Origin of the sequence: Zoogloea dura, assembly GCF_012927165.1 — a bacterium.
Classification (GTDB): domain Bacteria; phylum Pseudomonadota; class Gammaproteobacteria; order Burkholderiales; family Rhodocyclaceae; genus Zoogloea; species Zoogloea dura.
This window is the reverse complement of sequence record NZ_JABBGA010000013.1, coordinates 1-57,671: the sequence shown is the minus strand read 5'-3', so window position 1 is coordinate 57,671 and position 57,671 is coordinate 1. Positions and strand designations below refer to the sequence as shown.

The 57,671-nt window shown below is 66.0% G+C and carries 45 protein-coding genes and 1 pseudogene (1 of these 46 running past the window's edge); 32 read left to right on the top strand and 14 right to left on the bottom strand.

The genetic code is table 11. The annotated features are described in order from the left end of the window. The 4 genes in view from HHL15_RS15680 to HHL15_RS15665 are tightly spaced (at most 15 nt apart) and all read right to left on the bottom strand, a layout consistent with a single transcriptional unit that may run on beyond the window. Window positions 1-455: the 5' portion of a response regulator transcription factor gene (locus HHL15_RS15680; RefSeq protein WP_169146732.1), read on the bottom strand. The gene continues 265 nt to the left of window position 1, outside the view; 455 of the gene's 720 nt are visible here — the first part of the coding sequence; it begins with the start codon at window positions 453-455; its stop codon lies beyond the left edge, outside the window. Further along, window positions 452-2,518 carry a PAS-domain containing protein gene (locus tag HHL15_RS15675; RefSeq protein ID WP_169146731.1) on the bottom strand — a complete coding sequence of 689 codons (2,067 nt, stop codon included), beginning with the start codon at window positions 2,516-2,518 and terminating at the stop codon, window positions 452-454. The genes HHL15_RS15680 and HHL15_RS15675 overlap by 4 nt, the downstream gene beginning before the upstream one ends. Further along, window positions 2,515-4,620, bottom strand: coding sequence for a putative bifunctional diguanylate cyclase/phosphodiesterase (locus HHL15_RS15670; protein WP_169146730.1), 2,106 nt, complete (start codon window positions 4,618-4,620; stop codon window positions 2,515-2,517). The genes HHL15_RS15675 and HHL15_RS15670 overlap by 4 nt, the downstream gene beginning before the upstream one ends. 15 nt (window positions 4,621-4,635) lie before the next feature. Then, window positions 4,636-5,655 carry an AraC family transcriptional regulator gene (locus HHL15_RS15665; RefSeq protein ID WP_169146729.1) on the bottom strand — a complete coding sequence of 340 codons (1,020 nt, stop codon included), beginning with the start codon at window positions 5,653-5,655 and terminating at the stop codon, window positions 4,636-4,638. Between the two features lie 191 nt (window positions 5,656-5,846). Between HHL15_RS15665 and icmF the strand changes: the two genes are divergently transcribed. Then, on the top strand, window positions 5,847-9,113 hold the full coding sequence (icmF, locus tag HHL15_RS15660; RefSeq protein WP_169146728.1) for a fused isobutyryl-CoA mutase/GTPase IcmF: 3,267 nt from the start codon (window positions 5,847-5,849) through the stop codon (window positions 9,111-9,113). Window positions 9,114-9,223: 110 nt separating this feature from the next. Here icmF and HHL15_RS15655 read toward each other — a convergent pair whose 3' ends face one another. Both HHL15_RS15655 and HHL15_RS15650 read right to left on the bottom strand, forming a co-directional pair. Continuing rightward, entirely contained in the window at window positions 9,224-9,940 is a 717-nt protein-coding gene (locus HHL15_RS15655) for a site-2 protease family protein (RefSeq protein WP_169146727.1), read from the bottom strand. Then, window positions 9,937-10,827, bottom strand: a complete 891-nt coding sequence (locus HHL15_RS15650; protein ID WP_169146726.1) for a DUF2167 domain-containing protein — start codon at window positions 10,825-10,827, stop codon at window positions 9,937-9,939. The genes HHL15_RS15655 and HHL15_RS15650 overlap by 4 nt, the downstream gene beginning before the upstream one ends. Window positions 10,828-11,072: 245 nt before the next feature. On the opposite strand from HHL15_RS15650, the gene HHL15_RS26805 reads away from it, so the two are divergent. From HHL15_RS26805 to HHL15_RS15630, 4 genes are all read left to right on the top strand, one after another. Then, window positions 11,073-11,681 carry a PEP-CTERM sorting domain-containing protein gene (locus tag HHL15_RS26805; RefSeq protein ID WP_169146725.1) on the top strand — a complete coding sequence of 203 codons (609 nt, stop codon included), beginning with the start codon at window positions 11,073-11,075 and terminating at the stop codon, window positions 11,679-11,681. A 106-nt stretch (window positions 11,682-11,787) separates the two neighbouring features. Continuing rightward, entirely contained in the window at window positions 11,788-12,750 is a 963-nt protein-coding gene (locus tag HHL15_RS15640; RefSeq protein WP_169146724.1) for a hypothetical protein, read from the top strand. Between the two features lie 222 nt (window positions 12,751-12,972). Then, window positions 12,973-13,293, top strand: a complete 321-nt coding sequence (locus HHL15_RS15635) for a hypothetical protein (RefSeq protein WP_169146723.1) — start codon at window positions 12,973-12,975, stop codon at window positions 13,291-13,293. Window positions 13,294-13,512: 219 nt separating this feature from the next. Further along, window positions 13,513-14,382, top strand: coding sequence for a tRNA nucleotidyltransferase (locus HHL15_RS15630; protein WP_169146722.1), 870 nt, complete (start codon window positions 13,513-13,515; stop codon window positions 14,380-14,382). 9 nt (window positions 14,383-14,391) lie between these two features. Here the strand turns inward: HHL15_RS15630 and gdhA are convergent, their stop codons facing one another. Beyond that, window positions 14,392-15,735 carry an NADP-specific glutamate dehydrogenase gene (gene gdhA, locus HHL15_RS15625; protein ID WP_169146721.1) on the bottom strand — a complete coding sequence of 448 codons (1,344 nt, stop codon included), beginning with the start codon at window positions 15,733-15,735 and terminating at the stop codon, window positions 14,392-14,394. A gap of 348 nt (window positions 15,736-16,083) precedes the next feature. Between gdhA and HHL15_RS15620 the strand changes: the two genes are divergently transcribed. The 8 genes from HHL15_RS15620 (at window position 16,084) to HHL15_RS15585 (ending at window position 25,637) form a co-directional block, all read left to right on the top strand. Beyond that, the gene (locus tag HHL15_RS15620) at window positions 16,084-18,054 is read left to right on the top strand and encodes an AMP-dependent synthetase/ligase (RefSeq protein WP_169146720.1); all 1,971 of its coding nucleotides are present in this window, start codon (window positions 16,084-16,086) and stop codon (window positions 18,052-18,054) included. Between the two features lie 13 nt (window positions 18,055-18,067). After that, complete coding sequence (locus HHL15_RS15615) at window positions 18,068-18,850, top strand: ABC transporter ATP-binding protein (protein ID WP_169146719.1); 783 nt, start codon at window positions 18,068-18,070, stop codon at window positions 18,848-18,850. 17 nt (window positions 18,851-18,867) lie between these two features. Then, window positions 18,868-19,794, top strand: coding sequence for a branched-chain amino acid ABC transporter permease (locus tag HHL15_RS15610; RefSeq protein WP_169146718.1), 927 nt, complete (start codon window positions 18,868-18,870; stop codon window positions 19,792-19,794). Between the two features lie 21 nt (window positions 19,795-19,815). Continuing rightward, window positions 19,816-20,883 (top strand): branched-chain amino acid ABC transporter permease, encoded by a 1,068-nt coding sequence (locus tag HHL15_RS15605; RefSeq protein ID WP_169146717.1) that lies wholly within the window; start codon window positions 19,816-19,818, stop codon window positions 20,881-20,883. Between the two features lie 67 nt (window positions 20,884-20,950). Continuing rightward, window positions 20,951-22,276 (top strand): ABC transporter substrate-binding protein, encoded by a 1,326-nt coding sequence (locus HHL15_RS15600; protein ID WP_169146716.1) that lies wholly within the window; start codon window positions 20,951-20,953, stop codon window positions 22,274-22,276. A gap of 193 nt (window positions 22,277-22,469) precedes the next feature. Beyond that, window positions 22,470-23,282 (top strand): ABC transporter ATP-binding protein, encoded by an 813-nt coding sequence (locus tag HHL15_RS15595; RefSeq protein ID WP_206198797.1) that lies wholly within the window; start codon window positions 22,470-22,472, stop codon window positions 23,280-23,282. Window positions 23,283-23,311: 29 nt separating this feature from the next. Next, on the top strand, window positions 23,312-24,547 hold the full coding sequence (locus HHL15_RS15590) for a phenylacetate--CoA ligase family protein (RefSeq protein ID WP_169146714.1): 1,236 nt from the start codon (window positions 23,312-23,314) through the stop codon (window positions 24,545-24,547). Between the two features lie 184 nt (window positions 24,548-24,731). Next, window positions 24,732-25,637, top strand: a complete 906-nt coding sequence (locus HHL15_RS15585) for an AEC family transporter (RefSeq protein ID WP_169146713.1) — start codon at window positions 24,732-24,734, stop codon at window positions 25,635-25,637. Between the two features lie 22 nt (window positions 25,638-25,659). Here HHL15_RS15585 and HHL15_RS15580 read toward each other — a convergent pair whose 3' ends face one another. The 4 genes from HHL15_RS15580 to HHL15_RS15565 all read right to left on the bottom strand — a co-directional run bounded on the left by HHL15_RS15580 (window position 25,660) and on the right by HHL15_RS15565 (window position 31,046). Continuing rightward, window positions 25,660-26,076 (bottom strand): PhaM family polyhydroxyalkanoate granule multifunctional regulatory protein, encoded by a 417-nt coding sequence (locus HHL15_RS15580; RefSeq protein ID WP_169146712.1) that lies wholly within the window; start codon window positions 26,074-26,076, stop codon window positions 25,660-25,662. A 66-nt stretch (window positions 26,077-26,142) separates the two neighbouring features. After that, window positions 26,143-28,035 (bottom strand): ATP-binding response regulator, encoded by a 1,893-nt coding sequence (locus HHL15_RS15575; RefSeq protein ID WP_328825051.1) that lies wholly within the window; start codon window positions 28,033-28,035, stop codon window positions 26,143-26,145. Continuing rightward, window positions 28,032-28,949 carry an ABC transporter substrate-binding protein gene (locus tag HHL15_RS15570; protein ID WP_169146711.1) on the bottom strand — a complete coding sequence of 306 codons (918 nt, stop codon included), beginning with the start codon at window positions 28,947-28,949 and terminating at the stop codon, window positions 28,032-28,034. The genes HHL15_RS15575 and HHL15_RS15570 overlap by 4 nt, the downstream gene beginning before the upstream one ends. Before the next feature lie 6 nt (window positions 28,950-28,955). Further along, window positions 28,956-31,046: a TonB-dependent receptor plug domain-containing protein gene (locus HHL15_RS15565; protein WP_169146710.1), complete on the bottom strand. Its 2,091-nt coding sequence runs from the start codon at window positions 31,044-31,046 to the stop codon at window positions 28,956-28,958. Window positions 31,047-31,154: 108 nt separating this feature from the next. Between HHL15_RS15565 and HHL15_RS15560 the strand changes: the two genes are divergently transcribed. Continuing rightward, the gene (locus tag HHL15_RS15560; protein ID WP_169146709.1) at window positions 31,155-31,802 is read left to right on the top strand and encodes a response regulator transcription factor; all 648 of its coding nucleotides are present in this window, start codon (window positions 31,155-31,157) and stop codon (window positions 31,800-31,802) included. 93 nt (window positions 31,803-31,895) lie between these two features. Continuing rightward, entirely contained in the window at window positions 31,896-33,752 is a 1,857-nt protein-coding gene (locus HHL15_RS15555; RefSeq protein WP_169146708.1) for a bifunctional metallophosphatase/5'-nucleotidase, read from the top strand. A gap of 1,030 nt (window positions 33,753-34,782) precedes the next feature. Here HHL15_RS15555 and HHL15_RS15550 read toward each other — a convergent pair. Continuing rightward, entirely contained in the window at window positions 34,783-35,685 is a 903-nt protein-coding gene (locus HHL15_RS15550) for a LysR family transcriptional regulator (protein WP_169146707.1), read from the bottom strand. 99 nt (window positions 35,686-35,784) lie between these two features. Between HHL15_RS15550 and HHL15_RS15545 the strand changes: the two genes are divergently transcribed. From HHL15_RS15545 to HHL15_RS15535, 3 genes are all read left to right on the top strand, one after another. Further along, window positions 35,785-36,870: a tartrate dehydrogenase gene (locus HHL15_RS15545; RefSeq protein ID WP_169146706.1), complete on the top strand. Its 1,086-nt coding sequence runs from the start codon at window positions 35,785-35,787 to the stop codon at window positions 36,868-36,870. Window positions 36,871-36,883: 13 nt separating this feature from the next. After that, window positions 36,884-37,843 (top strand): AEC family transporter, encoded by a 960-nt coding sequence (locus tag HHL15_RS15540; RefSeq protein WP_169146705.1) that lies wholly within the window; start codon window positions 36,884-36,886, stop codon window positions 37,841-37,843. Between the two features lie 96 nt (window positions 37,844-37,939). Beyond that, window positions 37,940-39,139 carry a DUF2252 domain-containing protein gene (locus HHL15_RS15535; protein WP_169146704.1) on the top strand — a complete coding sequence of 400 codons (1,200 nt, stop codon included), beginning with the start codon at window positions 37,940-37,942 and terminating at the stop codon, window positions 39,137-39,139. Here the strand turns inward: HHL15_RS15535 and HHL15_RS15530 are convergent, their stop codons facing one another. Continuing rightward, a complete protein-coding gene (locus tag HHL15_RS15530; protein ID WP_206198796.1) occupies window positions 39,140-40,093 on the bottom strand; it encodes an AraC family transcriptional regulator in 954 nt (317 codons plus the stop codon). A gap of 171 nt (window positions 40,094-40,264) precedes the next feature. Between HHL15_RS15530 and HHL15_RS15525 the strand changes: the two genes are divergently transcribed. The 4 genes from HHL15_RS15525 to HHL15_RS15510 are packed head-to-tail and all read left to right on the top strand — an operon-like array spanning window position 40,265 to window position 44,520. Further along, window positions 40,265-40,723, top strand: coding sequence for a (2Fe-2S)-binding protein (locus tag HHL15_RS15525; RefSeq protein ID WP_169146703.1), 459 nt, complete (start codon window positions 40,265-40,267; stop codon window positions 40,721-40,723). Between the two features lie 10 nt (window positions 40,724-40,733). Then, the gene (locus HHL15_RS15520) at window positions 40,734-42,926 is read left to right on the top strand and encodes a xanthine dehydrogenase family protein molybdopterin-binding subunit (RefSeq protein WP_169146702.1); all 2,193 of its coding nucleotides are present in this window, start codon (window positions 40,734-40,736) and stop codon (window positions 42,924-42,926) included. Window positions 42,927-42,928: 2 nt separating this feature from the next. Further along, window positions 42,929-43,927, top strand: a complete 999-nt coding sequence (locus HHL15_RS15515) for an XdhC family protein (RefSeq protein WP_169146701.1) — start codon at window positions 42,929-42,931, stop codon at window positions 43,925-43,927. Between the two features lie 2 nt (window positions 43,928-43,929). Then, window positions 43,930-44,520, top strand: a complete 591-nt coding sequence (locus HHL15_RS15510; RefSeq protein WP_169146700.1) for a nucleotidyltransferase family protein — start codon at window positions 43,930-43,932, stop codon at window positions 44,518-44,520. 30 nt (window positions 44,521-44,550) lie between these two features. Here HHL15_RS15510 and HHL15_RS15505 read toward each other — a convergent pair whose 3' ends face one another. Next, on the bottom strand, window positions 44,551-46,371 hold the full coding sequence (locus HHL15_RS15505; RefSeq protein ID WP_328825049.1) for a sigma 54-interacting transcriptional regulator: 1,821 nt from the start codon (window positions 46,369-46,371) through the stop codon (window positions 44,551-44,553). A 710-nt stretch (window positions 46,372-47,081) separates the two neighbouring features. On the opposite strand from HHL15_RS15505, the gene benA reads away from it, so the two are divergent. From benA to HHL15_RS15455, 10 genes and pseudogenes are all read left to right on the top strand, one after another. Then, the gene (benA, locus tag HHL15_RS15500; protein ID WP_328825048.1) at window positions 47,082-48,464 is read left to right on the top strand and encodes a benzoate 1,2-dioxygenase large subunit; all 1,383 of its coding nucleotides are present in this window, start codon (window positions 47,082-47,084) and stop codon (window positions 48,462-48,464) included. Continuing rightward, a complete protein-coding gene (benB, locus tag HHL15_RS15495; protein ID WP_169146699.1) occupies window positions 48,464-48,949 on the top strand; it encodes a benzoate 1,2-dioxygenase small subunit in 486 nt (161 codons plus the stop codon). The genes benA and benB overlap by 1 nt, the downstream gene beginning before the upstream one ends. Window positions 48,950-49,012: 63 nt before the next feature. Continuing rightward, a complete protein-coding gene (benC, locus tag HHL15_RS15490) occupies window positions 49,013-50,029 on the top strand; it encodes a benzoate 1,2-dioxygenase electron transfer component BenC (RefSeq protein WP_169146698.1) in 1,017 nt (338 codons plus the stop codon). Further along, a complete protein-coding gene (locus HHL15_RS15485; protein ID WP_169146697.1) occupies window positions 50,026-50,811 on the top strand; it encodes a 1,6-dihydroxycyclohexa-2,4-diene-1-carboxylate dehydrogenase in 786 nt (261 codons plus the stop codon). The genes benC and HHL15_RS15485 overlap by 4 nt, the downstream gene beginning before the upstream one ends. 51 nt (window positions 50,812-50,862) lie before the next feature. Further along, window positions 50,863-52,179 carry an MFS transporter gene (locus HHL15_RS15480; RefSeq protein ID WP_169146696.1) on the top strand — a complete coding sequence of 439 codons (1,317 nt, stop codon included), beginning with the start codon at window positions 50,863-50,865 and terminating at the stop codon, window positions 52,177-52,179. Window positions 52,180-52,346: 167 nt separating this feature from the next. After that, complete coding sequence (locus HHL15_RS15475; RefSeq protein ID WP_169146695.1) at window positions 52,347-53,294, top strand: catechol 2,3-dioxygenase; 948 nt, start codon at window positions 52,347-52,349, stop codon at window positions 53,292-53,294. Window positions 53,295-53,530: 236 nt separating this feature from the next. Then, the gene (locus tag HHL15_RS15470) at window positions 53,531-54,991 is read left to right on the top strand and encodes a 2-hydroxymuconic semialdehyde dehydrogenase (RefSeq protein WP_169146694.1); all 1,461 of its coding nucleotides are present in this window, start codon (window positions 53,531-53,533) and stop codon (window positions 54,989-54,991) included. A 110-nt stretch (window positions 54,992-55,101) separates the two neighbouring features. Then, window positions 55,102-55,884: a 2-oxopent-4-enoate hydratase gene (gene dmpE, locus HHL15_RS15465; RefSeq protein WP_169146693.1), complete on the top strand. Its 783-nt coding sequence runs from the start codon at window positions 55,102-55,104 to the stop codon at window positions 55,882-55,884. Between the two features lie 20 nt (window positions 55,885-55,904). Beyond that, window positions 55,905-56,693, top strand: a complete 789-nt coding sequence (dmpH, locus tag HHL15_RS15460) for a 2-oxo-3-hexenedioate decarboxylase (protein WP_169146692.1) — start codon at window positions 55,905-55,907, stop codon at window positions 56,691-56,693. 67 nt (window positions 56,694-56,760) lie between these two features. Continuing rightward, window positions 56,761-57,671, top strand: a pseudogene (locus HHL15_RS15455) (indolepyruvate ferredoxin oxidoreductase family protein); the annotation flags it as partial.

The following is a 57,671-nucleotide window of genomic DNA, read 5'->3' as shown; positions in this document are numbered from 1 at the left end:
AGGCGACCGATGTCGAAATGCCAGCCTGCGAAGCGCGCACCGGTCTGGCCGGTGGGTTCGCTGGCGGCGGCTTTCTGATAGCGGCGCAGGATAGAGCGCACCCGCGCCACCAGCTCGCGGGGCTCGAAGGGCTTGACCAGGTAGTCGTCGGCACCCAGTTCGAGGCCTAGCACGCGGTCGGTCAGGCCGTCGCGGCCGGTCAGGATCAGTGCGGCGCAGGGGTGCTGCTCCTGCAGTTCGCGCAGCACCTGCAGGCCGTCCATGTCGGGCAGGCCCAGGTCGAGGATGGCCAGCTCGGGCTGGGCCCGGCGGGTGCGCGAGAGCAGGGCGCGGCCGGTGGCGAAGGTCTCGCAGCGGAAGCCATATTCGCCGAGGGTGTCGGCGATCAGGCGGGCGATGTCGGCTTCATCCTCGACGATGAAGATGAGGGGGCTGTCCTTGTCGGGGGTGGTCATGGTGCCGGGGTCTCCGGGTATTCAAGGGCGGCCAGGGCTGCGCCGAGGGCCGCCCGGTCGAAGGGCTTGCGCAGGGTGGGGATGTCCGGGCTGCCCGGGGCGGCGTCGCCGGTGGCATAGCCGGTGATCAGCAGGATGGGCAGGGTCGGCCGCAGCGCCCGGGCGGCGCTGGAAAGCTCGCGCCCGCCCATGCCGGGCATCACCGTGTCGGACACCAGCAGGGCGATATCCTCGACGGCTTCGAGCATGCTCAGTGCTTCGAGGCCGTTGCTGGCTTCGATGACCGGGAAGCCCAGCTCGGTGAGTTGCTGGCGGATCACCTTGCGGACTTCCGGTTCGTCCTCCACCAGCAGGGTCAGGCGCTGCTCGTTGCCGTCGCGGGCGGCGGCGTGGCGGGGGGGCGCCGGGGTGGCCGGCGGGGCGTCGGTCATCGGCACGATGAAGCGGACGTTGGTGCCCTTGCCCGGCGTGCTGAGGATGCGGATGTTGCCGCCCGACTGGCGGATGAAGCCATATACCATGGCCAGCCCGAGGCCACTGCCGGCGCCGAAGGCCTTGGTGGTGAAGAAGGGCTCGAAGAGGCGCGGCAGCAGTTCCGGGGCGATGCCGGTGCCGGTGTCCGACACATCGAACTGGACGTAGTCTCCCGCCGGCACCTCCACCAGCAGGGCCAGGCTGGGCGAGACGTGCCGGCGCGCCAGGGCGAGAGTCAGGGTGCCGCCCCCGGGCATCGCATCGCGGGCGTTGATGGCCAGGTTGAGCAGGGCATTCTCGAGCTGGTGGGGGTCCACCAGGGCATACAGTTTTTCGGTCGGAAGTTCGAGCTGGATGGCGATGCGCTCGGTGAGGGAGCGGGACAGCAGTTGGGTCATGCCATGCACCAGGGCACCGACTTCCACCGGGCTGGGCTCCAGCGGCTGCTGGCGCGAAAAGGTGAGCAGCCGGCGGATCAGTTCGGTGCCGCGCCGGGCCGCCGACAGGGCCGGCTCGAGGTAGTCCTCGAAGCCCTGGTGGGCGGGCAGCTTGTCGCGCAGGGTGTGCAGGTTGCCGGTGATGATGGTGAGCAGGTTGTTGAAATCATGGGCGAGGCCGCCGGTGAGCTGGCCGACGGCTTCCATCTTCTGGGCCTGGATCAGGGCGGCCTGGCTGGCCTTCTGCTCGGTGATGTCGATGGACAGCACGAAGAAGCCCTGTACGCCGCCCGCGATCGAGGCCTCCGGCACGACGGCGCTGCGGGCATAGACCTGCCGCCCGGAGGCGCTGGTGCGGGAATATTCGTAGCTGACCTGCTCGCCGGTACCGGCCTGGTCCAGGTAGGGCTTGATCTGGGCATAGGCCTCGGCGCCGAAGACCTCGGCGATGCTGCGGCCGACGATGCTGTCCTTGTCCAGGCCGAACCACTCGGCATAGCCCTTGTTGGCGAAGCGGTAGCGCTCGCCCGCATCCACGTAGGCGATCAGGGCCGGGATGGCGTCCATGATCAGGCGCAGGCGCTCCTCGCTGCGGGCGAGCTGGGCGGCCACGTTGTCGAGGCGGGTGGTGGCGGCCTCGAGTTCGGCGGTGCGGGCGTGGACGCGATCTTCCAGTTCGGCGTTCTGGCGTTCGATGAGCTGCTCGTAGCGGCGCTGCTCGGTGATATCGGTCCACAGGGTGACGAAGCCCAGGTTGGGAATCGGTACACCGCGTACCGCCAGGACCTGGCCGTTGGGGCGGGTGCGCTCCACGTGGTGGGGCTGAAAGGCACGGACAGCTGCCATGCGCTCGGCCACGATGCGTTCGATCTCGTCGGTGCCGAGGCCGCCGTTGCCATATTCGCCGCGCCGGAGGTTGAAGCGGATGAAGTCCTCGAAGGGGGTGCCGACCCGCACCATGTCCTCGGGGAAGTCGAGGAGGCGCAGCATGGCCTTGTTCCAGGTGACCAGCCGCGGTGCAGCGTCGAAGACCGCAATGGCCTGGTCGAGGAGGTCGAAGCCGGCCAGCAGCAGGTCGTAGCGGCGCAGCGCCTCGGGGCTGCCGGGCCGGGCGGCGGGCACGGGGGCTGGCGGCGTGATGCGGGCGATCATGGGCGGTACCGGGCGATCAGCTCGAAGAAGGCGGCTTCGGGCAAGGGGCGCGAGAACAGGAAGCCCTGGCTGTAATCGCAGCCGGCGTCGTTGAGGCGGCTTTGCTGCTCGAGGGTTTCGACGCCTTCGGCGACGACCCGGATGCCCAGCTTGTGGGCCATGGCGATGATGGCCTCTGCAATTGCCAGGTCGCCCGGGTCGGTGGTCAGGTCGCGGATGAAGGAACGGTCGATCTTGAGGGTGTCGATGTCGAGCCGCTTGAGGTAGGCCATCGCCGAATAGCCCGTGCCGAAGTCGTCGATGGTGACCGGAACGCCGGCTGCCGCCAGGCGGCTGAGTTGCGCCGCGACGGCCGGGTGCTTGTCGAGCAGCATGCCTTCGGTGATCTCTATGGCCATGCAGTGGCCGGGCAGGCCGAGGGCCTCCAGGCGCGCCAGAAGTCCGTCGATCGAGCGCCCGCCGGTGAATTGCCGCGGCGAGGCGTTGACGCTGATCTGCAGCGGGCAGTTGGCACGGTCGTCTTCCGGCCACAGGGTGCGCCAGCGGGCCACGGCGGCAATGGCCGAGTCGAAGACCCAGCTGCCGATGGCGTCGATCAGGCCCAGCTCTTCGGCGACCGGGATGAACTCGGTGGGCGGAATCTCGCCCAGGGCCGGGTGCTGCCAGCGCAGCAGGGCTTCGGCCTTGAAGACCTCTCCGTTGGCCAGGTTCAGGATGGGCTGGTAATGGAGGCTGAGCTGGCCCTCCGCCAGCGCGGTGCGCAGGTCGGTGCCCATCTGCAGGCGGGCCTGGGCGTGTTCCTGCATTGACGGCGAGTAGTAGCTGAAGCGGTTCCGGCCGGCGTCCTTGGCGTGGTACATGGCCTGGTCGGCGTTCTTGAGGATGCTCGCCAGGGTGTCGCCGTCGCGGGGGTAGAGAGTGATGCCGATGCTGGCGGAGACGTAGGCCACGTCGTTGCCCAGGGTGAAGGGCCGATCCAGCGCGGTGATGATGTCGTCGGCAATGCGCTCGATGGGGGCTTCGTCGGACTGACAGGGCAGCAGGACGGTGAATTCGTCGCCCCCCTGCCGTGCCACCGTGTCGGTTTCGCGCAGGCAGCCGACGATGCGCCGCGCGGCCTCGACCAGCAGGCGGTCGCCGGCATCATGCCCAAGGACATCGTTGACCTCCTTGAAGCGGTCCAGATCGATGAACAGTACCGCGACGCTCTCGTGGTCGCGGTGAGCCTTCTTCATCAGCTCCGTCAGACGGTCGTTGAGCAGACGGCGGTTGGGCAGGCCGGTGAGGGCGTCGTAGTTGGCCTGAACCCAGATCAGGGCTTCGGTCTGCTTGCGTTCAGTGATGTCGGTGATGACGCCGACCAGCCCGCCCACCTGCCCGTCGGATTTGAGCCAGGTGGCCTTGTTGAAGAGGACTTCACGGGTCAGGCCGTCGCCGGAGGCCACCGAGGCTTCGTAGGTCTGCACGCCCGGCGCATCGAACAGGGCCTGGTCGGCGGAGTGGTAGCGGGCGGCGAGCTCCGGCGGGGAGATGTCGAACACCGAACGCCCGACGATGTCCTCGCGGTCGAGGCCCATGAAGGCCTCGAAGGCCCGGTTGCAGCCCAGGTAGCGGGCTTGCTCGTCCTTGAAGAAGAGCGGGCTGGGGATGGCCTCGACCAGCTGTCCGATGAAGTTGAGTTGCTCGATGGCCTGGCGCTCGGCGGCGTGGCGGGCGGTGATGTCCACCAGCATGCCGATGATGGCGGGCCTGCCTTCGAAGGCGGTGCGCTTGCCGAAGACCTCCAGCTCCAGCTCGGAGCCGTCCTTGCGGCGGCCATGAAAGCTGTAGTGGGCGGTGTCGCTGCGGCCCGCGAGGCGCTCTGCCACCGCAGCCGCGACCTTGCCGTCGTCGCTCGGGGAGGTCAGGTCGGACGGCCCGATCTGTCCGCAGATCTCCTCCTGCGTATAGCCGAACATCTCGGCGAAGCGTGGGTTGGCGTAGCGGAAGAGGCCGTCCTGGATGATGTAGACGCCGATCAGGGCGTTGCGCAACAGGTCGACGAAGAGGCTGTCGGAGTCGCGGATCAGGTCTTCGGTGAGGGCGGGCGGCGTGACGGGCATGGGGTGGGCTGCGCTTCAGGCGGTGGCGCCAGGCTCCGGGGGCATCCCGGAGAGTTGTTTTCGATAGCGGTCCGGCGACATGCTGGTCCAGCTGGTGAAGGCCCGGTAAAAGGCTGAGGTATCGGCATAACCCAGGTCGGCCGCCACCTGGGCGATGGGCTGACGGGTCTTGGTCAGGCGAGCCAGGGCGATGTCCCGGCGCAGCGCTTCCTTGATGCCGCGGAAGCTTGAGCCTTCTTCTTCCAGGCGGCGGTGCAGGGTGCGTGGCGACATGTGCAGGCGGTCGGCGGCTTCGTCCTGGGTCAGGCTGGCGGGCAGGGCATCGCGGATCAGATCGCGCACCCGGATCACGGTGTTGCGGTCGCGCCGGTAAAGCATGCTGATGCGCCCCGGTGCCCCCTCCAGGAAGGCATTCAGGGCAGCCTCGTCCCGGCGGATCGGCAGATCGAGCAGGGTGGCGTTGAAGCGGGCGATCAAGTGCGGGCCTTCCATGAAGCGGGAACGCGCAGTGTAGACGAGGGCGTAGTCATCCGCATGCGCGGGCGGATGAAACGGAAAGTCCACCGAGTCGAGGGCCAGACCGCGCCCCACCAGCCAGCAGGACAGGCTGTGGAGCAGGCGCAGCAGCCATTCAAAGGCGAAGACCCGGGCCGGGTCGTCGGGGCTGGCGGTGAGAGGGTGGCGCTCGACGATCTGCAGCTCGGCGCGGTCGTCCCGCCGCAGCACGCTGACGCCCAGGTCGGGCAGCACGATGGCCAGAAAGCGGCGGGCCCGGTCGAGGCCGTCGGCCAGGGTCGGGGCGCCGAGCATGCCGCGGCACAGGAACTCGAAGCTGCCCGGGCCCATCGGGTTCGAGAACAGGCCGAAGCCCTCGTCGTGGAGCTCCCGGATGACAAGGTTGTAGAGGCTTGCGTAACGGTCGAGCGGAACCCGGCTGGCTGCGTCTGCAAGGTTGATGTCCAGTTCAGCCAGCAAGGGGGCGGGGTCTATGTTGCGACGCAACATGCCGGACAGCATCCCGGTCACGAAACCCATTGAAACTGTTGAGCCTTGGCGGGCGGGGTTGCTGGGCAAGGGGAGGTCTCCAGTCCGATCCGACGCTGCACCCGGAGGTCGGTGGCAGCTTGGCGGATTTTGCACGAAAGCCGTCGACAACGGCAATGGCGGCGACCTCCGCAGCCTTCTACCATTCGCATATCGATAAACATGATGTGGGGGAGACAACCATGACCGACCTGAGCGTTGCCAAGAAACTCGTCGCTTACAAGCCCAAGAACAAGGTGCGCTTCGTCACCGCTGCGGCGCTTTTCGACGGCCACGATGCGTCGATCAACATCATGCGGCGGATTCTTCAATCCACCGGCTCCGAGGTGATCCACCTCGGCCATAACCGCTCGGTCGGCGAGATCGTCAATGCCGCGCTGCAGGAAGACGTGCAGGGCATCGCGATCACCTCCTACCAGGGCGGCCACGTGGAGTTCTTCAAGTACATGATCGACCTGCTGCGCGAGAACGGCGGCGAGAACATCAAGGTCTTCGGCGGCGGCGGCGGCGTGATCGTGCCGGCCGAGATCAAGGAGCTGCACGACTACGGCGTGACCCGCATCTACTCCCCCGAAGACGGTGCCGTCCTCGGCCTGCAGGGCATGATCAACGACCTGGTCGAGCGCTGTGACGTGGATGTGTCCCACTCCGGCCCCCAGGGCGCCGAGGCGGTCATCGCCGCGCTGAAGTCCGGTAATCGCCGGGTGCTGGCCCAGATCGTCACCGGCCTCGAGAACGGCGCCTACGGCGACGACGTGAAGGCAGCGCTGATCGAGGCGGCCAAGGCCGTCAAGGTGCCGGCCCTCGGCATCACCGGTACCGGCGGTGCCGGCAAGTCCAGCCTCACCGACGAACTGGTGCGCCGCTTCCGGCTCGACCAGAACGACCAGCTCAAGCTCGCCATCATCTCCATCGACCCGTCGCGCAAGCGTACCGGCGGTGCGCTGCTGGGCGACCGCATCCGCATGAACGCCATCGAGCATCCGAACATCTTCATGCGCTCGCTGGCCACCCGCGACACCGGCAAGGAAGTGTCCGTGTCCCTGCCCGAAGTCATCGCCGCCACCCGCCTGGCCGGCTTCGACATGATCATCGTCGAGACCTCCGGCATCGGCCAGGGTGACGCGGCCATCGTGCCCTTCGTCGATGTGTCCCTGTACGTGATGACCCCCGAATTCGGCGCCGCCAGCCAGCTCGAGAAGATCGACATGCTCGACTTCGCCGATTTCGTGGCCATCAACAAGTTCGACCGCAAGGGCGCCGAGGACGCGCTGCGCGATGTGCGCAAGCAGTACCAGCGCAACCGCGAACTGTTCACCACCCCCACCGAAGGCATGCCGGTGTTCGGCACCATGGCGGCCCGCTTCAACGACGACGGCGTCACGGCCCTGTACCAGGCCCTCGCCCCGGCCCTCGCCGCCAAGGGCCTCAAGCTGGCCAAGTCCAGGCTGCCGCTGGTCGGCGTCAAGGCCTCCAGCCGTGGCCGCGCCATCGTGCCGGCCGAGCGCACCCGCTACCTCGCCGAGATCGCCGAGACGGTGCGCGGCTATCACAAGCACACCAGCGAGCAGGCCCGGGTGGCCCGCGAGCGCCAGGCCCTGCGCATCTCCAGGCAGCTCTTCGAGGGCTGCAAGAAGGATGCGAGCAGCTTCAACGAGCTGATCGAATGGAAGGATGGCGAGCTTACCGCCACCTCCAAAAAGCTCCTCGACATGTGGCCCAAGACCGTCGAGCTGTACGCGGCTGACGAGTACGTGGTGAAGATCCGCGACAAGGAGATCCGCACTGTCCTGACCTCCGAGTCCCTGTCCGGCAGCAAGATCCGCAAGGTCGCCCTGCCGACCTACGAGGACGACGGCGAGACGCTCAAGTTCCTGATGAAGGAGAACGTCCCCGGCTCATTCCCTTACACCGCCGGCGTGTTCGCCTTCAAGCGCGAGGGTGAAGACCCCACCCGCATGTTCGCCGGCGAGGGCGATGCCTTCCGCACCAACCGCCGCTTCAAGCGCGTCTCCGAAGGCATGCCGGCCCACCGCCTGTCCACCGCCTTCGATTCGGTGACCCTCTACGGCTGCGATCCGGATCCGCGTCCGGACATCTACGGCAAGATCGGCAACTCCGGGGTGTCCATCGCCACCCTGGAAGACATGAAGGTGCTCTACGACGGCTTCGACCTGGTGAATCCCACCACCTCCGTGTCGATGACCATCAACGGCCCGGCCCCCATCATCCTGGCGATGTTCTTCAACACCGCCCTGGAGCAGCAACTGACCAAGTTTGCCGCCCAGAACGGCCGCCAGCCGACCGACGACGAATACCAGAAGATCCGCGCCTGGACCCTCTCCAGCGTGCGCGGCACCGTGCAGGCCGACATCCTGAAGGAAGACCAGGGCCAGAACACCTGCATCTTCAGCACCGAGTTCGCCCTCAAGATGATGGGCGACATCCAGGAGTTCTTCGTCCATAACCAGGTGCAGAACTTCTACTCGGTGTCGATCTCCGGCTATCACATCGCCGAAGCCGGCGCCAACCCGATCAGCCAGCTCGCCTTCACCCTGTCCAACGGCTTCACCTACGTGGAGAGCTACCTGGCCCGGGGCATGCAGATCGACGATTTCGCGCCCAACCTGTCCTTCTTCTTCAGCAATGGCATGGACCCGGAATACTCCGTGATCGGCCGCGTCGCCCGCCGCATCTGGGCGGTGGCGATGAAGAACAAGTACGGTGCCAACGAGCGCAGCCAGAAGCTGAAGTACCACATCCAGACCTCCGGCCGCTCGCTGCACGCCCAGGAGATGGACTTCAACGACATCCGCACCACGCTGCAGGCCCTGATCGCCATCTACGACAACTGCAACTCCCTGCACACCAACGCCTACGACGAAGCGATCACCACGCCGACCGAGGAATCCGTGCGCCGGGCCATGGCCATCCAGCTCATCATCAACCGGGAATGGGGCCTCGCCAAGAACGAGAACCCCAACCAGGGCGCCTTCATCATCGAGGAGCTCACCGACCTGGTGGAAGAGGCGGTGCTCAAGGAGTTCGAAGCCATCAGCTCCCGCGGCGGCGTGCTGGGCGCCATGGAAACCGGCTTCCAGCGCGGCAAGATCCAGGAAGAGTCGCTCTACTACGAGCACAAGAAGCACGACGGCTCCTACCCGATCATCGGCGTCAATACCTTCCTCAACCCGAAGGGCATGGCCCAGCAGGAGATCGAGCTGGCCCGTTCCAGTGAAGATGAAAAGCAGGGACAACTCCAGCGCCTGGCCGATTTCCAGGCCCGCAACGCCGACCAGGCCCCCAAGTGGCTGGCCTTGCTCAAGCAGACCGTGATCGAAAACGGCAACGTCTTTGCCGTGCTGGTGGATGCGGTGAAGTACTGCTCCCTGGGGCAGATCACCACGGCGCTGTACGACGTGGGTGGTCAGTACCGGCGCAGCATGTAAGGACTGATAAGTACGCCCTCGGTAAGAGGGGGACAGCAAAGAGAACGGCGCTTTCGGGCGCCGTTTTCATTGCCCGGGCGGGTGAGCAGAACGACGACCGACCTGCTGACTCACCCTCCCGCCCGCACCGCTCCCAGCATCTCGTGCACATCGTGGGTCATCACCGCCAGGTAGGCCAGCAGGCCCAGGTACAGGAGTGCGTATTCGGCGCGCTTGCCAGGCGGTGTGTCGTAGTAGCCGGGGGCCTCTTCGCCTGCGCCGCGCAGGGCCCGCCACAGGTGGGGCGCGGCCAGCAGGGCGACCAGAATCAGCATGGGGCTGGGGCGCCACAGGAACACGCCGACCAGGGCCGGAGCGCCGAGCAGCCAGAACTTGCGTGACACCACGGCGGTCATGCGGCCGCCGTCGAGCGGTGGCACCGGGATCAGGTTGAAGAGGTTGAGGAAGAAGCCCGAGTAGCTGATGGCCAGCAGCAGGTCACTGCCTTCCGAGCGGGCCAGAAAGTAGCAGGCCAGTGAGGCCACGGTGCCGGCGAGGGGGCCGGCCATGGCCACGTAGGCCTCGGTCTCGGCGTTCATCGGCTGCTCCTTCAGCTCGATCCAGGCGCCCACGAAGGGGATGAAGGTGGGGGCGCCCACATTGAGGCCGCGCTGGCGGGCGGCCAGGTAGTGGCCCATTTCGTGGCAGAACAGCAGGGCGATGAAGCCGGCGGCGTAGCGCCAGCCCCAGATCAGGGCGTAGGCACCCAGCGAGATCAGCATGGTGCCGCCGCTGGTCAGCAGCTTGCCGAACTTGGCGCCGCCCAGAAGGAGCAGGAGCAGCTTCACACGGAGTCCTTCCGGCCGAACAGCTTGCGGGCGCCCGCGCCGAGGCCGACCAATGCCAGGGCGCCGATCTTCCAGAACTTGGCCAGGAACACGCCGAGGGTGGCCAGCAGGCCGAGCTTCTTGGCCGCGATGCCGCCCACCAGTGCGGCAAGGCCGTATTCGGCCACCTTGTCGGTGCTCTGGTTGAAATCGCCGTAGCGTTTGCCCTCGTTGAAGTCGAGCGCGGCCAGCAGTTCGCGGGCCACCGGCTTTTCCTTGTCGATGCTGGCCAGGCTGGTGACCAGGTTCATCGAGAAGTAGCCCTCCCGGCCCAGCATGTAGGTGTTGTAGTTGACGCCGTCATCCTCGCCGTCCTGGCTGGATTTGTTGCGTGCCGCGGCCGACCACACCAGGCGGTGGGTGGCGGCGTCGTACCTGGGGGTTTCCACCCAGCCCACCACCATCACCTCGGGCACGCCCAGTTGGCGCCGCCGTTCGTTGCTGGCCTCGGTGCCGTCCTTGAGGTTCTGCAGCAGTTCGTCCGCATTCCAGTCCTTGGCGTCCTCGTCCTTCACATAGCCGGAGGGGTCGAAGCGCACGCTGACAAAGCCGTCGAGCTTGTCGCCCACCACGATGCCGTGAAAGCCCTGCCCGACCTGGTTGCCTTGGGCTTCCATCATGGCCTGGGCTTCGGCGCGGGGAATGAAGCCGTAGCCATCGGGCAGCCTCAGGTGGCCCTGGTCTCCGAGCGGGATGTCCCGTGGGCCCTTCTGCATGGCGGCGAAAGCGGCCTCGGCGGCAGCCTCCATATGGGCGCGGGGCGCAGGGGCGTCGTCGGCGAGGGCGGCAGGCAGGCTGCCGAAGACGAGGGTGAGGGCGAGCAGGGAAGTGCGGAGGAGGGTGTGCATGGCAGGGGGGGCGGACCAGTTGGTTCAGGTTTTATGGTAATGGCATATTGCCTGTGCAGGGAATGGTAACCCATGTGCCGGGCATCAAGCCCCCTGGAAATGGCGAAGGAGGCATATTGCAGGCGTGTCGGCGCTTTTTACATCGGGATGTGTTTTTCTGGTCAAGCGCTTTGATAATGCAGCACAAAAAATTTGTGGAATAAAACCTGCTTGATTGCAGGAACAGGATTTGCCGCAGGCTTTCCATGAGATACCTCCCCTTCTTGCTGGTATTTGTCGTCATAGGGGCCATGTCGAGCCTGGTCGAGGCTGATCGGGCCCTGGGGGAGGATGTGGCAGCGGCGCTTCCCGAGGACACTGAGGCCCAGTCTCCGTGGGCGCGTTCGGGGGCTCCGGCGGAGGTGCCCTGGGAGGGCAAGGCGCTTCAGGCCAGCGGGCTCTTCCTTGGCCCCGAAGGGGTGGGGGGGGAGGCAGTCAGGCTGGTCACGCCATTTTCCGGCCTGCATGCCGACATTGCCCAAGCTCCAGGTATGCGTCCCGCCGCTGCAAGGCAGCTGGGGCCGGACGCGCTGTTGTACGGGATTGAACTCGACAGCGATGCCCTTCTCGACTCCATCGCATCCCAGGCTCTGCTCGCGTCCGATCCCCTTGCGGCATTCCGCGCTGTGCCAGGTACCGGCGGCAGTGGCCGTGGTCTGTTCGAGCCGGTCGGTGACGATGCTTCCGGGGCCTTCCTCGACCGGCTTTACCGGATTGCCGGAGAGGCGGCCGGCCTGCTGCCCGAGCCGGCCAGCCTGGCCCTGTTCGGACTTGGCCTGGTGGGCTTGGGGCTGGCATTGCGAGGGCGTCGCTGACCGCGCCGGCATACCGAGGGCTTGGGGCTCGAGTGCCAGCGTCTATTCTGAATTCAGGGCACGGTCGGGATGAGCCGGCCACAGAATGGCGATCGGGGGGCTTGTCATGAAAAAGCGGCGTTCCAAATCTTTCTTGCTGCGGCGTGAGGAGGGGCGGAGCGGCTGGCGGGCACGCCTGCCGCTGGTCGTTGCTTCACTGCTGTGCTCGCTCGCCTGGGCCGGTGATCTGCCCCACCCGCCCAAGAAATCCAATGCACGCAAGCTCGGCTTGGTGATCCAGGTGCAGGGAGGAGGGTGGGGAGGAGCGGCCCGAGAGGATATACAGGCCGTCCTGGATGCCGCCGCCAACGAGTTGATGGCGCGTCTGCCCGCCCCCCTGCAGGCGCCCATCGTCGTCACCCACACCGATGGCCCCCCGGTGGCGCTCTATGGCCGGGGGCCGCAGGGCGAGTACCGCATACACCTGCATGCCCGCGGTGAGAACTGGCATCTCTATGCCTACGAGTTTGCCCATGAGCTGTGCCATCTCCTGTCCAACCACGATGGCCATCCGCAGGCGGGGGAGGCAGCCCATCCCAACCAGTGGTTCGAGGAGGCTGTGTGCGAAACCGCGTCGCTCTATGTGCTCAAGAACCTTGCGGCCAGCTGGAGCCGATCGCCGCCGGAGCCCCGCTGGGTGGAGGAGGCGCCACTGTTCCGGCGTTTCTTCGACACCCTGATTGCCGAGCGGCACCGGCGCCTGCCCGCCGATACCCCCTTGGGCGAATGGCTGCGCGAGAACGAACGTTTCCTGCGCAGTGACCCCTACCTGCGCCAGAAGAACGAAGTCCTGGCCAATCTGCTGCTGCCGCTGTTTGAAGCCGATCCCGCCAGTTGGCAGGCCCTGGCCTACCTCAATCAGCACCCGGAGGCGGCCCGGGCCAGTCTGCGCACCTACCTCGGTGACTGGTACCGTAGTGCCCCGCTGGCGCAGAGGGCCCTGGTCTCGGGGGTGCTCTCCCTGCTCCGCCTGGAGGATGTCATGCCCGGTGATCGTAGTGCCGCCACGGTGCTTGCCAGTAGTCGCTGAAAGACCTTTGTCATGAGTTCGGGGCGTGCCAGCCGGGTGATGCCGCGGTGATGAAATGGGGGCATCTCCGACCGTTTTTGTCGACTATCATGAAGGTGTCCATCCTGCTTGCCGATGGTCCGATACAAGTTCCAGGCAGCTCGAGTGGCACGGCAGATGGCTCCGCAATGGAGCCGCCTATCCTGAAAGACCAGGGGGGGAAACCAGCCGAAGGAGGACAAAATGAAGACGCGTCTCGCCATGAAGGCCGTTGCCGGCCTGATCCTCGGTAGCGTTCTGGCCACCATCCCGGCCGCCAGTGCCGAGGAATACACCATGTACGACAGCTTCAAGGAGCTGCGTGACCGCAGCATGATGCGGTCAGGTGACATGTACGAATCCATGGAGCCTACGGCCGCCGGCCCACAAGGGCCTGTCCGTACCGACATGATGAAGCACGACAGTGCCTACGATTCCTATAAGGGCCGCCAATACGGAGCCACGTCGCCCTGGGATGACCTGCAGCGCGCTCTCGGTCCGGTGGGGGGCGAAGGAACCAACTGAATCCGCTCACGGATCTTTCCGATTGGGCCCGTCCGGTCCGCTTGCTGACTTGATGCGGGTGAGGGGGCTGAAAAATGCCGCTCTGTGAGGAGCGGCATTTTTATTGGCTGGTGGTGGGAACGCGGGTCTGTCCTGAGACCGCCGGGGCTCATTCTTGCTTGTAAGGGAGAACGCTCACGTTTGTGTGCTCAGAACCGTTTATTTCGTGCGAGATCCGACATGAGTTCCACCCCGCTGCCCACTTTCCTTGGTGACCTGCTGCACCATCCTGCCCTCAATCTGTTGGGCATCGCAGCGACGGCGGCTTGCCCGGACGGAGAGGTGGAGGGCGAGATCCTGGAGCTGATGGGCCGGCAGATCGATGCAGGGCTGCTGGATAAGCTGGATCCTGCGGCGGCGTGGCCTGTCCTCGCCCGGGGGGTGATGGGGGAGATGCCGTCCCGCATGTTCCATGCGCTGCGGGCCTGCGGCGCCATGGAGCGCTTGCTGCCGGAGGTGGAGGCCTTGTTTGGTGTGCCCCAGAGTGCGGACGATCCGCCCACAGTGGACCTGGGGGAGCATGTCCTTCGGGTCATCGATGCGGCGGCTCGTGTGCAGGCGCCGTTGGCGGTTCGCTTTGCCGCGCTGGTACTTGGCGTGGGCAAGGCTGATTCCCCGCCTGAGCATCTACCCTTTCACTATCGTCACGTTGAGCGCGGGTTGCCCCGCATTCAGGACATTGCCCGGCGTTTCGATGTGCCATCCGAGTGCGGTGAGCTGGCGGTGCTGGCCCTCCATGAGGTCGAGCGGGTTCATCGGGGAACCCCTGCCCGGGCGGGCCCTATTGCGGCAATGCTGGAACGCTTGGGGGCCTTCGTGCGGCCGGAGCCGTTCCATGACCTGCTGGTCCTGTGCGCCTGTGACTTTCACGCCTACCCTGGTCGCGCCACCCGCAGCTACCCTCCTGCGGCCTTGCTGATTCAGGCCCTCGAGGCCTGTACGGGCCTCGAGGGCGGGGCGGTGGATGTCGAGATCCTGCGGGAGAGGCGCGCCTTGGCTATTGCCAAGGCCCTTGGTTCCGCACGCTGGGGCGATGGGGCTGGTGGGTGAGGGGGCGCCTCAGATCACGCCCTGTGCCAGCATGGCCTCGGCCACCTTCACAAAGCCGGCGATGTTGGCCCCATCCGCATAGCTGACGCGGCCGTCCGGCTGCTGGCCGTGCTTGAGGCAGGCGCCGTGGATGCCGGTCATGATCTCCTTCAGTCTCGCGTCCACTTCATCCCGGGACCAGGACAAGCGCATGGCGTTCTGGCTCATCTCGAGGCCGGACGTGGACACCCCGCCGGCGTTGCTCGCCTTGCCTGGCGCGTAGAGCACGCCGGCGTGTTCGAAGCGCTTGATGGCCTCCACGGTGGTCGGCATGTTGGCGCCCTCGGCGACCGCCACCACGCCGTTGCGGATCAGCGTGGCCGCGTCGTCGGCATCGAGTTCGTTCTGGGTGGCGCAGGGGAGGGCCACCTCCACGGGAACGTGCCAGGGGCGTACTGCCGGCTCGAAGCGGGCGCCGACCTTGGCGGCATAGTCGGATACCCGGCCGTAGAGGTGGTTCTTCACCTCCATCAGGACAGAGAGCTTCTCGGGGGTGAAGCCTTCCTCATCGATCACGGTACCGCTGGAGTCCGAGCAGGTGATCGGACGGGCGCCCAGCTGGAGCAGCTTCTCGATGGCGTACTGGGCGACATTGCCGGAGCCGGACACCGCCACGCGCAGGCCGTCGATGCTGCGGCCGGCATGCCTGAGCATGGCGTCGGCGAAATAGACGGTGCCATACCCGGTGGACTCGGGGCGGATCAGCGAGCCACCGAAAGCCAGGCCCTTGCCGGTGAACACGCAGTTTGCCTGGTTGGAGAGCTTCTTCATCATGCCGGCCATGTAGCCCACTTCGCGTCCACCCACCCCGATGTCGCCTGCAGGTACGTCGGTGTCCGGCCCCACGTGGCGGAACAGCTCGGTCATGAAGGCCTGGCAGAAACGCATGACCTCGCCGGGGCTGCGGCCTTTCGGGTCGAAATCCGAACCGCCCTTGCCGCCGCCCATGGGCAGGGTGGTCAGGGCGTTCTTGAAGGTCTGCTCGAAGGCCAGGAATTTCAGGATGGACAGGTTCACCGAGGGATGGAAGCGCAGGCCGCCCTTGTAGGGGCCGATCGCCGAGTTGTGCTGGATGCGGTAGCCGCGGTTCACATGCACCTCGCCTTTGTCGTCAACCCAGGACACCCGGAACATGATCACTCGTTCGGGCTCCACCAGCCGGTCGAGCAGGGCGTGCTCGGCGTAGCGCGGGTGGGCCGCGATGAAGGGCCACAGACTGGACATGACTTCGCCAACGGCCTGCAGGAATTCGGGCTGGCCCGGGTTGCGCCGGGCCACGTGGGAGAGGAATTCTTCGAGGGAGGTGTATTTCACGGGGGCATTCTCGTATCGGGTATGTGCGCACAATTATGGTGCATTTCGTGATGAAAGATAAGAAATACCCTTGCATTTACCTTGCAAGAAGCCCTCTTTGAAGTACTTTTGCACCTTGTTGGTGCCTTTTTCGGTTTTTTCCGGCTGCGGATCGAGCCGGAGTTCCCGCCGCTCGTGCGCTCGTCCCGACCTTCACAATTCCGTACATTTGAAAAACAGTTGAGCAAACATGGTTTGCGAGACTCAACTCCGGCAAAAAAAGACAATCCGTCGCCACTTGTAACGCTCCGCTAGGGGCGGGGTAGAAGCGGCGGGAACGAGACCGAGACAAAACCGGAGGAGGTGGGTATGTCCAATACCCGAGCGACAGCCGCGGACAGTGCGAGCCTGGATACCTTTCCGCGCCTGCTGATGCACCATGCCCAGCAACGGCCCACCCGGCCGGCCATGCGCGAAAAGGAATACGGGATCTGGCAGACCTACACCTGGGCCGAAGTGGCCGACAAGGTGCGGGCCATTGCCAGCGGCCTGGCGGAGCTGGGCTTCAAGCGGGGCGACCGCCTGGCGGTGGTGGGAGACAACCGGCCGCGCCTGTACTGGTCGGTGGCGGCATGCCAGTGCCTGGGCGGCATCCCGGTGATGATGTACCAGGACGCGGTGGCACAGGAGATGGCCTACGTGATGCAGGACGCGGAGATCCGCTTCGCCTGCGTCGAGGACCAGGAGCAGGTCGACAAGATGCTCGAGATCAAGGAGGGGCTGCCTCTCCTCGAGCACGTGATCTACGACGATCCGCGCGGCCTGCGCCATTACAACCAGACCTTCCTGCACGGGCTGGATGAAGTCCTGGAAATGGGCCGCATCCACGACCGGAACCACCCGGACTTCCTGGGGCATGAGATCGACAAGGGCAGCCCCGAGGACATCTCGGTGATGCTCTACACCTCGGGCACCACCGGCAAGCCGAAGGGCGTCTGCCAGAGCCATTCCGCCTTCATCGCTGCCGCACAGGGCGGCTGCAGCTTCGACAAGCTCACCGACCAGGACGACATCCTGTCCTACCTGCCGATGGCCTGGGTGGGCGACCACCTGTTTTCCTACGCCCAGGCCCTGGTGGCCGGCTTCACCATCAATTGCCCGGAATCCGGCGAGACGGTGATGGGTGACCTGCGGGAGATCGGCCCCACCTACTACTTTGCGCCACCCCGGGTGTTCGAGAACCTGCTGACCCAGGTGATGATCCGCATGGAGGATGCCAGCGCCTTCAAGCGCAAGCTGTTCGCGCATTTCATGGACGTGGCGAGGCGTTGCGGGGCCGACATCCTGGACGGCAAGCCGGTATCCGCCGGCGACCGCCTGCAGTACGCCCTCGGCAACCTGCTGGTGTACGGCCCGCTGAAGAACGTGCTGGGCATGAGCCGCATCCGTGTGGCCTACACCGCCGGCGCGGCGATCGGCCCGGACCTGTTCCGCTTCTACCGCTCGATCGGCATCAACCTCAAGCAGCTCTACGGCCAGACCGAGACCTGCGCCTACGTCTGCCTGCAGCCGGACGGCCAGATCAAGCTGGATTCGGTGGGCACTCCGGCGCCCAACGTGGAGGTCAAGCTGGCCGACAACGGCGAGATCCTGGTCAAGGGGCCGATGCTGCTGAAGGCCTACTACAAGCGCCCCGACGCCACCGCCGAGTCGATCAATGCCGAGGGCTATTTCATGACCGGTGACGCAGGCTTCTTCGACGAGGACGGCCACCTGAAGATCATCGATCGGGCCAAGGATGTGGGCAAGCTCACCAATGGCGGCATGTTTGCCCCCAACTACATCGAGAACAAGCTCAAGTTCTTCCAGCACATCAAGGAAGTGGTGTGCTTCGGCAACGGCCGCGACTTCGTCACTGCCTTCGTCAACCTCGACCTCGAGGCCGTCGGCAACTGGGCCGAACGCAAGGGCATGGCCTACTCCGGTTACACCGACCTGGCCAGCCAGCCGCAGGTGTACGAGCTCATCAGGGAGTGCATCGAGAAGGTGAATGCCGATCTGGCCACCGACCCGAACATGAGCGAATCCCAGATCAAGCGCTTCCTGGTGCTGCACAAGGAGCTCGATGCCGACGATGGCGAGCTGACCCGCACCCGCAAGGTCCGCCGCAACTTCGTGGCCGAGAAGTACGCGGTGCTGATCGACGCCCTTTATGCCGGCAAGAAGAACCAGTTCATCGAAACCCAGGTGACCTACGAGGACGGCCGCACCAACAAGGTGTCCGCCGATCTGCGCATCGAGGACGCCAAAACCTTCCCGCCCACGCGGAAGGCCGCCTGAGGAGAGCGACACCATGGCCAGACAGATTGGCGACGTGATCGTCGACCTCCAGAACATCTCCCTGCGCTTCGGCGGCGTGAAGGCGCTGACCGACATCAGCTTCAATGTCCGCGAGCACGAGATCCGCTCCATCATCGGCCCCAACGGCGCCGGCAAGAGCTCCATGCTCAACGTGATCAACGGGGTCTACCACCCCCAGGAAGGGCAGATCTTCTTCAAGGGCGCGCTGCGCAAGAAGATGGAACCCCACGAGGCCGCCGAGCAGGGCATTGCCCGGACCTTCCAGAACATCGCCCTGTTCAAGGGCATGACCGTGCTCGACAACATCATGACCGGGCGCAACCTCAAGATGAAGTGCAACTTCCTGCAGCACGCCCTGTACTGGGGGGCGGCCCAGAAGGAGGAGATCGCGCACCGCATCAAGGTGGAGGAGGTCATCGAGTTCCTGGAGATCCAGGACATCCGCAAGACCCCGGTGGGGCGCCTGCCCTATGGCCTGCAGAAGCGCGTCGAGCTGGCCCGCGCGCTGGCCGCCGAGCCCCATATCCTGCTGCTCGACGAGCCCATGGCCGGCATGAACGTGGAGGAGAAACAGGACATGTGCCGTTTCATCCTCGACGTGAATGACCACTATGGCACCACCATCGTGCTGATCGAGCACGATATGGGCGTGGTGATGGACATCTCCGACCGGGTCGTGGTGCTGGACTACGGCAAGAAGATCGGTGACGGCGAACCGGACGAGGTCAAGAACAACCCGGACGTCATCAAGGCCTACCTGGGCACGACGCATTAAGCGGGGAGACAAGACAAATGCAATTCTTCATCGAGGTACTCGTCGGCGGCCTGCTGTCGGGCGTCATGTACGCCCTGGTGGCCCTCGGCTTCGTGCTGATCTACAAGGCCTCCGGGGTCTTCAACTTTGCCCAGGGGGCGATGGTGTTCTTCGCCGCGCTGACCTTCGTCGGTTTCCAGGAGGTGTTGCCCGGCTGGCTCGGGCTGGAGGCAGATAGCGGTGTGGTGTTCTGGCTGGCCTTCTTGCTGGCCTTCATCGCGATGATCGTGCTGGGTATCGCCACCGAGCGCATCGTGCTGAGGCCGCTGGTCAACCAGCCTCACATCACCTTGTTCATGGCCACCATCGGTCTGACCTACGTGGTGGAAGGCATCGCCCAGATGACCTGGGGTGCCAACGTGCGCGGCCTTGACCTGGGCATCGTCGATGAGCCCATCGCTTGGTTGATGGACAACTACGAGATCGGCGTCTCCAAGTTCGACCTGTTTGCTGCCGGTGTCGCGGCCTCGCTGGTCGCCCTGCTGGCCCTGCTGTTCCAGTACACCAAGGTCGGCCGGGCTCTGCGTGCGGTGGCCGATGACCACCAGGCGGCCCTCTCCATCGGCATCCCGCTGCAGACCATCTGGCGCGTGGTGTGGGCGGTGGCCGGTTTCGTGGCCCTGGTGGCCGGGATGATCTGGGGAGCCCGCAACGGCGTGCAGTTCGCCCTCACCTTCACGGCCCTGAAGGCCTTGCCGGTGCTGATCCTAGGCGGCTTCACCTCGGTGCCTGGCGCCATCGTCGGCGGCCTGATCATCGGCGCCTCCGAAAAGCTCGCTGAAGTCTATGTCGGGCCCTTCGTCGGCGGCGGCATTGAGGGCTGGTTCCCTTACATGCTGGCCCTGGCCTTCCTGCTGTTCCGCCCCGAAGGGCTGTTCGGCGAGAAGCACATCGACCGCGTCTGACCGCGACAAGGAGCAAGAACAATGCTTTACCGTGAAGCCGGCCAGTTCAAGGCCACTTACGCCGAAGATTCGCAGATCTTCCCGATCCGCCAGGACCGGATCGGATTCTGGGTGCTGATGCTGGTGTTCGGCGTTGCCGTGCCCCTGCTGACCAACGAGTATTGGCTCAAGGCCATCCTCATCCCGGTACTGATCTTCTCCCTGGCCGCCATCGGCCTCAACATCCTCACCGGCTATGCCGGTCAGCTGTCGCTGGGGTCGGCCGCGTTCATGGCCGTGGGGGCCTTCGCTGCCTACAACTTCATCCTGCGCATCGAGGGCATGCCCTTCCTGGTGGCCCTGGTGCTGGCCGGGGTGACGGCGGCGCTGGTGGGCATCCTGTTCGGGTTGCCGAGCTTGCGCATCAAGGGCTTCTACCTGGCGGTGGCGACCCTGGCGGCCCAGTTCTTCATCGTCTGGGCGCTGGTGAAGTTTCCGTGGTTCTCCAACAACTCCTCGTCCGGCGTGGTGACGGCCCAGGACGTGACCATCCTCGGCTACACCTTCTCGACGCCGGAGGCCAAGTACGTGCTGACCTTCCTGATCGTCGCCTTCATGGCCCTGCTGGCCAAGAACATGGTGCGCTCCTCCACCGGGCGGGCCTGGATGGCGGTGCGGGACATGGACGTGGCCGCCCAGGTGATCGGTTTCCGCCTGATGCGCACCAAGCTGCTGGCCTTCGCGGTGAGCTCCTTCTACTGCGGCGTGGCGGGGGCCCTGTATGCCTACACCTACATCGGCACGGTGGAGCCGGAAGGTTTCAACCTCGACCTGTCCTTCAAGATCCTGTTCATGATCATCATCGGCGGAGTGGGCTCGATCATGGGCTCCTTCCTGGGTGCCGCCTTCATCGTGCTGCTGCCGATCTTCCTCGACAACTTCGTCCCGATGATCTTCGGTGATGCGCTGGGGGCGGGCTTCGTGTCCAATTTCCAGCTCATCGTGTTCGGCGGCCTGATCATCTTCTTCCTGATCGTCGAGCCCCATGGCCTCGCCCGCCTGTGGCAGATCGCCAAGGAGAAGCTGCGCCTCTGGCCTTTCCCCCATTAACGAAAGCGAGCAGGCGACCTCCGCCTTCCGCCAGCAGCACCCACACCATAAAAGAGGAGACAAACACATGAAACTGAAGAAAACCGTTCTGCTCGGCGCAATCATCGCCGGCCTCCTGGGTTCCTCCCTGGCCAGCGCCAACGAGGAGCAGTTCATCGGCCTGCCCAGCTATCGTGTCGGCCCCTACGCGGCCGGTGGCTCCGGTCTGTTCGGTGGCTGGATCGACTACATGCAGCTCGTCAATGAGCGTGACGGTGGCGTCAATGGCGTCAAGCTGAGCTGGGAAGAGTGCGAGACCGAATACAACAACGCCCGTGGTGTCGAGTGCTACGAGCGTCTCAAGAAGAAGGGCTCCACCGGTAACTCCGTGTTCCAGCCGGTGTCTACCGGCATCACCTATTCGGTGCTCGAAAAGGTCGCCCAGGACAAGATCCCCATGGTCACCATCGGCTACGGCCGTACCGATGCGGCCGATGGCCGGGTCTTCCCGTGGGTCTTCCCGATGATCACGACCTACTGGTCCCAGGCTTCGGCCATCGTGAATTACATGGGCCAGAAGGAAGGGGGCATGGACAAGCTGAAGGGCAAGAAGATCGGCCTGCTCTACCACGATTCCGCCTATGGCAAGGAATCCCACGCGATCATGGACAAGCTGGCGGCCAAGCATGGCTTTGAAGTGATCAAGATCGCCGTGGCCCACCCGGGCAACGAGCAGCAGTCCCAGTGGCTGCAGATCCGCCAGGCCAAGCCGGACTACGTGGTGCTGTGGGGCTGGGGCGTGATGAACCCGACGGCCATCAAGGCCGCGGCCAAGACCGGCTTCCCGCGCGAGAAGCTGATTGGTGTGTGGTGGTCCGGCGCTGAAGAGGACACCATCCCCGCCGGCCCGGCTGCCAAGGGCTTCGTTGCTGCAGGCTTCAACGTGGCGGGCGCCAACTACCCGGTGATCGCCGACATCAAGAAGCATGTGTATGGCAAGAACAAGGGCAACATGGAAGACAAGACCCGTGTCGGCTCGGTGTATTACAACCGCGGCGTGGTGCACGGGATCATCACCGTCGAGGCGATCCGCAAGGCCCAGGAGAAGTACGGCAAGGGCAAGGCCCTGACCGGCGAACAGGTCCGCTGGGGCTTCGAGAACCTCAACCTGGATGACGCCCGCCTGAAGGCCCTCGGCGCCACCGGCTTCCTGCCGCCGCTGAAGATCACCTGCGCCGACCACGAAGGCCCGGGCAAGGTGAAGTTCCAGCAGTGGGACGGCAACCAGTGGAAGGTCATCACCGACTGGGTGGACTCCGACCGCCCGCTGGTGCGCGGCATGATCGAAGAGTCGGCCGCCGCCTATGCCAAGGAAAAGGGCATCAAGCCCCGCGACTGCTCCAAGGAAAGCTGACCGGGGCGGCGATAAACCTGCTGCGCGCCCCGATCTCGCAAGTCCGGTACTCGCTGTACTCCAGTACAGCTCCGTTCCTCCTTGCGACCTCGGGGCGCTCGCTACGGTTTCTCGCCACCCCTGGTGTGCTGGAAGACTGAGTTTTCGCGACAGAACAAGACCGAGGGTGACGTGAGTTGCCCGTAAAAAGGGGATGGCCGACGCCATGTCTTACCTCAGCATCAACAATATCGAGGTCATCTACGACCACGTGATCCTCGTCCTCAAGGGGGTCTCCCTGCAGGTGCCCCAGGGCAAGATCGTGGCCTTGCTGGGGGCCAATGGCGCCGGCAAGAGCACCACGCTCAAATCGATCTCCAACCTGTTGCGCGCCGAGCGTGGCGACGTGACCAAGGGCAGCGTCGAGTTCAAGGGCGAGCGCATCGACCAGAAGACACCGGCCGAGCTGGTGAAGAAGGGCGTGATCCAGGTGATGGAGGGGCGGCACTGCTTCGGCCACCTGTCCATCGAGGAGAACCTGCTCACCGGCGCCTACACCCGCAGCCAATCCCGCGCCGAGCTGAGGGAGAGCCTCGACAAGGTGTACGCCTACTTCCCCCGCCTCAAGACACGCCGGACCTCCCAGGCCGGCTATACCTCGGGCGGCGAGCAGCAGATGTGCGCGATCGGCCGCGCCCTGATGGCCAAGCCCGAGATGATCCTGCTCGACGAGCCCTCGATGGGCCTGGCGCCGCAGATCGTCGAGGAGATCTTCGAGATCGTGAAAGACCTCAACAGCAAGGAAAACGTGAGTTTCCTGCTGGCCGAGCAGAACACCATGGTGGCCCTGCGCTATGCCGACTTTGGCTACATCCTCGAGAACGGCCGGGTCGTGATGGAAGGCGAGGCCGAGGATCTGCGTACCAACGAGGACGTCAAGGAGTTCTACCTGGGCCTGTCCTCCGAGGGGCGCAAGAGTTTCCGTGAAGTGAAGCACTACCGTCGGCGCAAGCGCTGGCTGTCTTGAGCGGGCCTGAAACCACACGCGGAGAAACCATGAACTACTACGATGCCCGTGAAACCCGCGACCCGGCCGAGCGGGAGCGCGACCTGTTCGCCCGCCTGCCTGCCCAGGTGGCTCACGCCAGGGCCCACGCCCCGGCCTTCTCCGCCCTGCTCAAGGACGTAGACCCGGCCAGCATCACCAGCCGGGAGGCGCTGGCCACGCTGCCGGTAATCCGCAAGTCCGAGCTCTCCGAACTGCAGAAGGCGGCCCGCCCCTTTGGCGGCCTGGCCACCGTGAAGTGGGGCAGCGCCTGCGCCCGGGTCTTTGCCTCACCGGGACCCATTTACGAGCCGGAAGGTGCGCGCAAGGATTACTGGCGCATGGCCCGGGCCTTCTATGCCGCCGGCTTCCGGGCCGGCGACCTGGTGCACAACACCTTCTCCTACCACTTCACGCCCGCCGGCTCGATGATGGAGACGGCGGCGCATGCCCTGGGCTGCACCGTCTTTCCCGCCGGCGTGGGGCAGACCGAGCAGCAGGTGGCGGCGATGCTCGACCTGCGTCCGGATGCCTATGCCGGCACGCCGTCCTTCCTGCGCATCATCCTCGACAAGGCCGACGAACTCGGCATGAAGATCGACAGCCTGAGCAAGGCCTTCGTCTCTGGCGAAGCCTTCCCGCCCAGCCAGCGGGAGGCCCTGGCGGCCCGCGGTATCCAGGCCTACCAGGCCTATGCCACCGCCGATCTGGGGCTGATCGCCTTCGAGACGCCGGCCCGCGAAGGCCTGGTGGTGGATGAGGACGTGCTCCTCGAAATCGTCCGCCCCGGCACCGGCGACCCGGTGGCTCAGGGCGAGGTCGGCGAGGTGGTGGTGACCACCTTCAACCCGGATTACCCCCTGATCCGCTTCGGCACCGGCGACCTGTCCGCGGTGCTGCCTGGCATCTCGCCCTGCGGGCGCACCAACCTGCGCATCAAGGGCTGGATGGGGCGGGCCGACCAGACCACCAAGGTGAAGGGCATGTTCGTGCATCCCGGGCAGATCGCTGCCGTGCTCAAGCGCCACCCGGAGGTGGGGCGGGGCCGGCTGGTGGTGGACAACCCGGATCACAACGACCGCATGACCCTGCATTGCGAGCTTGGGGCACCCGTGGAGGGGCTGGCGGAGGCCATCGCCGCCTCCATCCGCGAGCTCACCAAACTGCGCGGGGAGGTGAGCTTTTGCGCTCCCGGCAGCCTCGCCAATGACGGCAAGGTGATCGACGACATCCGCAGATACGAATAGCCCGGTTTCTTCAGGACATGTGTTCCCACAGCGCCGGTACCCCGGCGCTTTTTTTGTGCTGGAGCCGTCCGCAGGTGAAAGGCACCGGGGGAGTGGAAGGCCCTCGTGTTGCGGAGAGCCCGCATGGGCTGGAGGTGAGGCTTCTGGCACACTCGGCGGATCGATCGTACTGTCGTCCGCCTCCATGCAGAGCTTCCTGCTCCTCCTCCCTGATTTCGCCCTGATCGCCCTGGGCGTGCTGTTGCGTCGTTATGGCGGCTTGGGAGAGGCCTTCTGGCAGGGCACCGAGAAGCTCGTCTACTTCGTGCTGTTCCCGGCCCTGCTGTTCAATGCACTGGCCCGGGCCAGCATCGATCTGACAAGCTTCGCGCCGCTGTTCCTGGTGGGCTTGCTGACCATGGCCGGCGGGCTGCTGCTGGCCCTGCTCGGACGCCCTCTGATGGGACTCGACGCCATGGGTTTCGCCTCGCGGGTGCAGTGCGCTTACCGCTTCAACACCTATATCGGGATCGCCGTGGCCGGCAAGTTCGGCGGGGCGGCCGGTGTGGCGGCGATGGGGGCCCTGTGTGGTGCGATGGTGCCATTTGCCAACATGGCCGCGGTGGGCTTGCTGGCCCACCACGGGCAGGGGCGGTTGGGGCGTGAGCTGGCGCGCAATCCGCTGATCATCGCCACCCTGGCCGGCATGGCGTTCAATTTCTCGGGAATGAGTCTGCCGGCGCCAGCCCTGCCTTTTCTGCAGCGCCTGGCGGATGCGGCGGTGACCCTGGGACTGCTGGCGGTGGGGGCGGCACTGCAGGTGGGCAACAGCGGCGGCCGGCGGATCGGCGCCTTCTACCTGTGCGCCGTGAAGCTGCTGGCCCTGCCGGCGCTGGCCTGGGGGCTGGCCAGTGTCATGGGCCTGAGTGGGCTGGCCTTTTCGACGGCAGTGATGTTTGCCGCGCTGCCGACTGCATCGTCGGCCTATATCCTGGCGATGCGGATGGGGGGCGACGGGCCGGGGGTGGCCTGGTTGATCTCGGCCACCACGGTGGCCGCTGCGGTAACCCTGACCGTCTGGTTGAGCCTGCTGGCGGGACGGGGGGCCTGAACAGGCCCCGGCCTGACGCGCCTTACTTCGGGTCCTTGGCCTTGCCAGGCTTGGCCGGTGCGGGGGCGGGCGCTTCGGCGGCCTTGGTGCCGGCCTGCTCGGCGGCGTTCTGCATGATGTTCCAGGGCCACATGCCGGCAGAGAAGGGGTTGGGCTGGGCGTTTTCTCCTTCGGGGCGACCACCTTCGGCGGCGACCTTGCTCATGGCCTGCATGGCGGCAATGGTGGCACGCTGCATTTCGAGGCCCTGGATCGCCATCTGCAGCGAGCTGAGGTTCATCTTGAGCCAGCTCTCGACGGCCTTCATGTCGGTGATGCGCTTTTCGAGTTCATCCACGTCGAGGGTCGGCGTGACCATGCCCGGCAGGCTGAAGCCCATCTTGCTCCACATGCTGCGCATGAACTCCATCGGGTCCTGCGCCTTGTTCTCAGTGCTCATCGGTGTCCCCTTCGCGTGAATATGTCATTGGCTCATTGATAGTAACCCAATAAGGGCAGTGCTGCATCAGGCTTGGGTCTTGCGCTGCAGCAGGGCGCGCAGGCGGCCGGGGCGAACCGGCTTGTGCAGCAGCGGGAGCCCCTCTTGCTGGACGTCGGCGAGGGCCTCGGCGGAAGTGTCACTGCCCAGGATGATGGCTGGAATGACCTTGACGAAATGGTTGCGGAGGTTGCGCACGAGGAGCAGGCCGCTGCTCTTCCCGACCTTGTACTCGCACAGGATGATGTCCGGCGGGGGCGACCCTGCCAGGCTGTGCAGGAGGAGAGCCGGCTCGCTGACGGTGGTCACCGCGCAGCCCCAGGATTCAAGCAGGCTGGCGGTGCTCGCCAGGGCCAGGGGGTCGTCGTCCACCAGCAGCACGTGAAGGCCGTGCAGGGCATGGGCGGGCGGCGGCGGGGCGCCGTCGATGAGCGTCCGCGGCGAGGCCCGCGGGACCTCGACGGCGAACAGGGCGCCGTGGCCGGGCCGGGAGTGCAGGGTCAGGCGGTGATCGAGAAGGTCGGTCAGGCGGCGCACGATAGCCAGCCCCAGCCCGAGTCCCTTGGCCCGGTTGCGCTCGGGGTTATCGAGCTGGATGAACTCCTGGAAAATGGCCTCCTGGGCTTCCGGGGCGATGCCGGGGCCATTGTCGCGGACCTCGATGCGCACCACCCGGCCGCGGCGCCGGCAGGCCAGCAGGACGGTTCCGCCGGGCGCGTAGCGCAGGGCGTTGCTGATCAGGTTGTGCAGGATGCGTTCGAGCAGCAGGGGGTCGCTCTCCACCCAGGCATCGGTGGCGCGCAGGCGCAGGCGCTGCCCGTTGTGGTCTGCCTCCCGGCGGTAGTCGACGTCGATGCGCTCGAGCAGGGGCTGCAGCGGAAAAGGCTTGATCTGGCGGTCCAGCACGCCGGCATCGAGGCGGGAGATGTCGAGCAGACTGTCGAGCAGGTTTTCCATGGTCTCGGCGGAGACGGCGATCTGCTCGACGAGACGGCGGGTGTCCGGGGCATGGGGCTTCTGGCCCAGTTCGGCGACGAACAGCCCCAGGGCGTGCATGGGCTGCCGCAGGTCGTGGCTGGCGGCGGCGAGGAAGCGGGTCTTGGCCTGGTTGCCCTGTTCGGCTTCTTCCTTCTTCTTCTTGAGCTCCCGGGTGGCGGCGTCGATCTGGCGTTCCAGGTCTTCCCGGGAGGCGCTCAGGCGGTCGGCCATCTCGTTGACCCCGAGGGCCAGCATGCGCAGGCTCTTGCCGCCCTCGGCCGGGACCCGGGCAGTGAGCGTGCCCTGGCCGAAGCTGGCCACGGTGGAGGCGATGCGCTGGATCGGCCCGGAGATGCCACGGCTCATGCGCAGGGCCAGGATGATGCTGGCGCAGAGGATCGCCGCCACCATCACGATGGCGGTGCGCAGCAGCCGTGCCTCCTCGTCGCGCAGGGAGTCGCGGCTCATCTCGACCAGCACTTCGCCGTGGTGGGGTTCTCCCGGGGGGCTGGTGTTGCTGCCGGTCTCCAGGAAGGCGTCGTCGAGGATGACGCCAGGGCCGGTGACCTTCTCGCGAAAGCGCAGGGTGGACCTGCGTTCGCGGGAGCCCAGGGGCAGGCTGTCGGGGGCGGGCAGGCGGGCGCTGTCGGCGAGGATCTCCTGCAGGGGGCTGAACACCGTGACGCGGACCACGTCCTGCTCCTGCAGGATGGAGTTGGCCTGCTTGCGCAGGCTGTCCAGGTTGCCGGAGAACACTCCGTACTCGCTGGCGGCGGCGAGCTGGCGGGCCAGGGCCTTGCCGCGCTGGACGTGGGCTGCTTCCAGGTCGGACAGGCGGGAGGAGGTGAAATAGGCGATCAGCACGAGGGCCATCACCATGGTCGGGAGGACTGCCACGAGGATGGCCCGGGCGCGGATGTCCAGGTCGCTGAGGCGGATCACTGGCCGGCCTCCAGGCGTTCGAGGCGTTCCTTGAGGAGCCCGGGCTCGTCCAGCACGATGCCCAGCGAGCGGGCGACATAGGGGTTGGTGCTGACCCGGAACTGGCGCGGCGGGGCGGGCGGCGGGAGGGTGCCGGTGGCCAGTCCCAGGCGTGCGGCCTCGCCGGCTTGCTGGCCGACCTGGGCAGGCGTGCTGAAGAGCGCGAGCAGGGCGCCGGCCTTGACGTAGGCCGGGGAGAAGCCGATGACCGGGGAGCGCTGGTGATAGGCCGTCAGCAGGATGTTGGAGATGGTCCGGTTGTTGTAGAGGCTGCTGTCGGGAAGGGCCAGCAGGATGGTGGGCTCGGCGAGAACCCGCTGCAGGGTGGGGTAGAGCTCGTTCTCGTCATTCACCTGGGCCAGGACGGGCCGCAGCTTGCGCTCCCGGGCTACGGCCTGGAGGCGGTTGCCAAGATCGGTGCTGTCGCGTCCGGTCAGCAGGGCGAGACGCGACCAGTCGGGCAGGGCGAGGCGCAGCAGTTCGATCTGGCGTGTTGCCGGCTGGTCGATGAAGACCGCGGAGAAGCGCCTGCCGTCATCCGTCCGGTGGGGCAGGCGTTCGTAGGCGCTGCGCGGGAGCAGGGCGTAGAGCACCGGCGCCCGCGGTGCCAGCGCCGCAATGCCCTGCGCGGCACGGGTGCCGAGGGTGACGATCAGGGCGCTGTTGTTGAGGGTCGGGGTATCTTCGGCGCGGAGCGGGTAGGGCAGGGACTGTACCCGGTGGCCGCCGTTGCGCAGTTCGGTGCTGATGGCGTCGGCGGCTTCGCCGAAGGCGCTGCCGTCCTCGGACATGACGAGCGCAACCTGGGCCGCCCGGGCCATGGGCAGGGCCATGACGAGCAGCACACAGACGAGAAGGCGCAGGAGAAGCCCCATCGGGGATCAGAATTCGAGTTGCAGGGTGCCGAACACCTGGCTGCCCCACCAGGCGGCACCAGGGGCGAAGGTCTGCTCGCCGCCATCGATGTTGCGGGCGGTGAGGGATATGTCACCGCGCGCCAGGGCGGCGGGCAGGCGGTGGGTCAGCTGCAGGTCGAGCTGGCGGTAGGCCGGCACCCGGTGAGCATCGTCCGCATACCAGGCCATGCTGCCGGTCCAGCGGCGTGCCAGGCTGACCTGCCAGTCCGGTGCAAAGGCCCAGGCGCAGAACAGGCCTGTCGATTGCCGGGGGGCGGAGTTGGCAACCCACGGAGAGGGGTTGGCACCACTGCCGGCGGCGGGTACGGCGGGGCCGTCGATGCGCAGCTCGGTGTGTTGCACGGACAGCCAGCTGTGGGTGGCCGGGCGCCAGGTGGCGATCAGCTCCAGCCCGCGGATGTCGGCTTTTCCTGAGTTGGCCAGATATCGGGTGTTGTTCCGGGGCAGCAGGCCGATGCTGGAGTTCTCGAGATGCATTTCGATCAAGTCGCGGGCCCGCTCGAGGAAGATGCGAGCATCCAGGCTTGCATTGAGGGTGGGATCTTCGGCGAGGTAGCCGAGCTCGTAGGTGGTCACCCTCTCGGCCGTCAGGCCGGGGGAGGGGCGGAATGTCTGGGAGATGGGCGTGCCGGCCGGCAGCGTGAAGCCTGGGGTGACGACTGGCGCGGAGTTGGAGAAGATCATGCTGGACTTCTGTTCGAAGGCAGTCGGGCTGCGGTGGGAACGATTGACGCCCATGCGCAGCGTCTGATTTTCCGTCATATGATAATTGGCTGAGGCCCGCGGGGCCAGCGATGTTCCTGTCAGCGAATTGTCTTCGACCATGGCGCCCGCATTGAACAGCCAGCGCCGGGAGGCCCGCCATTCGACGGTGGCGAAGGCGCGATTGACGCCGCTGCCGATGCTGCCGGAGGTGCCGAAGTACAGCGGCGCAGTGAGCCGGTCCTGACGCAGGCCGGCGCCGATCACCGTGCGTACGTCCGGGTGGGGCGAGTCCACGCGCTGGATCTCCAGGTCGTCGCGCACCGCGCGGAAGCCGTAATCGAAGTCGAAAGGGATCACGATGCCGCCGGGAACGCCCGACAGGCGGGCTGGAATCGGGACATCCCGGGCAAAGCGGTCGCGACCGTTCTCCTCCTGGTGATACCAGGTGAGGGTCAGCTCCTCGCCGGCGGACGGCGCGTGGTGCCAGCGCAGCAGGCCGAAGCTGCTCGAGATGCGCATGCTGCGTTCCGGGTCGGTGAGGTTGGCGTCCTTGCCGGTTCCCTGTTCGTTGCCGGTCCAGCCGGCCTGGAACTCGACGCGGTCGGCATGGCTGGCGGACCAGTCCGCGCGCAGGCTGGCCATCTCGTTGCGGCGCCAGTCATTGATCGCCTCGAGGCCGCGGTCGTACTGGCGGGCCAAGGTCAGGCGCAGGTCCACGTCGCCCAGCTGGCGGCCGAGGCGCAGGCTCAGATCATTCACACCGCCGCTGCCGCCCCGGTAGCGCACACTGTTACCGAGGGTTTCCGAGGGGGCGCGGGTTATGATGTTGGCCACACCGAGGAAGGCATTGCTGCCGTAGGCTGCCGAATTCGATCCGCGGAAGACCTCGATGCGTTCGATGTCGTCGATGTCCACCCCCAGCTGGTTCCATTCCACCCCCGAGATCAGGTAGGGGGAATACCCGGAGCGGCCGTCCACCTGCACCAGCATGCGCCGGGGCGCTTCGTCGGCCAGCCCGTGATAGGTGACCAGGGGGTGGTTGCCGGTATGCAGCCCAAGCTGGAAACCGGGCAGCAGCATGAACAGCTCGTGGATGTTGCGGGCCCCGGATGCCCGGATCATGTGGCGGTCGATGACGCTCACCGAACCAGGGGCGTCGGCGCGGGCCTGGGACAGGCGTGTTGCCGAGAGCACCACCGGCAGTTCGGCGAGATACTCTGCTTCGCTGATGCCGCTGTCGGACTGCTGTGACTCCATGCCCCTGGCAACAAGCGCAAGCATGGCAAGCAGGATGAACAGTGCGGAGCGGGCGGTGCGGTGCGGGATGGACGCGTGGTGAGAGAGCAGCATGGCCGTATGCCGTGGTGGCACTGGACTTCGATTCTCACCATTTTGGGCCCATGGTGCCCGGACTAAACTGAGGGATTGCCCATTTTGGGTTTTTGCGAGCAACTGGTGATGATGCAGACCCGTATTCTTATTATCGAAGACCATGTGCTGGTGCGCGAAGCCATGGCCCTGACCCTCGCCCAGGTGGGCGAAGGTGTGGTGTGCGAGCAGGCCAGCAACGCCACCGACGCGCTGGCGCTGCTGGAGGCCAACCCCGACTGCGACCTGCTGGTGGTGGACCTGATGCTGCCCGAGATCAACGGCTTCTCCCTGCTGGGCGCCATCGCCAAGCGCTTTCCCGACGTGCCGGCCCTGGTGGTCTCGGCGCTCGACGACCGGGAGTCGGTGCAGCGCGCCATGAAGGCCGGCGCCTCCGGCTTCGTCTCCAAGGCCAGCCCCAGCAACACCCTCATCGAAGCGGTGCGCACCATCCTGGCGGGTGGCGTGTTCACCCCCGAGACGGCGACCGGCACCGACGGCTCCGGGCGCAACCGCCGCGCCAGCCAGGCCTTTGCCGAACGCTTCCAGCTCACCGCGGCCCAGGGGCGGGTGCTCGAGCTGGTCGCCCAAGGCAAGTCGAACCGCGACATCGCCGAGTTTCTCGGCCTCTCCGAAGGCACGGTCAAGGTCCATGTGTCGGCCATCCTGCGGGCGCTGGGCGTCACCAGCCGGGCCCAGGCGCTGCTGCTGATGACCCGCGCCGGCCTGCGAGTCTGAGGGCGGGGGCGCGGGGAGACGTCACCGGAACGTCATGGCCGTTTAATCCTGCGGCTCTAGTCTCCTGGGCTTTCGACAATCCAGGCGGCAGCCATGACCTTCCCTCTTCGTTCCCCTCTTCCCGTCAGGCGCAGCCTGCCGGTTTTGCTGTCCGTGCTCGGCGCCCTGAGCCTGTCCGCCTGCGGCGGCGGGGGGAGCAGCAAGGCGCTGGACCTGACCATCCTGCACATCAATGACCACCACTCCCACCTCGACGCCGAAACCACCACCCTGAGCCTGAAGGATGCGGCGGGGACGTCCCGTGCGGTGACGGTCGAGCTGGGCGGTTTTGCCCGCGTCACTGCAGCCATCGAGGCGCTCTCGGCCGGCAAGCCCAACGTGCTCAAGCTGCACGCCGGCGACGCCATCACCGGCGACCTGTACTTCACCCAGAGCGAAGGCAAGGCCGACGCCGACATGATGAACACGGTCTGCTTCGACGCCATGTCGATCGGCAACCACGAGTTCGACAGTGCCAACGCGGGCCTCGTCAAGTTCATCGACTTCCTGCACGCCGGCAGCTGCAAGACGCCGGTGCTCTCCGCCAACGTGCGGCCCGCCGCCGGCTCACCGCTGGCCGGCCGGATGAGCGCCTACCGCATCGTCGAGAAGGACGGCGAGCAGATCGGCATCGTCGGCCTCACCGTCAAGGGCAAGACCCAGTTCGCCTCCCGCCCGGATGCCTCCACCGAGTTCCTCGACGAGGCCACCGCGGCCCAGGCCACCATCGACGAGCTCAAGCTGCGCGGCATCAACAAGATCATCCTGCTGTCCCACCTCGGCTACGACGCCGACAAGGCCATTGCGCCGAAGCTGACGGGCGTGGACGTGATCGTCGGCGGCGACTCCCACACCCTGCTCGGCCCGTCGAGCATGACGGCCTACGGCCTGACCCCCTCGGGCGCCTACCCCACCCAGGCCACCGACAAGGCCGGCAAGAAGGTCTGCATCACCCAGGCCTGGCAGTACAGCTACGCGGTGGGCGCCCTCGACGTGAAGTTCGACGTCAACGGTGATGTGCTCAGCTGCAACGGCAAGCCCCAGGTATTGCTGGGTGACACCTACAAGGTGGGCTCGGCCACCGCGACCGACACCGACGCGGCCGCCTATCGCAGCCAGCTGAATGCCGCCGGAGTGTTCCGCATCACCACGCCGTCGCCCGCGGCGGTTGCCGTGTTGAGCCCCTACAAGGCCGCCAAGGATGCCCTCGGCACCCAGGTGGCGGGCCGCAGCACCGACAACCTGTGCCTGCGCCGGGTGCCGGGCAGCAAGCGCGACACCAGCCGCTCCAGCCTGGGCGACGTCTGCAACCAGGACGCCACGGTCGTCGCCCAGGGTGGCGACATCCAGCAACTGGTGGCGGAAGCCTTCCTGGAGCAGGGCCAGCGCTTCGGCGGTGCCGACATCAGCCTGCAGAACGCCGGCGGCGTGCGCATCGACATCGCCTCCGGCGACATCACCGTCGGCAAGGTGTACACCCTGCTGCCCTTCAAGAACACTCTCTACCGCCTGGTGCTCACCGGCACCCAGGTCAAGTCTGCGATCGAGGATGGGGTGGATTCGGTGATCAACGGCACCGGCACGGGCGCCTACCCCTACACCGGCGGCCTGCGTTTCAAGGTGGACATGAACCAGGCCAAGGGAAGCCGCGTCAGCGCCCTGGAAGTGCGTGACAGCACGGGCACCTGGAAGGCTCTGGATCCGGCTACCAGCTACAAGCTGATCACCAACAACTTCACCGCCGACGGGGGCGACAAGTACGACACCCTCAAGACCATCCCGGCCAACCTGCGGGAAGACACCTTCCTGGATTACGCGGATTCCTTCCTGCAGTACGTGAGGACCAAGAGCACCCTGGCCAAGCCGTCCGTGGCCAACCGCAGTACCCAGCAGTACATCGAGACGCCTTGAGGTTTGGTGGGGGGGGGCTTTTTTAGCGTGCGGGGTGCCTTTTCTGGTCGGCCTTCCTTTTTTCCACCTTGAATTGGCCGGGAATTCGCCCCGGCGGGCGACCCCTTTCTTTGCGTCGCCAAAGAAAGGGGGAAAGAAAGGCGACCCGGCTTCCCCGGTCGTCCGCGTAGCGGACGACTCCCCTGCGCTGCTCGCATCGTGCGGCCGGCGCGGAACTCGTCGGCTGCGCCTCCTCAGACAGCCGCGCCGGAAAGCCCCGCCCGCTGCTGCGCTGCTCGGCGGGTCAGAACGGGCTTTCAGCAAGCACCGAGCCTCTACGGAAAGCTCGGTGGGTGCGAGACGCTGGGGTTTTGCTTTGCGTTGATCATCAACAACTACTTCAGCAAAGGCTCGGTGTTTGCGAAAAGCCCGTTCCGACCCGCCGAGCAGCGGAACGGCAGGCGGGGAAGTCCGGCGCGGCTGTTTGAGCCCGAAGGGCGAGTTCCGCGCCGGCCGCCTGGCGTGAGCAGCGCAGGGGAGTCGTTCGCGAAGCGAACGACCGGGGAGGCGGGTCGCCTTCTTTGCCTCCTTTCTTGGCGAAGCAAGAAAGGAGGTCGCCCGCCGGGGCGAACTCCCGGCCAATCCAACGTTGAACAAGGGGAAAACCATCCAGTAAAAGCCACCGCGGGAGAGGTGCCCAGGGCGCTTAACTGAGTTCACCCAGCACGGATGTCAGTTAACCGGCCGCGGATGTCAGTTAACTGCCCGCATGATTGACATCCGCGGGTACGGAATTGACATCCGGCACCGCGGATTAGAGATCCCGCTCCCCAGAATTGAGATCCGGCACTCCGGAATTCAAATCTAGCCCACCGGAATTGAGATCTCGCCCTCCGGAACTCAAATCTCGCACCCCGGAATTGAGATCCAGCCCTCCGGAATTCAAATCTCGCACCCCGGATTTGAGATCCGGACCCGCGGATTTGAGTTCACGCAGCCCGGATGTGAGATCCGGCGGCACTTTATTCAATTCAGCGGGCGCGGATGTGACTTACATCCCGGTCTGCTCGAACCACTGCTCCAGGAATTCAACACAGACCTTGAGTTTGGCCGACACCGACAGGCGTGAGGGATACACCGCCCAGACATCCGCCTGCTGGAAGTACTGGGGCAGCACCGGCACCAGCACGCCGGTCTCGATCTCGCGGTGGATGTCCCAGGTGGAGCGCAGGATGATGCCGTGGCCGTCGATGGCCCACTGGCGGACGATCTCGCCGTTGTTGGCGGAGAGCGGGCCGCTGATCTTGATGGCGACACGCCCCTCCGGGCCGTCCAGCTCCCAGCGCCCGAAGTCCTGGTCGCGTTCGCGGATCGGGATGCAGCGGTGGGCCTTCAGGTCTTGCAGGGATTGCGGCATCCCGTATTGCGCCAGGTAGGCCGGTGAGGCGCACAGCACCCGCCGGTTGCGGGCAATGCGGCGCTTGATGACATTGCCCTCGCGCACCTGGCCGATGCGGATGTCCAGCTGAAAGCCTTCGTCGATGAGGTCGACAGGCCGGTCGAGCAGCTCTACCTGGATCTCCAGCAGCGGGAAGCGCCGCGCCAGTTCCGACAGGGCCGGGGCCAGGCGGCTGCGCCCGAAGCCGGTGCTGCTGCAGATCCGCAGAAGCCCGCCGGGCGCCGCCTTCTCGAGGGAGATCGCCTCTCCCATCAGATCGACATCTTCGAGGATGCGCTGCGCCCACTGGTGGACGATCTCGCCCTGGGCGGTCAGCAGCACATTGCGCGTCGTGCGATGGAAAAGTGTCTCCTGGACGGCTGTTTCAAGCAGGGCGATCCGCTTGCTCACCACCGCCTTTGAAATGCCCAGTTCGCGGGCTGTCTCTGCAAAGCTGCGGTTGCGGACTACAACGCAGAACAGGCGGAGATCTTCGAGCTGGGGTCTGATGTTCACGATTCGTGTCCGCAGGATTCACATTTGAGCGGATTGTAAATAAATCCGTGATCTCTAAGCTGTGCGGACCAGACATTCATCCATTGCAGGGAGATCGACATGAAGCACCGAATCGCGGTGATTGCCGGCGACGGGATCGGCCAGGAAGTCATGCCGGAGGGCCTGCGCGTCCTCGAGGCGGCCATGCGCAGCTTCGGCCTCGAGCTGGAGTTCACCACGTTCGACTGGGCCCATTGCGATTACTACCTCGCGCACGGCGAGATGATGCCGGCCGACTGGTTCGAGCAGCTCAAGGGCTTCGATGCCATCTATTTCGGCGCGGTGGGCTGGCCGGCCAAGGTGCCCGACCACATCTCCCTGTGGGGCTCGCTGCTCAAGTTCCGCCGCGAGTTCGACCAGTACGCCAACGTCCGCCCGGTGCGGCTGATGCCGGGCATTCCCTGCCCGCTGGCCAATCGCAAGGTCGGCGACATCGACTTCTTCGTGATCCGCGAGAACACCGAGGGCGAGTATTCGTCCATCGGCGGGCGGATCTTCGAGGGGACCGAGCGCGAAACGGTGATCCAGGAGTCGATCTTCACCCGCAAGGGCACCGACCGGATCCTGAAGTTCGCCTTCGACCTGGCGCAGACCCGGCCGAAGAAGCATGTGACCTCGGCAACCAAGTCCAACGGCATCGCCATCAGCATGCCCTACTGGGACGAGCGCCTCGAGGCGATGGCCGGCAATTACCCCGACGTGCGCTGGGACAAGTACCACATCGACATCCTCACCGCCCGCTTCGTGCTCAGCCCCGAGCGCTTCGACGTGGTGGTGGCCTCCAACCTGTTCGGTGACATCCTGTCCGACCTGGGGCCGGCGTGTACCGGCACCATCGGCATCGCCCCGTCGGCCAACCTCAACCCCGAGCGCACTTTCCCGTCGCTGTTCGAGCCGGTGCACGGTTCGGCACCGGACATTGCCGGCCAGGGCATCGCCAATCCGATCGCGATGATCTGGTCCGGCGCCATGATGCTGGACTTCCTGGGCCAGGGCGATGCGCGCTACCAGGCGGCCCACGACGCAATCATGCGGGCCATCGAGCATGTGCTGGTCAATGGCCCGCGCACCCCGGACATGGGCGGCACAGCCACCACCGCCGATCTCGGCCGGGCCGTCGCCGACGTGCTCGGCCAGGGCGTTTGATGATCTGCTGCCGATGAACGCATTCCTGCACCAGCTCGCCCTCGGCGCACCGCTGTTCGCCCTCATCCTGACGGGCTACCTGCTGATGCGCGTGGGCCGCTGGCCGACGGCCATGTCGCAGCACCTGACCCGCTTCGTGTTCAGCGTCGGGCTGCCGGCGATGCTGTTCCGCATGATGAGCGACCTGTCCCACCTGCCGCCGGTGGACAGCCGCCTGCTGATCGCCTTCTTCGGTGCCTGCCTGGGCATCTTTGCCCTGGGCCGGCTGCTCTCGTCGAGGCTGTTCGGGCTGGACGGCATCGGGCAGACCGTGTTCGGCATCGGCTGCATCTTCTCCAACAACGTCATGCTCGGCCTGCCGCTGGCGAAGGCTTACCTCGGCGACCAGGCCATCCCGTCGGTGGCCCTCGTGCTGGTCTTCAATGCCCTGATCCTGTGGACCCTGATCAGCGTTTCTGTCGAGTGGTACCGGCATGGCCATCTTTCGCTGAAGGGGCTGCGGGATACGCTGAAGGGCGTGCTGCGCAACCCGATCATCCTGTCCATCCTTGCCGGGACGGCCTTCGGGTTGAGCGGGGCGGCCCTCCCGGAGGTGATCGACAGCCCCCTGCACATGCTCGGCCAGACCGGCATGCCGCTGGCCCTTGTCGCCCTCGGCATGAGCCTGGCCGAATACGACCTGCGGGATCAGTGGCGGGTCAGTGCGATCATCGCCGTGCTCAAGCTCGTCATCCTGCCGCTGGCGATCCTGGGCCTGGCCAGGTTGATCGGCCTGCCGCGGATGGAGACGATGGTCATCGTGCTGCTCGGTTCCATCGGCCTGGGCGCCAATGTCTTCCTGATGGCCCGCCAGTTCAAGGCCGTCGAAGGCGGCATCGCCGGGGCGCTGATCGTGTCCACTGTCTGCTCGGCCGTCACGACGCCGCTGCTGCTGGCCATTACCGCCCACGGATTCGGGATCGCCGGGCGCTGAGGGCCTGAGGGCGCGGCTTCCGTGCCCCGCGAGGAACTGCGTGCCCGGCTGCAAGTCTGCACAAGGCCTGCCCGTGGGTGATTCCGGAGTGTTGCCATGATCGATGTCGTCAGCGAAATACAGACCTTCAACGCCGGGCGTGACCCGGACCGGCTGCGTCTCAAGTTCAAGGGCATGCGGGAGAGTCCCTTCGTCTTCCTGCGCGGCACCTGCCATCTCTTCTACCGCCGGCTGCCGGCGCTCGACCTGTTTTCCGATGCGCCGCCGGTGTGGTCCTGCGGTGACCTGCACCTGCAGAACTTCGGCAGCTACAAGGGCGACAACCGCCTGGTGTATTTCGACCTGAACGATTTCGACGAGGGCGTGCTGGCGCCGGCCAGCCTGGACCTGGTGCGCTTCCTCAGCAGCGTGCTGATCGGCGCGGCCACCCTCGGGGTGGGCGGGCGCGAAGCGCGGGCCTTGGGCGATGCCTTCATCGACGCCTACCGGGCGACCCTGCAGTCCGGCCGCGCGACGTGGGTCGAGCGGGATACGGCCAGTGGCCTGATCCATGAGCTGCTGGCCGGGCTGCATGGCCGCCTGCGCCCGGCCTTCCTGGATGGGCGGACCGTTCTCAAGGGCAAGCGGCGCCAGCTGCGCCTGGACAACGGCAAGGCCCTGCCGGTGACGGACACCCAGCGCGAGCGGGTGACCCGGCTCATCGAGGGGCTGGCCGACACGCAGGCCGATCCACGGGCCTTCGAGGTGCTCGATGTGGCCCGCCGCATTGCCGGCAATGGCAGCCTGGGGGTGGATCGCTATGTGATCCTGGTGCGCGGCAAGGGCTCGCCGGATGGCAACGAACTGCTCGACCTGAAGGCGGCTCTGCCTTCGTCATTGCTGCCTGCGCTGTCAGTAAAACAGCCCGCCTGGCCCTCCGAGGCAGCACGGGTGGTGGCCATCCAGCGCCGCATGCAGGCCGTGCCGATGGCCTTTCTCGAGCCGGTGTGTTTCCGCAAACGTTCCTATGTGCTGCGGGCCCTGCAGCCCACCGAAGACCGGGTCAGCCTCGATGCGGCGCGCTCCGGCCTGGCAGCCCTGGAGGGGGCGGTCGGCGCGATGGGGACCATCGTTGCCTCGGCCCAGTTGCGCAGCAGCGGGCGGGATGGGTCGGCCATTGCCGATGCCCTCATCGAGTTCGGCCAGAGCCGCTGGCGCAAGGATCTGCGGGCTGCCGCAGAGACCTGTTCGAGCCGTCTCCTGAAGGACTGGAAGACTTATTGCGAAGCCTTCGACGACGGCGTCTTCCTGCGCTAGTCAGCGCAGGCGCGCCACGTCACGCACCGGCGGGGCGCCGAACAGGCGGCGGTATTCGCGGCTGAACTGGGAGGCGCTCTCATAGCCCACCCGGCGCGCCACGGTGGCTGCGTCGATGGGTTCGGTGAGCAGCATGCGGCGGGCCTCCTGCAGGCGCAGTTGCTTCTGGTATTGCAGGGGGCTCATGGCGGTGAGCGCCTTGAAATGGTGGTGCAGGGTGGATTTGCTCATGTTGGCGGCCTCGGCCAGGGCGTCGATGGAGAGGGGCTGGTCGAAGTTGCCCTTGATCCACTCGATGGCCCGGGCGGTGCGGCGGGCCTGCCCGTCGATGGCGGCGATGCTGCGCAGGCGGGCGCCCTGTTCGCCCTTGAGCAGGTGATACAGCAGTTCCTGCTCGTACAGCGGCGCCAGGACCGGGATGTCGTCCGGGCGCTCCAGCAGGCAGGCCAGGCGCAGCACTGCGTCGAGCACGTCGCGGGTCAGCGGGCTGACGCCCAGGCCGAGCAGCCCGGCGCCGTGAGGCTGAGGCGGCAACTGCATGGCGCCGGAGAGTTCGGCGATGCGCCGGGCGTCCATGTCGATCACCACGCACAGGTAGGGGCGCTCCGGCGAGGCCTCGGTGATCTGGCCCATCACGGGGAGATCCACCGAGGTGATCAGGTAATGGCGACTGTCATAGCGGAAGGTCTCGTCGGCCAGGCTGAGCAGCTTGCTGCCCTGGGCGGCCACCGCCAGCACCGAGCGGTACACCGAGCAGATCGGCGTGCTGGTGGTGGATGCCCGGAACAGGCTGAGGCCGGCGATGGGGGTCGGGTTGGGGCCGTCGTGCACGCAATATCGTTCAATGAGCGCGGCCAGTGCCTGGCGCCCGGATTCAATATCAAGGGCTGCGGCCTGGGTGGAAAGTCCTGATTCCATCATGGTCTTGTGCGGTGCGTCGGTGGCTGCGGGCATGGTCGGGAACCCCGAGTGAGACAGCTGGGTGAGACAACATTCCGGATGATCGGGCAAGAATCTCACAGTATTCTGCAATGCACCAGCGGAGGCCATGGGCTACATTTCCATGCATGGCTGCGGGGCATTCGCTACCCGCGGAACGCATCAATTCCTCCCCCGGAGACCCCCATGATTCAGCTCAACGTCAATGGCAAGCCCCAGCGGGCCGATGTCGAGGCCGACACGCCGCTGCTGTGGACCCTGCGCGATTCCCTGCTGCTCACCGGCACCAAGTTCGGTTGCGGTGCCGGCCTGTGCGGTGCCTGCACCGTGCATGTGAATGGCCAGCCGACCCGCTCCTGCGTCACCCCCGTGTCCAGCGTGGCCGGCAAGAAGATCACCACCATCGAAGCCATCGGCGACACCCGTGTCGGCAAGGCGGTCCAGGAGGCCTGGCGCAAGCTCGACGTGGTGCAGTGCGGTTACTGCCAGTCCGGCCAGATCATGAGCGCGGTGAATCTCCTCAGCACCAAGAAGAAGCCCACCGACGCCGACATCGACGCGGCCATGGCGGGCAACCTGTGCCGCTGCGGCACCTATGTGCGGATCCGCGCCGCCATCCACGAAGCCGCCCGCGCGCTGGCCTGAGGAGACGACGATGACCCACGCCATCCAGAACCTGTCCCGCCGCAACTTCCTGCAGGGCGCCGCCGGCTTGACCCTGGGCTTTGCCTTGCCCGCCGGGGCCGCCAAGGGCAAGAGCGCCGCCGCACCGGCCGCCGCCACCGCTACCTTTGAACCGACTCCCTTCCTGCGCATCGGTGCCGACGACTCGGTGACCGTGATCTCCAAGCACCTGGAGATGGGGCAGGGTACCTACACCGGCCTGGCCACCGTGGTGGCCGAGGAACTGGACGCCGCCTGGTCCCAGGTCCGCATCGAAGGTGCCCCGGCAGATGCCAAGCGCTACAACAACCTGGCCTTCGGGCCCACCCAGGGCACCGGCGGCAGCACCGCCATGGCCAACTCCTGGGACCAGCTGCGCCAGACCGGCGCCGTCGCCCGCGCCATGCTGGTGTCCGCCGCGGCCCGGCGCTGGAACGTGCCGGCCGCCGAGATCAGCGTGCGTGACGGGGTGGTCGCCCACGCCGCCAGCGGTCGCAAGGCCCGCTTCGGCGAACTGGCCGAAGCCGCCGCCGCCGAGACCGTGCCCGCCAGCGTAGGCTTGAAGGATCCCAAGGATTTCCGCCTGATCGGCAAGCATGCGCCGCGCAAGGACAGCTTCGCCAAGACCAATGGCAGTGCCGTGTTCACCCAGGACATCCACCTGCCCGGCATGCTGGTGGCGGTGGTGGCCCACTCGCCCCGTTTCGGTGGCACGGTGAAATCCTTCGACGCCAGCAAGGCCAAGGCCGTGAAGGGGGTGGTGGATGTGGTCGCCATTCCCGGCGGCGTGGCCGTGCTGGCCAAGGACACCTGGAGCGCCAAGAAGGGCCGCGATGCCCTCACCGTGGAATGGGACGACAGCGCCGCCTTCAAGCTCGGTAGCGAAGAGATCCTCGCCCGCTACCGGGAGATGGCCGCCACCCCGGGTCTGGTCGCCCGCAAGGACGGCGATGCGCCTGCCGCCCTCGGCGGGGGCCGGGTGATCAAGGCCAGCTATGATTTCCCCTATCTCGCCCACGCCGCCATGGAGCCGATGAACTGCGTCGTGCAGCGCACCGCCGACGGGGTGGAGGTGTGGAACGGCGAGCAGTTCCAGACCGTGGACCAGGGTGTCCTCGCCGCGGTGTTCGGCGTGCCGCCCGAGAAGGTCACCATCCATATGCTCTACGCCGGTGGCAGTTTCGGCCGGCGTGCCAGCACCCAGGCCGATTACCTGCGGGAGACCGCCTTCATCGTCAAGGCCAGCGGCACCTCTGCGCCGGTCAAGATGGTGTGGCTGCGGGAAGACGACATGAAGGCCGGCTACTACCGGCCCCTGTTCCATCACAGCCTGGAGGCCTCCCTCGACGCCGACGGCAACATCCAGGCCTGGCGCCATCGCCTGGTGGGCCAGTCGATCATGAAGGGATCGCCCTTCGAAGCCTTCCTCATCAAGGATGGGGTCGATGGCGTCTCGGTGGAGGGCGCTGCGTCACTGCCCTATGCCATCCCCAATCTGCAGGTGGAATTGCACACTCCCACCGACATCACGGTGCCGGTGTTGTGGTGGCGCTCGGTGGGGTCGACCCACACGGCCTATTCCACCGAGACCTTCCTCGACCGGCTGGCCGCCGAATCGAAGCAGGATCCGGTGGCCCTGCGCCTCAAGCTGCTTACCAAGCATCCGCGCCATGCCGGGGTGCTGCGCCTGGCTGCCGAAAAGGCCGGCTGGGGCACGCCCCTGGCGCCGGGCAAGGCCGGTGAGCGGCGTGGCCGCGGGGTGGCGGTGCATGAGTCCTTCCACTCCTTCGTGGCCCAGGTGGCGGAAGTCACCGTGGCGGCGGACGGCAGCGTGAAGGTGGATCGCATCGTCGCCGCGGTGGATTGCGGCGTGGCGATCAACCCGGACAACATCCGCTCCCAGGTGGAAGGCTCGGTCGGTTTTGGTCTGTCGGCAGCGCTGCATGGCGAGATCACCCTCAAGGACGGGGTGGTGGAGCAGGGCAACTTTGGTGAATACGCGCCGATCCGCATCAACGAGATGCCCAGGGTCGAGGTGCACCTGGTGCCGTCCGCCGAGAAGCCCACCGGCATCGGCGAGCCCGCCGTGCCGCCTGTCGCGCCGGCGGTGGCCAACGCCATCGCGGCGGCCACCGGCAAGTGGGCCACCCGCCTGCCCTTCCAGTCCGATCTGCTGAAGGCCTGAGCATGGACAGTCAGGACCTGCAAGTCCTTGCCGCCCTGCGCCGCTGGCAGGCCGAAGGGCACCGGGCGGCGCTGGTCACCGTGGCCCGCACCTGGGGCTCGGCCCCGCGCCCTGCAGGGGCCTGGATGGCCCTGCGGGACGATGGGCGGGTGCAGGGCTCGGTGTCGGGTGGCTGCATCGAGGATGACCTGATCGCGCGCATGCGCGACGGGCGCATCGCCGGTAGCCGTCCCTTTGCCCTGACCTACGGGGTGACCCGCGAAGAGGCCGGCCGCTTCGGCCTGCCCTGTGGTGGCACCCTGGAGCTGGTGGTCGAGCCGGCGCCAGACATGGCCCTGCTGGCCGAACTGGCTGCGCGCATCGAGGCGGGGCAGCTGGTCAGCCGGGAGGTGCAGCTCGAGTCCGGCAGCGTGAGCCTCGGGGCCGCCAGCCGGGGAGATGTACTGGCCTGGGACGGCCGCGGCCTGACCTCGGTGCATGGCCCCCTGTGGCGCCTGCTGATCATCGGTGCCGGGCAGATCTCGCGCTATCTGGCGCCCATGGCCCAGGCCCTGGACTACGCCGTGAGCGTCTGCGACCCCCGCGAGGAATACGCCACCGAGTGGGATGTTCCTGGTGCAGCGCTGGTGCCAGGCATGCCCGACGACGTGGTGCTGGCCATGAGCCCCGATCCGCACACCGCCATCGTGGCCCTGACGCACGACCCCAAGCTCGACGACATGGCCCTGCTGGAGGCCCTCAAGGCGCCGGCCTTCTATGTCGGGGCGCTGGGTTCGCGGGTCAATAACGCCGCCCGCAAGGACCGCCTGCGTACTTATTTCGATCTGTCGGAAGAGGAAGTCGGCCGCCTCCACGGGCCCATCGGCCTGTACATCGGCAGCCGTACGCCACCCGAGATCGCCGTATCCATCCTGGCCGAGATGACTGCCGTGAAGAATGGCGTCGTGGTGGCTCGGCCCGAGATGCCGGTGCCGGCAAGCGCTGGCTGCGGGGTGGGCTGAGCGTGGGCGAGGCGGACCGCCCGGCGGTTGTCGGACTGCTGCTGGCGGCCGGCTATGGTCGGCGCTTCGGGGCCGACAAATTGTTGCATCCCCTGGCCGACGGTACGCCGCTGGCCGTGGCTTCGGCGCGGGCCCTGCGGATGGCCTGTTCTCGTGCGCTGGCGGTGCTGCGCCCGGAACAGGGTGTGCTGGCCGGGCTGCTCGCCGCCGAAGGGCTGGAGGTGGTGATCTGCCCGGAAGCGCGGGACGGCATGGGCCACAGCCTGTCTGCCGGTGTGGCCGCCAGCCCGGACGCAGCCGGCTGGCTGGTGGCGCTGGCCGACATGCCTTTCATCCGCCATGACAGTTTGAACCGGGTGGCTACCGCCCTGATCGCCGGGGCGCCGCTGGCGGCACCGGCCTGCGCCGGCCAGCGCGGGCATCCGGTCGGCTTCGCCGCCCGCTGGCGCAGCGATCTGTTGGCCCTGTCTGGAGATGAAGGCGCGCGGGCCCTGCTGCGGGCCCAGGGGCATCTGCTGCAGGTGGTCGAGACGGATGATCCGGGTGTGTTGCGCGACGTGGACAGGCTGGAAGATCTCAAGCCCCAGCCGTGAAGCTGAGGCTGGACGTAAGCTGCCGGCCGCCTATTCGCACTCGTTGAGGATGCCCCGGCTCTTCAGTCGATAGACCATCTGCGGCCGGGTGATGCCGAGCAGGCGGGCCGCGGCGGCGACGTTGCCCTGGGCCCGCTCCACGGCGCGGCGCAGCAGCACGGTCTCGATCTCGTCCAGCGAGACGTTGTCGCAGTCTTCCGAATCATTCAGCAGCAGGTTGTTGACCCGCCGCGAGACCCGTTCGATCTCCCGTTCCTTGGAGGCGTCGGCCACCAGGCTGGCGGCATTCACCGGGACCAGCTTGCCGTCCTGGTTGATCGAGAAGCGCTGCTCGGTGAAGCGCTCGCCGCTGGTGAACAGGTGGGGTGAGTCGATGGCACCGTCGTCGGGGGCCAGGATCACCCCTCTTTCGATGACGTTCTCCATCTCGCGGATGTTGCCGGGCCAGTCGTAGGAGAGCATGGCGTCCACCGCCCGCTGGGTGAAGCCGGTGAGGCGGCGGCCGTGGCGGAGGTTGAACTTGGACAGGAAGTGGGTCATCAGCAGGGGGATGTCCTCCCGCCGTTCGCGCAGGGGCGTGATGCGCACCGGAAAGACGTTGAGGCGGAAGAACAGGTCCTCCCGGAAGCGGCCGGCCGCCACCTCGTCACGCAGGTCCACGTTGGTGGCGGCGATCACCCGTACATCCACCTTGCGGGTCTGGGAATCCCCCAGGCGTTCGATCTCGCCTTCCTGCAGGGCGCGCAGCAACTTGCCCTGGGCGCTGGCGGTGAGGGTGCCGATCTCGTCGAGGAAGAGGGTCCCGCCGTGGGCCCGCTCGAAGCGACCCTGGCGGCTCTGCAGGGCACCGGTGAAGGCGCCGCGCTCCACGCCGAACAGCTCCGATTCGATGAGCTGCTCCGGGATCGCCGCGCAGTTGACCGCCACGAAGGGCTTGTCGGCGCGCGAGCTGAGGCGGTGCAGGGTGCGCGAGAAGACTTCCTTGCCCACCCCGCTCTCGCCGAGAAAGAGCACCGTAGCCTGGGTCGGGGCGACCCGCCGGACCATGTGCATCACCGAATTGAAGCTGGGCGAAATACCTACGGGGTGATTGGGGCCGTCCGTGTTATCGGGGCTTGCGATGAGCTTGCAGGGCGGGCGGGCGAGATTTTTCGCCAGGCCGTCGTCGAAGGCGCCCGGCATCATGAAGCGCAGGTCGTCGTCGGCTTCCGGCCCCCATTCCTCCACCAGCTTGCCGATGATGCGGCACAGCTGGTGCCCCATCGACTGGCACTCCACCTCGCGGTACAGCACCTGGCGGCCCATGAACTCGGACGAAAAGCCCGAGGCGTAGCCGATCTGCATCCAGCAGGCCGGTTCGGTGCCGATGGAAAAGTGGCGGATGTGCTCTTCGTCCTCCACCGGGCTGGTCCAGATGAACTCGCCATAGTGGGTGCCTTTCTCGACGTCGCAGTCGATGCGCACCGCCTCGGAGATGCCGATGCCTTCAAGGCAGTGCATCTGCGGGCCGACCACGAACATGTCCTGGATGGACGTCCTGGAGCGGACCTTGCGGGCCAGCTGGGCGTCAGCGACGCCAGCGTGGTAGCCCATCCGGGTCATGAAGCCGCGGGCCATGTCGACACCCAGCAATTCGATCATCTCCCGTCGCAGCATGCCCAGCGCCTTGGCGTGGACCAGCAGCATGCGCTGGTCGTCGAGCCAGATGCGGCCGTCGGTGGTGGAAAAGTGCAGGCGCCCCATCAGGTCGGCCAGGTCGGGGAAGGTGAGTTTCTCCTTCTCCAGCATCCCGGGCTGCACGACCGGGAGGTGGCCTCGGGGCAGGGGGGGCGTACGGCCGGAAGTCTTCACGGGCGTGCTCCGGGGACGGCAGGCGTCCTGGCGATCATCGGGTCTCTCTCCATCCTGTTGTTTTGATTGCAGAGTATGTCTGACGAGGCAAGCACGGGACATGCCTGCGCCTGCGTCCGGCCCTGCTTGCCTTGAAGATACGCTGGCCGGCTGGGGAGGGCCAGTCTGTGTATCAAGGCCTTGCAGAGGTGGATGAATCGATTGATGCATTGTGCACTGCACTGCTTATGCATGGATTAAAGCATTTGATTCACTGGTCGGGCCGCGGGAGGCTCGGCCCGATTGCCGCGGTTGCCTTACCGTCCGTCGTTGCACGGTGGCAAGGCCCGTCGCTGCTGGCTCTAGCCTTTCGGGAGGGGGAGCGGCCGGGGGGCTGGCATGCTTTCTGCTGAATGGGTCCTGAACCCCGCGGGCTGGAGTCCCATGAAAATGGTCCGGGCAGGCGAGGGCGCCCTACATAAAAAATGGATCCCGTCAGGGGCCGCAACGGAGACGAACACCATGCCCGCATTCCCCAGCCTGCACCGGCCTCCCTGAGGCGCAAGCCCATCCTCTGCCGCCGCCATCTGGCGGCCTCACTACGCTGTCGAGCCCCTGTTCGCCGAACGACCTTCCCTGGTCTTGGGTGTGGACTGGCTCGTCCCTGCGAAATCCCGTTCGCCCTTTCATGGGGTGATTTTTCGAGTTCGACCGTGACCAGGAGATCAACCGTGACCCAGACCAACCAGGACATCCAAGCCAAGCTCGAGCGGCTCGACGCCATGCTTGAGGAAGACCGTGACAAGCACATCTACCGCGTCGACCGCGCGGCCTTCACTGACGAAGAGTTGTTCGAGCTGGAGATGAAATACATCTTCGAAGGCAACTGGGTCTTCCTGGCCCACGAGAGCCAGATCCCCAACGCCAACGATTACTTCACCGTGCAGGTGGGGCGCCAGCCGGTGGTCATCACCCGCGACCGGACCGGCCAACTGCATGGCCTGATCAACACCTGCACCCACCGCGGGGCGATCCTGGCCCGCCACAAGAAGGGCAACCGCTCCAGCTTCACCTGTCCCTTCCACGGATGGACCTTCAGCAATGCCGGCAAGCTGCTCAAGGTGAAGGACCAGAGCCCCGACGCGGGCTACCCCGAGAGCTTCAACTGCAACGGCAGCCACGACCTGGTCAAGCTCGGGGCCTTCGAGAACTACCGGGGTTTCCTGTTCGGCAGCATCAACCCCGACGTGCTGCCCCTCGCCGAGCACCTGGGTGAGGCCGCCCGCATCATCGACATGATCGTGGACCAGGCCCCGGAAGGCATCGAGGTGCTGCGTGGCGCCTCCACCTACACCTTCGACGGCAACTGGAAGCTGCAGGCCGAGAACGGTGCCGACGGCTATCACGTCTCGGCGGTGCACTGGAACTACGCGGCCACCACCGGCCGTCGCAGTGCCGACGGCAAGGTGGACACCGTCAAGGCCATGAACGCCGGCAAGTGGGCCCAGCAGGGCGGCGGCTCCTACTCCTTCAAGCACGGTCACCTGGTGTTGTGGACCAACTGGTCGAACCCGGAAGACCGCCCGTTGTACTCCAAGCGCGCCGAATGGATCGAGAAGTTCGGCGAGGCCCGCACCGACTGGATGCTGCGCAAGTCGCGCAACCTGTGCCTCTATCCCAACGTGTACCTGATGGACCAGTTCAGCTCGCAGATCCGGGTGGTGCGTCCCATCGCGCCGAACAAGAGCGAGGCCACCATCTACTGCATCGCGCCGAAGGGAGAGGCGCCGGAAGCGCGGGAGCGCCGCCTGCGCCAGTACGAGGATTTCTTCAACGCGACCGGCATGGCCACGCCGGACGACCTGGAGGAGTTCCGTTCCTGCCAGCGTGGTTTTGAAGCCCGCGCCGTGAAATGGAACGACATGTGCCGCGGCTCCACCCACTGGGTGGAAGGGCCCGACGAGAACGCCGACCTGATCGGCCTGAAGCCCGAGCTGTCCGGCATCAAGACCGAGGACGAGGGCCTCTACACCGTCCAGCACAAGTACTGGCTCGAGGTCATGAAGAAGGCTTGCCTCGCCGAAAACAACGCCCACCAGAACGGAGACCGGTAATGCTGTCCTACGAAGCCATCCAATCTTTCCTGTACCAGGAAGCCCGTGCCCTCGACGAAGGCCGCTGGGCCGACTGGCTGTCCTTCTACGCCGATGACGTGACTTTCTGGATGCCCTCCTGGGACGACGACAACACGCTCACCGTCGATCCTCACAACGAGGTCTCCCTGATCTACTACCCCAGCAAGCAGGGGCTGGAAGACCGAGTGTTCCGCATCGAGACCGACCGCTCCAGCGCGTCCACGCCGGACACCCGCACCGGCCACGCGATCAGCAACATCGAGGTGCTGTCGCAGACCGATAGCAGGATCGAACTGCGCTTCAACTGGACCACCCACAGCTTCCGCTACGACATCGTCGATGTGTACTTCGGCACCTCCGAATACACCGTCGACACCAGCGGGCCGCGGCCGCTCATCAAACGGAAGTACGTCGTCCTGAAGAACGATTACATCCACCACGTGCTGGATATCTACCATATCTGAACAACAGGGCCCGTCGCCCCGGCAGGCGGGCCCTGTCGTTTGCGCGCCGCGAAAGAGACTTCCATGACCTACAACATCGCCCTGCAATTTGAAGACGGGGTCAGCAGAGTCATTCCCTGCGAGAGCGGAGAGCTGCTGGCCGACGCGGCCTACCGCTTCAAGATCAACATCCCGCTGGACTGTCGCGACGGTGCCTGTGGCACCTGCAAGTGCCATTGCGAGAGCGGCACCTACGCGATGAGCAATTACATCGAGGACGCCCTGACCGAGGACGAGGCGGCAGCCGGCTATGTGCTCACCTGCCAGATGCGCCCGACCTCCGACTGCGTCGTGCGCATCCCGGCGTCGTCGGCAGCCTGCAAGACCGAGGTGGCCAGCCACGGCGGCAAGATCAGCAGCATCACCCGCGATTCGGCCACCACCGTGTCCTTCTCGGTGCAGGCCGAGCGGCCCTTGTCCTTCCTGCCCGGCCAGTACGTGAACCTGCAGGTGCCCGGCAGCAAGGAAACCCGCTCCTACTCCTTCAGCTCCGCACCCAACCAGACCGAACTGTCCTTCCTGATCCGCGACGTGCCCGATGGCCTGATGAGCAGCTACATGCGCCACAAGGCCAACACCGGCGACTTCCTGATGTACACCGGCCCCTATGGCAGCTTCTACCTGCGGCCGGTGGTGCGCCCGGTGCTGATGCTGGCCGGTGGCACCGGCCTGGCTCCCTTCCTGTCCATGCTCCGCTGGTTGAAGGACAACCCCGTCACCCAGCCCATCCTGCTGGCCTATGGCGTGAATACCAAGGACGACCTGGTGGAGCTGGGCACCCTGGCCGAACTCAAGGCCGTGATGCCCAACTTCGATTTCTTCACCTCCGTGGTCGATCCCTCCAGCGGCCATCCGCGCCTGGGCTACGTCACCAGCCACCTGGGCGCCGCCCAGCTTCACGACGGCGAGGTGGACATTTATGTCTGCGGCCCGCCGCCGATGGTCGATGGTGTGCGCAGCTGGATGGCTGGTGTCGGCGTGACGCCCCGCAACTTCCTGTTCGAGAAGTTCTCCTCCACCAACGAAAAGGTGTCGTCATGAGTCGCGCAGATCGCTTTACCGGCAAATCCGTCATCGTCACCGGGGCAGCCCAGGGTATCGGTCGCGGCGTGGCCTTGGCTGTGGCCGCGGAGGGCGGGCAGGTGCTCGCTGTCGACCGCTCCGTGGTGGTGGACGAGGTGGTGGCCGAGATCGTCGCGGCCGGCGGCAGCGCGGCCTCCTTCCAGGCCGACCTCGAAACCTTCGCCGGAGCCAGTGCCATGGTGTCCGAGGCGGTGACCCGCTTCGGCCGGGTCGACGTGCTCATCAACAATGTGGGCGGCACCATCTGGGCCAAGCCCTTCGAGCACTACGAGGAAGCGCAGATCGAGGCAGAGATCCGCCGCTCGCTGTTCCCCACCCTGTGGTCCTGCAGGGCTGCGTTGCCGGTGATGATCCGTCAGCAGGGCGGAACCATCGTCAACGTGTCGTCGGTGGCCACCCGCGGGGTGCACCGGGTGCCCTACTCGGCCGCCAAGGGCGGCGTCAACGCGCTGACCGCCTCCATCGCCATGGAGGCCACCCGCCACGGCATCCGGGTCAACGCCACCGCCCCCGGCGGCACCGAGGCTCCGCCCCGCCGCATTCCCCGCAACGCAGCCCAGCCCAGCCCCGATGAGGTCAGCTGGTACCAGGGCGTGGTCGACCAGACCATCGACTCCAGCCTCATGCACCGCTACGGCACGGTGGACGAGCAGGTCGCGCCGATCCTGTTCTTTGCCTCCGACGAGTCCTCCTACATTACGGGCAGCGTGCTGCCCGTGGGTGGAGGAGACCTCGGCTGAGGTCCTGCGACTGGTCACATCAGAATAAATAAATAATACGAGGAGCAAACCGTGCCCCAGATCGACGTACACAAACTCTCCGACCACGCCCGCTTCAACGGCTTCCATGGCACCGTGCTGTTCTGGTGCGCGCTCATCATCATCTTCGACGGCTACGATCTCGCCGTGGCGGGCATCGCCTTGCCGTCGATCATGAAGGAGATGGGCGTCAGCCCCACCAACGCCGGCTTCATGGTCAGCTCGGCCCTGTTCGGCATGATGTTCGGCGCCATCTTCATGGGCACCATCGCCGACCGTATCGGCCGCAGATGGGCCATTGCCCTGTGCATCCTGCTGTTCAGCGTGTTCACGGCCATTGCGGGTCTCACCACCGATCCGGTGATGTTCAGCGTCACCCGCTTCCTGGCCGGCCTCGGGATCGGTGGGGTGATGCCCAACGTGGTGGCGCAGATGACCGAGTACTCGCCGCGCAAGATCCGCAGCACCCTGGTCACCCTGATGTTCAGCGGCTACTCGGTGGGCGGCATGCTGGCTGCGCTGCTGGGCAAGGGGCTGATCGAAAGCTACGGATGGCAGTCCGTGTTTTTCGCCGCCGGGCTGCCGGTGCTGTTGATCCCGTTCATCCTCAAGTCCATGCCTGAATCGATGGCCTTCCTGGTCAAGAAGGGGCGGCTCGATGAACTCAAGGGCATCGTGAAGCGGCTCGAACCAAGCTATGTGCCGTCGGCGGGTGACCAGTTCGCCCTGCCGCATGCCCATGCGGCCCATGGCGCTCCGATCGGCAAGCTGTTCCAGGACGGCCGCGGCTTCAGCACGGTGATGTTCTGGGTGGCCTTCTTCATGTGCCTGTTCATGGTCTATGCCCTCAGTTCCTGGCTTGCCAAGCTGATGGCGGGGGCCGGCTACAGCCTGGGGTCCGCGCTGACCTTCGTGCTGGTGCTCAACTTCGGCGCCATGATCGGAGCCATCAGCGGAGGCTGGCTGGCCGACCGCTTTCACATCAAGTACGTGTTGGTCGCCTTCTACGCCCTGGCGGCGGTATCCATCACACTGCTCGGCTACAAGGTGCCGGTCGAGTTCCTTTACATCCTGGTCGGGCTGGCGGGTGCTTCCACCATCGGGACACAGATCCTGACCTATGCTTACGTCGGGCAGTACTACCCTATGGCGGTGCGCTCCACCGGTATCGGCTGGGCCTCGGGAGTAGGGCGCAGCGGAGCCATCCTGGCGCCGATCCTGATCGGCACCCTGGTCGGCATGGCCTTGCCCCTGGAGCAGAACTTCATGGCCATCGCCATTCCGGCCGTGATCGCGGTCATTGCGGTGTCCCTGATCAACCATGGCCATTCAGCCTCGGTGCAGCACTGAGGGGCTTCGAGTTGGGAAAAAGATTGAATAAAAATATCGATATTTAAAGAAAAAATCGTTATTTTGGTATGCTCTCGCATACGGCCCCACGCCACCCCGCATCCGGATGTCCCAACGGTCCGTCGGCGGTGAGGCGTGGGGGAAATCAACCACACTAGGAGACAAAAATGGCATTGACTGGTGTTCTGCGCCCCGGACACGTGTCCGTCAGGGTGCTTGAACTTGAACCCGCGCTGAAGCACTACAAACAAGTGCTCGGGCTCATCGAGGTTGCCCGCGACGATGCGGGTCGCGTTTTCCTGAAGGCCTGGGACGAGCATGATCATCACAGCATCGTCCTGCGTGAAGCCGACGAAGCCGGCCTGGACTACATGGGCTGGAAGGTGGACTCGCCGGCCACCCTCAAGAAGCTGGCTGCCGACCTGGAAGCCTCCGGCCTGGCCACCGACATGAGCTGGATCGCCGCCGGCGAGCACCCTGCCACCGGTGAGCGCTTCCGCTTCACGGTGCCCACCGGGCACGTGATGGAGCTGTACGCAGAGAAGGAGAAGCTGGGCAACAACTGCGGCACCGAAGGCCCGGACGTGAACCCCGATCCCTGGCCGGACGGCCTGGTGGGCATCGCCCCTTCGCGGTTCGACCACTGCCTGCTGTACGGCGACGACCTGGACGGCACGGTCAAGCTGTTCCGCGAGGTGCTGGGTTTCACCCTCACCGAGCAGGTGGTGCTCAAGGACAAGCCGGAGTTCATGATCGGCGCCTTCCTGACCTGCTCCAACAAGGCCCACGACGTGGCCTTCATCCGCCAGCCGGTGAAGGGCAAGCTGCACCATGTGTCCTTCGAGCTGGGCAGCTGGGAGAAGGTGCTGCATGCCGGTGACGTGCTGTCCCGCAACCGCACCTCGATCGACCTGGGGCCGACCCGTCACGGCATCACCCGCGGCGAGACGATCTATTTCTTCGACCCGTCCGGCAACCGTAACGAAGTCTTCTCCGGCGGCTACATCAGCTACCCGGACAAGCCGGTCATCACCTGGTACGACGACAGTATCGGGCCCGCGATCTTCTATCACGACCGCAAGCTCAACGAAGCCTTCCTGAGCGTGTTCACCTGATCCATCCCCTTGCCCTGCGGCGTCCTTCCGGGCGTTGCAGGGCAAGATCCTGCGGCATCAAAAAAATATCGAGATTTTTATAAAATCTCGCTAAACTATAGCCTGTGAGTTGGCCGGGGGTTGGTGGCGACTCCCTGCATCAGATCCATCCGGAAAAGTGTCTCTGCTCCATCGGGCCGTGCCCGGTCAGGCGCTGTGACCACCGGGCCTACGAGACCTCAGACTGCGAGAAAGACATGAAAGATTTCAAGAACTTCATCAACGGCGAATACGTCACCAACGTCAGCGGCAAGACCTACGAGAACCGCAACCCGGTGGACAACTCCCTGATCGGCATGGTCTACGAGGCCGGCAAGCCCGAAGTGGATGCCGCCGTGGCCGCCGCCAAGGCCGCCCTGCACGGCCCCTGGGGCAAGCTCTCGGTGGTTGAGCGCTGTGCCATGCTCGACGCCATCGTCGCCGAGATCAACAACCGTTTCGATGACTTCCTGCAGGCCGAGATCGCCGACACCGGCAAGCCCGCCCACCTTGCTTCGCACATCGACATCCCGCGCGGTGCGGCCAACTTCAAGATCTTCACCGACACCATCAAGAACGTCTCCACCGAGTCCTTCGAGATGCGCACCCCCGACGGCAAGACCGCCCGCAGCTATGGCGTGCGTACCCCGCGCGGCGTGATCGCCGTGATCAGCCCGTGGAACCTGCCACTGCTGCTGATGACCTGGAAGGTCGGCCCGGCCCTGGCCTGCGGCAACACCGTGGTGGTCAAGCCCTCCGAAGTGACCCCGGCCACCGCCACCCTGCTGGGCGAGGTGATGAACAAGGTCGGCGTGCCCCCCGGCGTGTACAACGTGATCAACGGCTACGGCGTGGATTCCGCCGGCGCCCTGCTGACCGCCCACCCGGACGTGAGCGGCATCACCTTCACCGGCGAAACCAAGACCGGCACCGCCATCATGAAGGCCGGCGCCGATGGCATCCGCCCGGTGTCGCTGGAACTGGGCGGCAAGAACGCTGCCGTCGTGTTTGCCGACTGCGACTTCGAAAATGCGGTGAACACCGTGACCCGCTCGGTCTTCGAGAACTGCGGCCAGGTCTGCCTGGGCACCGAGCGTGTGTATGTCGAACGCCCGATCTTCGACAAGTTCGTGGCCGCCCTCAAGGAAAAGGCCGAAGGCATGAAGCCCGGCCGTCCCTTCGATCACGACACCAAGATCGGCCCCCTGGTCAGCAAGGTGCATCAGAAGAAGGTGCTCTCCTACTACGAGCGTGCCAAGGCCGAAGGCGCCACCATCGTCACCGGCGGCGGTGTGCCCAACATGCCGGACGACCTCAAGGACGGTTGCTGGGTCGAGCCCACCATCTGGACCGGCCTGCCGGAAACCGCCTCCGTGGTGCGTGAGGAAATCTTCGGACCGTGCTGCCACATCCAGCCCTTCGACACCGAAGAGGAAGCCGTGCGCATGGCCAACGACACCAAGTACGGTCTGGCCACTTCCATTTACACCCAGGACATCAGCCGCGCCAGCCGCGTCGCCGGCCAGATCGAAGTGGGCCTGTGCTGGGTCAACAGCTGGTTCCTGCGTGACCTGCGCACCCCCTTCGGCGGCTCCAAGCAGTCCGGCATCGGTCGCGAGGGCGGCCTGCACTCCCTCGAGTTCTACACCGAGCTGCGCAATGTCATGATCAAGTACTGAGCGAGCTCAGTACTCACGTTCCTCCCCGACGCCCCTCCCCAGGGGCGTCCGCCGGCCCCGATCCCTCCCCCGGGGCCGGCACCCCTATTTGAATAGAGACGGAAGACCCCATGGACCTGACCAAGATCGAGCACTACGGCGACGAGCTCTACAACGCCCTCATCACCCGCAAGGCAGTGGCCCCGCTGACCGACCGGGAGCCCGAAATCACCATCGAGGATGCCTACCGCATCCAGCTGCGCATGATCCAGCGTCGCGTGGACGCCGGTGAAACCATCATCGGCAAGAAGATCGGCGTGACCAGCAAGGTGGTCATGGACATGCTCAAGGTCAATCAGCCCGACTTCGGCCAGATGACCTCCGGCATGGTCTTCAGCGAAGGCGAAGCGATCCGTGCCGACAGCATGATCGCCCCCCGCGCCGAAGCCGAAGTGGCCTTCATCCTCAAGCGCGACCTGGAAGGCCCCGGCGTCACCCCGGCCGACGTGCTGCGCGCGACCGAGTGCGTCGTGCCCTGCTTCGAGATCGTCGATTCCCGCATCCAGGACTGGAAGATCAAGATCCAGGACACCGTGGCCGACAACGCCTCCTGCGGCGTGCTGACCCTCGGCGGCGTGCGCCGCAGCCCCCGCGACCTCGACCTGGCCCTGGCCGGCATGGTCCTCGAGAAGAACGGCGAGATCATCAGCACCTCCACCGGTGCCGCCGTTCAGGGCTCCCCGGTGAATGCCGTGGCCTGGCTGGCCAACACCCTGGGTCGCCTGGGCATCGGCCTCAAGGCGGGCGAGGTGATCCTCTCCGGTTCCCAGTCCCCCCTCGTCCCGGTCAAGGCCGGTGACTACCTCGCCTGCGCAGTGGGCGGCCTCGGCGGTACTTCGGTCCGCTTCATCTGACCCCAACAGGAAGACACAGCATGAATCTCGACAACGCCACCATCCTCAAGCTCGCCGATCACCTCGAAACCGCCGAGCTCAAGGCCTACGACGTCACCAAGATCACCGACGACCATCCGGACATGGACTGGGATGACGCCTACGCCATCCAGGACGAGATCCGCCGTCGCAAGGAAGCCCGCGGCAACAAGACCGTGGGCCTCAAGGCCGGCCTGACCTCCTTCGCCAAGATGAAGCAGATGGGCGTCGAAGTCCCCGTCTTCGGCTTCGTCAGCGACTACATGAGCTGCCCGGACGGCGGCGAGATCAAGACCTCCGAGCTGATCCACCCCAAGGTCGAAGCCGAGATCTGCGTGGTCACCAAGGCTCCCCTGTCCGGCCCCGGCTGCCACATGGGTGCCGTGATGGCGGCCATCGACTTCGTCGTGCCGGCCGTGGAGATCATCGATTCCCGCTACCGCGACTTCAAGTTCGACCTGAAGAGCGTGATCGCCGACAACACCTCCGCCTCCCGCTTCGTGATCGGTGGCCGTCCCCGTGAGCTGGCCGACCTCGACCTGCGCACCCTCGGCGTGGTGATGGAAAAGAATGGCGAGATCGTCGCCATGGCCGCCGGCGCCGCGGTGCTGGGCCATCCGCTGGCGGCCGTGGTGATGCTGGCCAACCACCTGGGCGCCCGCGGCCAGGAGATCCCGGCCGGCTCCTTCATCATGACCGGCGGCGCAACCGAAGCCATCGCGGTCAAGGCCGGTGACAACGTGGCGGTGCGCTTCCAGGATCTGGGCACCGTCTCCATGCGTTTCGCCTGAGTTTCACCCACCACCCGCGTAGAGAAGGCCGCCGCCGAGCGGCCCGGAGACTGAGAGAGGACATCCCATGGCAGCGAAGGAAGCAAAGACCAACCCATTCACCCAGGAGACCGGCATCATCAACCTGGGTGGCATCGACGCGATCGTGCGGCTGACGCTGGACCAGGTGCGCACGGATGCGCGCCGGGGTCTCAAGACCGGGATGTTCGTCTCGGGCTACCGGGGCTCCCCGGTGGGCATGCTGGACGCGGCGCTGATCAAGCAGCAGAAACACCTGCTCGAACAGAACATCCACTTCGTGGACGGCATCAACGAAGACCTGGCCGCCACCGCGGTGTGGGGCACCCAGATGCTGCACACCGTGGGCGGCCAGAAGTTCGACGGGGTCACCGGCCTGTGGTACGGCAAGGCCCCGGGCGTGGACCGCTCCGGTGACGCCCTCAAACACGCCAACTACACCGGCATCGGCAAGAACGGCGGCGTGCTCGCCATCGTCGGCGACGACCCCAGCTGCAAGAGCTCGTCCCTGGCCAGCCAGTCCGAGCCCATGCTCTTTCACGTCGGCATCCCCTCCCTCTACCCGGGCAACGTCCAGGAGATCCTCGACCTGGGCCTGCACGGCTACAACCTGTCGCGCATGGCCGGCGTGTGGATGGGCATGAAGATCGTCACCAACGTTGCCGACGGCACCGGCAGCGCCCTGGTCTCCCCCGAGCGGCTCAACTTCGTCACCCCCGACCTGGAATTCGACGGCCAGCTGTTCACCCCGCGCATGAACCTCGGCATGAACGTGCGCGCCGACGCCCTCGAGATGGAGCAATCCCTCTACACCCGGCGCCTCGAAGTGGTGAAGCGCTACGCCCGCGCCAACAAGCTCAACAACATCGTCTTCGAGAACCGCGACGCCTGGCTCGGCATCCTCACCGCCGGCAAGACCTACAACGACCTCAAGCAGGCCTTCCTCGAGATGGGCCTGGA

Bases quoted from the DNA above. Each gene is read 5' to 3' on its own strand.
- HHL15_RS15640 (WP_169146724.1), top strand. From the start codon at position 11,788: ATGAAAAAGCGGCGTTCCAAATCTTTCTTGCTGCGGCGTGAGGAGGGG.
- benC (WP_169146698.1), top strand. From the start codon at position 49,013: ATGACCTACAACATCGCCCTGCAATTTGAAGACGGGGTCAGCAGAGTC.
- HHL15_RS15565 (WP_169146710.1), bottom strand. From the start codon at position 31,046: ATGCTGCTCTCTCACCACGCGTCCATCCCGCACCGCACCGCCCGCTCC.
- HHL15_RS15580 (WP_169146712.1), bottom strand. From the start codon at position 26,076: ATGAGCACTGAGAACAAGGCGCAGGACCCGATGGAGTTCATGCGCAGC.
- icmF (WP_169146728.1), top strand. From the start codon at position 5,847: ATGACCGACCTGAGCGTTGCCAAGAAACTCGTCGCTTACAAGCCCAAG.
- HHL15_RS15650 (WP_169146726.1), bottom strand. From the start codon at position 10,827: ATGCACACCCTCCTCCGCACTTCCCTGCTCGCCCTCACCCTCGTCTTC.
- HHL15_RS15585 (WP_169146713.1), top strand. From the start codon at position 24,732: ATGCAGAGCTTCCTGCTCCTCCTCCCTGATTTCGCCCTGATCGCCCTG.
- HHL15_RS26805 (WP_169146725.1), top strand. From the start codon at position 11,073: ATGAGATACCTCCCCTTCTTGCTGGTATTTGTCGTCATAGGGGCCATG.
- HHL15_RS15540 (WP_169146705.1), top strand. From the start codon at position 36,884: ATGAACGCATTCCTGCACCAGCTCGCCCTCGGCGCACCGCTGTTCGCC.
- HHL15_RS15535 (WP_169146704.1), top strand. From the start codon at position 37,940: ATGATCGATGTCGTCAGCGAAATACAGACCTTCAACGCCGGGCGTGAC.
- HHL15_RS15610 (WP_169146718.1), top strand. From the start codon at position 18,868: ATGCAATTCTTCATCGAGGTACTCGTCGGCGGCCTGCTGTCGGGCGTC.
- HHL15_RS15530 (WP_206198796.1), bottom strand. From the start codon at position 40,093: ATGCCCGCAGCCACCGACGCACCGCACAAGACCATGATGGAATCAGGA.
- HHL15_RS15555 (WP_169146708.1), top strand. From the start codon at position 31,896: ATGACCTTCCCTCTTCGTTCCCCTCTTCCCGTCAGGCGCAGCCTGCCG.
- HHL15_RS15520 (WP_169146702.1), top strand. From the start codon at position 40,734: ATGACCCACGCCATCCAGAACCTGTCCCGCCGCAACTTCCTGCAGGGC.
- HHL15_RS15670 (WP_169146730.1), bottom strand. From the start codon at position 4,620: ATGCCCGTCACGCCGCCCGCCCTCACCGAAGACCTGATCCGCGACTCC.
- HHL15_RS15590 (WP_169146714.1), top strand. From the start codon at position 23,312: ATGAACTACTACGATGCCCGTGAAACCCGCGACCCGGCCGAGCGGGAG.
- HHL15_RS15570 (WP_169146711.1), bottom strand. From the start codon at position 28,949: ATGGGGCTTCTCCTGCGCCTTCTCGTCTGTGTGCTGCTCGTCATGGCC.
- benB (WP_169146699.1), top strand. From the start codon at position 48,464: ATGCTGTCCTACGAAGCCATCCAATCTTTCCTGTACCAGGAAGCCCGT.
- HHL15_RS15595 (WP_206198797.1), top strand. From the start codon at position 22,470: ATGGCCGACGCCATGTCTTACCTCAGCATCAACAATATCGAGGTCATC.
- HHL15_RS15470 (WP_169146694.1), top strand. From the start codon at position 53,531: ATGAAAGATTTCAAGAACTTCATCAACGGCGAATACGTCACCAACGTC.
- HHL15_RS15560 (WP_169146709.1), top strand. From the start codon at position 31,155: ATGATGCAGACCCGTATTCTTATTATCGAAGACCATGTGCTGGTGCGC.
- HHL15_RS15605 (WP_169146717.1), top strand. From the start codon at position 19,816: ATGCTTTACCGTGAAGCCGGCCAGTTCAAGGCCACTTACGCCGAAGAT.
- HHL15_RS15475 (WP_169146695.1), top strand. From the start codon at position 52,347: ATGGCATTGACTGGTGTTCTGCGCCCCGGACACGTGTCCGTCAGGGTG.
- HHL15_RS15525 (WP_169146703.1), top strand. From the start codon at position 40,265: ATGATTCAGCTCAACGTCAATGGCAAGCCCCAGCGGGCCGATGTCGAG.
- HHL15_RS15630 (WP_169146722.1), top strand. From the start codon at position 13,513: ATGAGTTCCACCCCGCTGCCCACTTTCCTTGGTGACCTGCTGCACCAT.
- dmpH (WP_169146692.1), top strand. From the start codon at position 55,905: ATGAATCTCGACAACGCCACCATCCTCAAGCTCGCCGATCACCTCGAA.
- HHL15_RS15615 (WP_169146719.1), top strand. From the start codon at position 18,068: ATGGCCAGACAGATTGGCGACGTGATCGTCGACCTCCAGAACATCTCC.
- HHL15_RS15545 (WP_169146706.1), top strand. From the start codon at position 35,785: ATGAAGCACCGAATCGCGGTGATTGCCGGCGACGGGATCGGCCAGGAA.
- HHL15_RS15620 (WP_169146720.1), top strand. From the start codon at position 16,084: ATGTCCAATACCCGAGCGACAGCCGCGGACAGTGCGAGCCTGGATACC.
- HHL15_RS15675 (WP_169146731.1), bottom strand. From the start codon at position 2,518: ATGATCGCCCGCATCACGCCGCCAGCCCCCGTGCCCGCCGCCCGGCCC.
- HHL15_RS15665 (WP_169146729.1), bottom strand. From the start codon at position 5,655: ATGGGTTTCGTGACCGGGATGCTGTCCGGCATGTTGCGTCGCAACATA.
- HHL15_RS15635 (WP_169146723.1), top strand. From the start codon at position 12,973: ATGAAGACGCGTCTCGCCATGAAGGCCGTTGCCGGCCTGATCCTCGGT.
- HHL15_RS15600 (WP_169146716.1), top strand. From the start codon at position 20,951: ATGAAACTGAAGAAAACCGTTCTGCTCGGCGCAATCATCGCCGGCCTC.
- dmpE (WP_169146693.1), top strand. From the start codon at position 55,102: ATGGACCTGACCAAGATCGAGCACTACGGCGACGAGCTCTACAACGCC.
- HHL15_RS15515 (WP_169146701.1), top strand. From the start codon at position 42,929: ATGGACAGTCAGGACCTGCAAGTCCTTGCCGCCCTGCGCCGCTGGCAG.
- HHL15_RS15485 (WP_169146697.1), top strand. From the start codon at position 50,026: ATGAGTCGCGCAGATCGCTTTACCGGCAAATCCGTCATCGTCACCGGG.